The sequence below is a fragment of the Candidatus Polarisedimenticolia bacterium genome (genome assembly GCA_036001465.1).
Lineage (GTDB): Bacteria > Acidobacteriota > Polarisedimenticolia > Gp22-AA2 > Gp22-AA2 > Gp22-AA3.
Genome location: DASYUH010000004.1, coordinates 1 through 57278, shown reverse-complemented (window position 1 = coordinate 57278; position 57278 = coordinate 1). Strand labels below are relative to the sequence as shown.

Sequence of the window (57278 nt, the reverse complement as noted above, 5' to 3'; positions counted from 1 at the left end):
TGCGGTTCATCCGGATGAGGTCGTTCACGTAGTAGGCGCTGCCCAGCTTGGCCTGGACGGCGCGCGAGGCCTCCTGGACGCGGCGCGGATCCCGCACGCGCGCCTCGATCGCCGTCGCCTGGAGGGGGGACAGACCCATGAACCTCCGGGCGGCATCGAGCGCGATGTAGACGCGGCTGCTGTCGTAGTCGTAGAAGCCGGCGTCGGCCACGCCCGCGACTTCGAACTCGCGGCTCCTCGGCACCGTGAGGAACGGCGAGACGCTCGCCTGCGCGATGATCACCCGCACCACGTCGCCCGGTCCCACCCCCAGGTTGAGCGCCAGGTCCTTGCCGAGGATCGCCCGATCGCGCCCCTCCCGTCCGGGCAGCGACAGGATGCCGAGATCACCGCGCACCTGCGCCCCCAGGTCGGTGATCGAACGCTCGACGGCCGGTTCGACCCCCTTGATCAGGACGGCGGCGCCCGAGGCATTCAGCTCGCTCAGCGCCATCCCCTTCTCGTAGATGACCGGCGCGGCGGCCAGAATCGGCTCGCACTTCGTCAGCCGGGACAGGGTCGCCGGCACGTCGAGCGGGCGGCCGTTCATCCCGGAGAACACCGTGAGGTGGGCGTTCGCTCCGAAGATTTTCGCCTGGATCTGGTCCTGGAACCCGGTCATCAGCGCCAGGACCACGACCAGCGCGGCCACCCCGACGATGACCCCGAGGACCGAGATGAGGGAGATGACATAGATGATCGCCTGCTTGCGCTGCGCCATCAGGTAGCGCCTGGCGATGAACAGCGGGTAGGACATGGAGGGCGGAGGCTCCTAGAAGGCGCGTGATCGTACAGCGCCCCGGTACGACAAATCAAGAAACGGGTGGATAATGGGAGCCGTCCATTCCCGGGAGAACCTCCATGTCTGCGAACCGCAAGCCCCGGCCGCGCGTCCCGGCCGAATGCGCGGTCTGGCTCCTGGCCGCTGCGATCGCGCTGGCCCGTCCCGGGGCGGCAGGCTTCTCCGCCGCGCCGCCGGAGAAGGACCCGACGCACCCCGTGGCTCCCCTGATCGAACGGGCGACCGTCGAGCTGGTCCTGATCGAGGCGTACGTCACCGACAGCAGCGGCCGGGCGATCGAGGGGCTGGGCGTGGACGACTTCTCCCTGCGGGTGGACAGCCACCCCAAGCCGATCGCCTCCCTCGAGTTCAGGCGCGCCGCCGCGCCGCCCGGAGCGCCCGTTCCCGGCCCGGAGCGGGCGGCGGCCGGAGGCGAGCCGGGGCTCGAGCCGGGTCAGCGGCACCCGCGCCATTTCATCCTGTTTTTCGAGGACGGAACGTCCTCCTACCAGAACCTCACCCAGGCCCGACAGGCCGCGGGGCGCTTCCTGACCTCGGGCCTCGCGCCCGACGACCAGGTCGCTCTGGCGTCCTATGACCGGAAGCTGCGGGTCCTTCAGGACTTCACGACCGACCGGGCGGTGCTCAAGCAGGCGATCGAGGCGAGCCTCGCCGATCCCGTGCGACATTCCGATTTCGCGAGCGAGACGGCGGATCACGATCGGGAGTTTCGTCAGCTCATGTCGGGCAATGGTCCCCCGGGACAGCCGAAGGAGATGCAGGCGATGCTCCTGGCCACGTCGTATGCCCAGGAGGAGACGCCGAAGATGCGCGCGGTCCTCACCGCGCTCAAGACACTGGTGGACTCCCTGGCCCCTTATCCCGGCTACAAGGCGATCCTGTTCATGGGGGACGGCGTTCCGGAGAACCCGTGCGCGGATTACTTCGAGCGCGTGGCGCAGATGGCCCCGACTGGCAACGTCATGACGCGCGCTGCGGCGTTCGATCTGTCTCTCGAGATCAAGCAGCTGGCGCACGAAGCCGCCGCCGCCGGCGTCACTCTGCACAGCGTCCAGACGACCGGGCTCGCCGTCGGGGCCCTGGAGGGGCAACGCGCCTCGCGCCGCGGCAATACGCTGGCGACCATGGCGCTGCAGACCGGGGGTACGTCGTCCACGTCCAACGATCTCCACCGGGGGCTGGTCGAGGCCGAGGCCGCCAGCCGGAGCTATTACCTGGTCGGCTACGCCCCTGAGGGCCAGCCCGATGGCCAGTTTCACACGGTGCAGCTGCGCGTGAAGCGGAGCGGCGCCCGGCTGCGCTGGCGCCGGGGCTTCACGCGACTTCTGCCGCAGCAGGCCCGGGCGCGCACGCTCGAGGCGGCCTACCTGCTTCCCGAGCTGTACACCGAGATGGGGATCGAGATCAGCGCCATCGCCGGCCCGGGGGACGGGGGCAGCCGGGTGGTCGACCTGGTCATTCACCTGCCTCCCGGTCGGGCGCTCCTGGTGCCCGGGCCCGAGGGCCCTGTCGCACGCCTCGAGGTCGGGTTCGTGGCCATCGACGAGAGCGGCCGCGAGACGCTGCGCACGGCCCGCCAGGTGCGAATCGCCCCCGGGCGCGACCGCGGCGCGCAGCTGCCCGGCGTGGACTTCTACAGTCGCGCCCTCCTCCCTCGCGGTGCGCAGACGGTCACTGCGGTGGTCTCGGACCTCGGCGGCGGCACGCTCGGTGCCGCCCGCCAGTCCGTCCGGCCGGCGGGAGAGCTCACCGACGTGGTGGGGCTGTCCATCTACTCACTGGACGAGAGGAGCCTGTGGGTGGAGGTGCCGCCGGCCGGGTCGCCGGAGGCGTCCCCCGGGGAGGTGAGCGACTTCCGGACGGGGCCCGCACTCAAATCCACCTTTGCGGTCGGAGAGCTCCTGGCGTCCGGCTTCCGGCTGGAGCGGCGGGAGCGGACCACCGGAGTCCGGATCGAGATCAGGGGGGGCGACAAGGTCTTGCGCAGCATCCCTGTTCCGCAGGACGTCCTGGGCCAGGACGGCGGGAAGGGGCCGGCCCCGGGGAGCATCAAGGTGGACCTGCCGACGGAGGGCCTCCCGGCGGGCGATTACATCCTGGCGGTCAAGGGAGATGGCGGCGGATCGGACCTCGGGTCGATCCCGTTCCGTCTGACGGCCAAGCGCGGCGGCCCGGACTCCCGCGAGGGGAGCTGAGAGGGCGCTTCGAGGAGCCGGTCCGAGGATGGGGCGGGCTCCTGATGTTATGGCTCGGATTTTTCCTGCCGTTTTCTGGCGATCCACGACCCGTTCGTCGGCTGTCCCCCCGACAGGATGTAGCTCTGCCAGCTGCCGCGGAGCGTGCGGCCATCGGGCGCCAGGGTCCCCTCGAGGTCGGAGGACCTTCCGAGCTTCGAATCGATACGGTGCAGGAGCACCTTGCCGTCCACGAACGTCCCCTGCAGGCTTCCCTTCCATCCCCCTTCCAGGGTGTACTCGCCGACCAGAAGCGTGCCGGACTGCCGGAGCATGAAGACCCCCTTGTCCCCGCTCGGGAGATAGCTCACGTCCCACGCCCCGGTCAGCGACTCGGTGTCGGACGGCAGCGTCTTTCTCAGACGGCCGATTCGTTCGCCCAAGAGCTCGATGCGCACGTGCGCGTCGCGGATGGTCTCGCGCACGCGGCGGGTCTCGTCGCTCAGGGCCGCGAGCTCCTGCTCGGTCCTCCGGATGTCGTCCTCACGGGCCTGGATCAGATCCGCGTCCCCCTCGGCCCGGCCCTCCACCATGGCGTCGAGCTCGCCGTAGAGGCGCTGCAGGCGGCTCCGGGCGTCCTCACGGGCCCGCGCCTGCTCCGTGTGGCGCTGCAACGCATCGTCCAGCCGCCGCTGCTCGATCTCCAGCTGCACTTTCAGGCTGTAGATCGCCGCCAGCTGCTCCTCCGGCCGCTTCATGTCCTGCGCTCCGGGGCCCGGAGACAGGCCCAGGAGCACGGTGACGAGGGCGGCCCGCCCCATCGGGCTCATGCCCGCCCCTTGCCGGCGTCCCGTCCGAGGAGCATCTCGGCAATGCGCACGGCATTGAGCGCGGTCCCTCCGGCCAGGTCGTCACACACGGCCCAGATCCAGAACGACGACTCGCGCGCTCCCGGCCGGATGCCCCCGACCAGGATCCCGCCCTCCCCCGCCCTCTCGACGGGCGTCACCTTCTCGCCGCGCCGCTCGAAGCGGAAGTCGTCGCCGCCGGCGAAGCACGCGGCCAGATCGTCGGTGCTCCTCCCGGGATCGAGCACCACGTGCGCCATGAGGGCATGGCCGTGGAACACCGGCGCCTGGATGACCTGGACGCCCAGCGCGAAGCCGCCCCCGGTGATCCGGCGGACCTCCTCCGCGAGGTCCGCGCGGCCCGCATCCCGTCCGTGCCGCTCTTCCCCCGCGAAGCCGGGGATGACGTTGAACGCCAGCTGGCGACCGAAGACCTCCCGGGGCATGTCCGAGAAGCTCAGGAGGCTGGCGGTCTGCTTGTAGAGCTCGTCGATTCCCGGCTCTCCGTGTTGCGATGCCGGCTGCAGAACCACCGCCACGACCTCCTGCAGCCCGCAGCGGCTCCGGACGGGCGCGAGCACAGTGGACAGGAGCTGGGCCACCGGGTGCGGCGTGGCGATCACGCCGGGGCCTTCGGAGATCGCCTCCGGGTTGACCGAGGCGTTCACGAGGGGCGCCGCACCGGAGGCGGCCGCGCCGGTCAGATCGACGGCCGTGAATCCGACCCGGCCCGCCCAGTCCAGGTAACGGGCCCCCTCCTCACGGCTGCCGCACAGGAAGGCGATGTCCAGGTTCGCGAGGGTGTCGATGTCCGGCTCGGTGACGAGCATCGGCTCCCCCTTGAACTCCGTCAGGTTGGAGTCGGCTTCCGCGGTCGACGAGTAAAGGCGGACCGAGGCCGCGGGGAACGCCCGGGAGGCGAGATGGTCCTTCACGCCCCTGGCCGCCAGCGTGGTGGCGTCGAACAGCGCGACGTGCGCCCGGCGGCGGAAGCGCGCCACCTCAACCACGGCCATCGCGACCTCCCGCCGCGGCCGGGCGCGGCTCCTTCTGCGCCGGCACGGCGCGGAGCCGCGGGACGAGCCCGGAGAGGAGGTACGCGAAGCTGAGGAACAGGCCGACCTCCTTGGGATACCCGGCCGCGATGAAGAACACCAGGGCCATCAGGATCACGACCACCCACGGCACGCGCCGACGCAGATCGATCTCCTTGAAGGATCGATACCGCACCTTGCTGATCATCAGGACCGAGAGGGTCACGACGAGGCACATCACCAGGATGCCGGTGATCCGGTCGGTCACCCGCTCCGGATCGTAGAACACGCACGCGGCCACGGCGCAGGCCGCGGCCGGCGTCGGCAGCCCCACGAAATAGCGCTTGTCCAGGGTCGGCGCCTGGATGTTGAAGCGGGCCAGGCGAGCCGCGCTCGTGGCCAGAAGAAGGAACGGCGCCAGGGACCAGGGCTTGGGGAGGGAGGAGAGGGCCCACACATAGACGAGGATCGACGGCGCGATGCCGAAGGAGATGACGTCGGCGAGCGAATCGAACTGCACGCCGAAGTCGCTCGTCGTCCCCGTGAGCCTGGCCACCCAGCCGTCCACCCGATCGAGGAGCGCCGCGATGAACAGGGCGATCGCCGCCCACTCGAACTCGCCCTGGATGCTGCGCACGACGGCGATGTAGCCGCAGAGCAGGTTCCCGGTCGTGAACAGGCTCGGAATCAGGTAGGCGCCGCGCCGGAACCGGGCCCGGTCCTTCAGCCGTGCAGGATCCCTCATGCCCGCGCCCCGGCGGCCGAGGCGCGCTGCGCGACCGGGACCTCCCGAGCCAGCACCGTCAGCCCTCCACGGACCCGGTCGCCGACCGTCACCAGCGGCTCGATGCCCGGAGGCAAGTGCAGGTCCGTGCGCGATCCGAAGCGGATGAGGCCGATCCGCTCGCCGCGCCTCACCTCGTCGCCGGGCCTCTTGGCGCAGACGATCCGCCGCGCCACGACGCCGGCGATCTGCGTGACGCCGTAGTCGCCCGCCTGCGACGCGATGACCAGGTGGTTGCGCTCGTTCTCGCGGCTCGCCCGCCCCTGCCAGGCCGGGTGGAAACGGCCGGAGGTGTAGGCCACGGTGCGGACCGTCCCCTCCACAGGCGATCGGTTGATGTGGCAGTCGAAGAGCGACAGGAACACCGAGATCCGCGCCCCCTCCGGTCCGCGCTCGATGTCCGAGACGCGGCCGTCGGCCGGCGACAGCACCAGGCCCTCTCCGGTCGGCGACGCCCGTGCGGGATCGCGGAAAAAGAACAGAACGAACAGGATGAGCACCAGGGCCGGGAGGACGCCCCAGGGGCCGAGGACCGCGCCGAGAAGGATGGCGGCCGCGAGCAGGCCCAGGAGGAAGGGGATCGCCTCTCTTGCCACCGGCACCTGTGCCTCCCGTCGAAAAAGGGGGCCTGCCGCAGCGCCCCCTCCACGCCGTGCGCGTCGGATTTCCGAGGTCCCCTTACCGGACCCCGGCGCCGCTGGTGCGCTCCATGTGGTGCCGGAGGATCGCTTCCATGCGGTCCTTGAGCTGCAGCTTCTGTTTCTTGATGTTGACGCTCTCGACCCGCTCGGTCTCGTCGAGGACGGCCTTTCCCTGAAGTTCCTGAAGACGGGACTCACAGCTGGCGTGCTCCGCCAGCAGCTTTCGATACTCCTCGTGGTTCTCCGAAAGGGTCCTCTTCAGGTCCTCCTGGATGTGCACCATCGTCCTAGACCTCCTGGTTTTAAAGGGCGTTCGAGCGAAGGCGGTTGAGTCGCACAGGCGTCCATGTTTACGGCCAAGTCTAGCATCCCGGATCGGTTGGTGCAAGGGTCGGGTCGGGTGTCATCCGGCCGTCCGGGGCTCGATCCGGCGCCACATGACGATCGCGTCCTCGTGCGTGTCGGTGTAGTACTGCTTCCGGCGACCGATCGGGAGGAAGCCGGCCGAGCGGTACAGGGCCAGGGCCGCCGCGTTGCTCGGTCGAACCTCCAGGGTGATCTCGCGGCATCCCTGGGACGCCGCGTGATCCAGCAGGAAGCGGAGAAACCGCGTTCCCACGCCCTGCGCCCGGACGCGAGGATGGACGGCGATGTTGTTGATCTTCATCTCCTGATCGACGAGCCAGACGCAGGCGAACGCGATCACGGGCGGCTCCGTGCGGACCCGGCCCACGAACAGGCTCGCGTACGGGTTCTCGAGCAGCTCGTAACGGAACGAGGATTCGCTCCAGGGAATCGGGAACGACTGGTTCTCGATCTCCATCACGCCGGGGATGTCCTCCAGCGACATCGGCACGAACGTGAGCGCCGAGGCCCTGTCCCGATGCCTCCGGGTCTTGACGATCATCGGCGCGCCACCTCGGCGTCGGATGGGCGCACGTAGTTGGGGCGCAGGGCGCCCGGATCGTAGGCGCCTCCGGGGTGGAGCGTCGCCCCGCCCCAGACGGCGAGCGCTCCGGCCAGGGCCGGCTGGGGCTCGATGCCCGTCACCTCCAGGCCGGCCTCGCGGGCCGCCTGCCGGAGGGTCGCGACCGCGTCCCCGACCAGGATCGCGCCGCCACGAGTCTCCTCCACGAGGTCCCGTGGCCGCCAGGACCGGTCGTCCGTCTCACGGCACAGCCCGCTCCCCTCGCGACGGAACAGCGCGGCATACACCTCGCCCCGCCCGGCCTCGAGGACGGCGCACAGCCGCGGGGCGCCACCCGCGAGAGGCAGGGCGGCTCGCGCCAGCGCCTCGAGAGTGGAGAGGCCGCCGAGGGGCACGTCGAGGGCGTAGGCCAGCCCCTTGGCCGTGGCCATCCCGATGCGCACGCCGGTGAAGGAGCCGGGGCCGATCGTGACGGCGATGGCCGCCAGATCGGAGGGCTTGAGTCCCGCCCCGGTCAGGAGCGCGTCGAGGCGCGTCAGGAGGTCGCCCGCGTGCCCATGGCGCCCGTCGAGGTGCGCCAGGGCCGCGACCTCCCCGCCGCGCGCCAGCGCCACGCTCGCGCGGCGGGTGGCGGTGTCGATGCCGAGGATGGTCATATCCGGACCGCCGTCAGCCGGCGGCCAGGCCGCCGCGCCGCAGGAATTCCGTGACCTGGGCCTCCTGATGGTCCCATTCGAGGAGGAAGACGGCCCCCACCTCGTAGCGCAGCGGCTGCCCTTCGATCTCTTCCATGCGCACCACGCGGGCTCGCAGGGTGACGCGCGCCTGATCCCGGCTGTCCTGACAGACGATCACCAGCTCGTCGCCGATGGAGAACGCGCGATCGCTCTCGAACAGCAGGCCGCTCCGGCTGATGTTGACCGGCGCCTCCGTCTCCTCCCGGAAGTCCGAGGCGTCCCGGCCGGCCGGCGTCACGCGGATCTGCACCTGCTGGCGCATCACGTCGAACCGGATGTAGCTGCGCCGCTCGCGGTAATAGACTCCGACCGTGTTTCCCCCGCGCGCCTTCGCCTGGTGCATCGCCTCCTCGGCCCGCCGGAGCAGCCGGTCCGGCATCGCCGCGTCCGCCGGGTACTTCGCCATGCCGATGGTGACGGTCATGGCGATCGGGCGGCCGTCGATGTCGCGTCGCATGAAGTGGCGTTCCACCTCCTTGCGGATGCGCTCGGCCACCAGGAAGGCCCCCATCCGCTCGGTCTCCGGCAGGATCAGGCCGAACTCCTCGCCGGACAGGCGGGCGGCCATGTCGATGTCGCGGATCCTGTTTTTCACGAGGATGGCCACCTCGCGCAGCAGGATGTCCCCGACCAGCTCGCCGTGCCTCTCGTTGATCTCCCGGAAGTCGTCGATGTCGAGGTAGAGCACCGTCAGCTCCAGCTTGTACCGCTTGGCCCGCCGGATCTCCTTCTGCAGGGCCGACAGGAACTGCCGCGCGTTCCACAACCCGGTGCGCGCATCGACCGGCGAGGAGGGGTCCTGACGGTCGTGCAGCGACAAATCGATGATGCGCGGGCTGACGAGCTGCCGGTTGACGTTGACGAAATAATCGAGCACCGCCACGCGCAGGCCGACGTTGCGCTGCAGCGCCTGGCCGAGCCGCTGCCGGTGCTTGAGCACCTCGTCCCAGTGGAGGCGGGCCTCCGACTCCTCGAAGCCCAGGCCCGTCAGGATGAGGAGAAGCGCCGCGTAGACCTGGAGGCCGCTCTGCGTCCGGATCTGATCCAGGCGCCGCAGGATTCTCTCTTCGTTGTGGGCGTCCTCCCGCAGGATTTCGGTCAGCTCCTCGCGGTGGCGCGACGCTTCCTCCAGGGTGATCACGGGACCCCCCGGGGGGCGCGCGGATCGATCTCGGCCAGGACAGCGGCGATCCCGAGCCGCGCCTCGGCGCCGAACGACACAGCCGCCTTCCAGGGCGCCCGCCCGGCCACCGGCCCATCCGCCACCCTGAGGACGCGCGACGGGATCGCCGTGGCCACAGGACGCACGACCCCCTGACGCAGCGCCAGGATCACCTCGGAGCCGGGATCGATTCGCTGGTGGACGGTGAACAGGGCCCCTCCCAGGGACAGGTCTTCCAGCACGATGGCCCAATCGACGCCGTCCCGGCGCAGCCGCGCCTCGACCGGGACGCTCACCACCGTGCGTGAGTGGGCCCGGCGCTCCTGTCGGTGCAGCGCCTGCCCCGACCCCTCCCGCCGGGCCGTCGCCAGGGCCTCCCTGGCCTTGCGGGTCAGATCGACGGCGTCCGCCGCAGGGCCGGAACCCGACGCCGCTCCGGCGCTCCAGGCCGCGCCGGTCGCGGCGAAGAGGGAGCGGCGGAATCGCCCCGCGGCCAGAAGACCCTGTCTCCCGCCGGTGCACGGAAGCAGGACGAGGAAGGCGTCGGGCGACAGGCTGCCGACGACGTCGATGTCGCGCGCGCCGTCGCACAACCCCCGTCGGGCCGCCTGCCGATCGCCGGCCGCCCCGGGGGCGTCTCCGTCCGGCGCCAGGACGACCACGGCGACGGGGCGGCCGGACCGCTGAGCGCGCCGAGACTCCTGTCGCAAGGACTCCTCGAGCGGCGCCGCGAACTCGTCCGGGGAGGTCCGGACGGCGGGGGCGCCTGAGCGGTAGACGGGTTCCCGCATGGTCCGGTCCACGTCGTGGAGGAGATCGCAGGCGGCGACGCTGAAGCCAGGGTCCCGGCCCATCAGCTCCTCGAGACCGGATCGATGCCTGTCGATGGCGAGGACCAGGGGACCCGCCTCGTCCTCGGAGCATTCCAGGGTCGCGACGCACGCCAGGACGGCGCGAAACGGCTCGATCGGATGCCGCGTGGCGAGGCCGGCGAGCGCCTCGACCAGGCGGTCGCCCCGGGCGGCGGGGTCTTCGAGGACCTTCCGGATGTCGTCCTGGACGGTGCGTCTCAGGTCCCGCGGGTCCACAGTTACCTCAGGATGACGGGCTCCTTGCCTGCCCCGCGATGTTAACGGCTCCCCCGGAGGCTGTCAACAAACGGCGGCCGGGAAAAGTTTTTGACAATTCCTTGACTGCGCCTTATATTACGTTCAGGTGATTTGAAATAGAGGAACACATGGTCTACCAAAGAGATACATCACATTCTCCCACCCGAGACACGACCAGCGAGCGTGAGGTGAGACCGGTGCCCACAGGCTCAGAGATCGTGAACATGATCGGGAGGCTCCAGGACTTGCGGGGCTTCAAGGACCAGCACTGGGAGGGCAGCTTCGAGGATTACCTCCAGATCGTCCGTCACAACACGAAGGTCACCCGCACGGCGTTCCAGCGCATGTACGACATGATTTTGGCCAAGGGGACGCGGGAATATTACGAGTACAAGAAAAAAATCCTCCACTACAACTTCTTCGACGACAAGGACCACGGCGGCGTCGACGCGATCTTCGGGCTCGACATCCCGCTGATGAAGCTGGTGAACGTCTTCAAGTCCGCGGCGCAGCGCTACGGCACCGAGAAGCGCGTGCTGCTCCTCCACGGACCGGTCGGGTCGTCCAAATCGACCATCGTGAGGCTCCTGAAGAAGGGGCTGGAGGACTACTCGCGCACGCCGGAGGGCGCCCTCTACACCTTCACCTGGGTGCTGCCGGCCGAGATCGGCCGCAAGCGATCGGACCAGAGCGAGATCCTCTCCTGTCCGATGCACGAGGAGCCGTTGCATCTGGCGCCGGAGGGGCTGCGCCCCGAGGTCCTGCGGATGCTGAACGAGGGCCGCCCCGAGGGGGAGCGGGTCCTGATCGAGGGGGATCTCTGCCCCGCCTGCCGCCAGAACTACAAGGAGCTCAACCTGCGCTACGGGGGCGACTGGACCAAGATCGTCTCGCACGTGCGGGTGCGCCGCCTGATCCTCTCCGAGAAGGACCGGGTCGGGATCGGCACGTTCCAGCCGAAGGACGAGAAGAACCAGGATTCGACGGAGCTGACCGGAGACATCAACTATCGCAAGATCGCCGAGTTCGGCTCCGACTCCGACCCCCGGGCCTTCAACTTCGACGGCGAGTTCAACGTCGCCAACCGCGGCCTGATCGAGTTCATCGAGGTCCTCAAGCTCGAGGTCGCGTTCCTCTACGACCTCCTGGGCGCTTCCCAGGAGCACAAGATCAAGCCGAAGAAGTTCGCCCAGACCGACATCGACGAGGTGATCATCGGGCACACGAACGAGCCGGAGTACCGCAAGCTCCAGCACAACGAGTTCATGGAGGCCCTGCGCGACCGGACCGTGAAGATCGACATTCCGTACATCACCAAGCTCTCGGAGGAGATCAAGATCTACGAGAAGGACTACAACCCGGCGCGCATCAAGGGGAAGCACATCGCGCCGCACACCCTCGAGATGGCGGCCATGTGGGCGGTCCTGACGCGCCTCGAGGAGCCCAAGAAGGCCGACCTGACGCTCATGCAGAAGCTGCGCCTGTACAACGGCAAGACGCTTCCCGGGTTCACCGAGGACAATATCAAGGAGCTGCGCAAGGAGGCGTCGCGCGAAGGCATGGACGGCATCTCGCCGCGTTACATCCAGGACAAGATCAGCAACGCCCTGGTGTCCGACAAGGGCGAGGGATGCATCAATCCCTTCATGGTCCTGAACGAGCTCGAGTCGGGGCTGAGGCACCACTCGCTCATCACCTCCGAGGAGCTGCGCAAGCGCTACCGCGACCTGCTGGGAAACGTCAAGCAGGAATACGAGGACATCGCCAAGAACGAGGTGCAGCGCGCGATCTCGGCCGATGAGGAGGCGATCGCCCGCCTCTGCAGCAATTACATCGACAACGTCAAGGCGTACACGCAGCGCGAGCGGGTTCGCAACAAGTACACCGGACAGGACGAGGAGCCGGACGAGCGTCTGATGCGGTCGATCGAGGAGAAGATCGACATCCCGGACAACCGCAAGGACGACTTCCGGCGCGAAATCATGAACTACATCGGCGCCCTGGCGGTGGAAGGCAAGTCGTTCAACTACAAGACCAACGAGAGGCTGCACAAGGCCCTCGAGCTCAAGCTCTTCGAGGACCAGAAGGACTCCATCAAGCTGACCTCGCTGGTCTCCTCGGTCGTGGACAAGGACACCCAGGAGAAGATCGACGTCGTGAAGAGCCGGCTGAAGAAGGACTACGGCTATTGCGACATCTGCGCCACGGATGTGCTGCATTACGTGGCCAGCATCTTCGCCCGGGGCGACGCCCGCGACTGACGGGCTCCCAGCCGTGTTTCTGATGCCCCTGCCGGGCCGCGGGCGGACGGTCGCCGGGAGCCCTGCAGGGGCGTTTCTGTCGGAGGGGGGATCGGCGTGATCCTCAGGATCGAGCAGGACCACAACCGCTTCAAGCAGATCATCCGCGGGCGGATCAAGAAGGAGCTCAAGAAGTACATCTCGAGCGGCGAGCTCATCGGCCGCCGCGGCAAGGACTACATCTCGATTCCCCTCCCCCAGATCCGCATTCCGCAGTTCGTCTACGGACCCAAGCAGACCGGCGGGGTCGGCCAGGGCGAGGGGGCGATCGGCACCGTCCTGGGAGCCGGAGAGGTCGAGGGCGGCAAGCGCGAGGCGGGGAACCAGCCGGGCGAGCACCTGCTCGAGGTGGACCTCTCGCTGGACGAGCTGGCCGAGATGCTCGGGGAGGAGCTGGAGCTCCCGGAAATCAGGCCCAAGGGCCGCAAGAACATCATGTCCTCGAAGGACCGCTACACGGGGATCTCGCGCTACGGCCCCGAGACGCTCCGGCACTTCAAGCGGACCTACAAGGAGACGCTGAAGCGCAGCATCTCCACCGGCACCTACCGCCCGGACAACCCGATCCTCATCCCGATCCGCGCCGACAAGCGCTACCGATCGTGGAAGAGCGCCGTCATGCCGCAGGCCAACGCCGTGATCATCTACATGATGGACGTCTCGGGATCGATGGGCGAGGAGCAGAAGGAGATCGTGCGCATCGAGTCGTTCTGGATCGACACCTGGCTCCGGCACCACTACAAGGGCGTGGAGATCCGCTACATCATCCACGACGCCGAGGCGCGCGAGGTCGATCGCGACACGTTCTACCATACGCGCGAGTCGGGCGGGACCGTGATCTCGGCGGCCTACAGGCTGTGCGCCCGCATCATGGAGATGGACTATCCCGCGGAGGAATGGAACATCTACTGCCTGCACTTCTCGGACGGCGACAACTGGTCGCAGGGGGACACCGAGGAGTGCATCACCCTCCTCAAGTCCCAGGTCCTGCCGCGCGTCAACCTGTTCTGCTACGGCCAGGTCGAGAGCCCGTACGGCACCGGCCAGTTCCTCGTGGACCTCAAGGAGGGTTGCGCGGACGACGAGCGGATCGCCCTGTCGAAGATCGAGAACAAGGACGGGATCTATCAGTCGATCAAGGATTTTCTTGGACGGGGGCGCTGACGGTGGCCAACCTGCCGAAGGACCTGCAGGAGCTGCAGGAGGAGATCGAGGGGCACGCGCGCGCCTTCGGCCTGGACTTCTTCCCCGTCATCTTCGAGCTCCTCGACTACCGGGGACTCAACCAGGTCGCCGCCTTCGGAGGGTTTCCGACGCGCTATCCGCACTGGCGCTTCGGCATGGAGTACGAGCACCTTCAGAAGTCCTACTCCTATGGCCTGTCGAAGATCTACGAGATGGTCATCAACAACGACCCCTGCTACGCCTACCTTCTCGAGTGCAACCAGATCGTCGACCAGAAGCTGGTCATGGCGCACGTCTACGCCCACTGCGACTTCTTCAAGAACAATCTGGCGTTCTCCAAGACCAACCGCAAGATGATGGACGTGATGGCCAACCACGCGACCCGCATCCGCCGCTACATGGACGCGCACGGGGTCGAGGCGGTCGAGAACTACGTCGACAGCTGCCTGTCGCTCGAGAACCTGATCGACCCTCACTCCCCCTTCATCGTGCGGGAGCGCGTCCGGGAGCGGGACGGGGCCGAGGAGCCGAAGCCTCAGATCCGGCGGATGAAGAGCAAGTCCTACATGAACGACTTCATCAACCCTCCGGAGTTCATCGAGGCGCACAAGAAGAAGCTGGAGGAGGAGGCCAAGCGCAAGAAGCGTTTCCCCGAGACCCCCCAGCGGGACGTGCTCAAGTTCCTCATCGAGAACTCCCCCCTGGAGAACTGGCAGCGGGACGTCCTGGCGATCGTCCGCGAGGAGGCCTACTACTACGCGCCGCAGGCGCAGACCAAGATCATGAACGAAGGCTGGGCGACCTACTGGCACTCCAAGCTGATGACCGAGAAGGTGCTGACCGACGCCGAGCTCATCGATTACGCCGACCACCACTCGGGCACCCTGGGCGGGCGGAGCGGCCGTCTGAACCCTTACAAGCTGGGCGTGGAGCTGTACCGCAACATCGAGGAGCGCTGGAACAAGGGGCGCTTCGGCAAGGAGTTCGATGACTGCGAGGATCTGGTCGAGCGCGCCCGCTGGGACCGCAAGGCGGGGCTCGGGAGGGAGAAGATTTTCGAAGTCCGCCGGCACTGCACCGACGTCACGTTCATCGACAACTACCTGACCGAGGACTTCTGCCGCGAGCACAAGCTGTTCCTCTACGACTTCAATCCCAAGACCGGCATGTACCAGATCAGCGACCGCGACTTCAAGAAGGTCAAACAGCGCCTTCTCTTCCAGCTCACGAACTTCGGCCAGCCGTTCATCTTCGTGGTGGACGGCAATTTCCGGAACAAGGGGGAGCTCCTGCTGCAGCACAAGTTCGAGGGGGCCGAGCTGAAGCACGACTATGCCCGGGACACCCTGAGGAACATCCAGAGAGTCTGGGGTCGCCCGGTCAATCTGGACACCCTGGTGGACGAAAAGGCCCGCCGGATCAGTTTCGACGGCGAGGAGTTCGAAGAGAAGGACATCACGGACAAGGTGGCATGATGAACAGCTCGACGGGCACGGCGGGCGTCACGACGAACCCTTCGACTTCGGCGAAGCCGGCCGGCGCGCACGAGGCGCGCCAGTCCATCTGGGCCTTCGCGGGCGGCAAGGGAGGCGTGGGCCGATCCCTGCTGGCGGCGAACCTCGGGATCCAGCTGGCCCGCGCCGGGCGGCGGGTGGTCCTGGTCGATCTCGACCTGCAGGGCTGCAACCTGCCGACCTTTCTCGGCTACCAGCGCCTGCCGCGGACGCTGTCCGACCTGGCCTCGGGAAAGGCGGCGCTCCTTTCGGAGCTGGCCTGCGAGACCCCGACCGCTCAGCTGAGGATCATCGGCGGTCTCCAGCGCGGCGAGCTGCGCGACGACCCGGTGGCGTTCGTGCGGCAGGTGGCGGGTCAGTTCAGCACGCTGGCGGCCGATCACATCCTGATCGACTGCGGCTCGGGTCGATGGCCGGCGTCCGTCGCCGCGTTTGCGGAGGCGACGATCGGCATCCTCGTCACGACGCCGGAGCCGGCCGCGCTCGAATCGGCCTACCTGTTCACGGAGGCGTACCTGCGCTGGTGCGTGGTCCGCGCCGTCACGGGAGAGAAGATGTCCGCCATCGAGGCGCGACTCAGGGAGTCCGGGGCCGATCCTGCCGGCCTCAGCTTCCGCAGCTTCATGACGCGCCTGGAGGGGATCGACGCGGCGGCCAGGGACGCGATCGCCGCGGTCATCAGGAGGACGCGCCTCGAGCTCCTCCTGAACCAGGTGCGGACCGAGGCGGACGAGGAGGCGTCCGCCTGCCTCGCCAGCGGCTTCAGAAAGTGCTTCGGGGTCAACCTGGCGACCGCCGGCATCATCGAGCACGACCTGTCCGTCCTCCAGGCCGTGCAGAAGCGCCGGCCGCTCTCGCAGCAGTATCCGAACGCCGCGTCCACCAAGGAGATCTCCCGTGCCGCCGCCCGGCTGCTGTCCGTGGGCGTCGGCCCCCTGCGGGACCCGGACGAAGAATGGGAGGACCTCGACGGGCTCGATCACTACCGCGTCCTGGAGGTCGTTCCCAAGGCCTCGCCCAAGGAGGTCCAGTCGGCGTACCAGCTGCTGAAGAAGACCTACGACCCGGACACCACGTGCCTCTCGCCCCTCATGGACGCGCCGGGCCTGCGCGATCTGCAGGGGCGCATCGAGGCCGCCTACCGGACGCTCATCTTCCTGGAAAGCCGCTCCGACTACGATCGGCGCCTCCTCGGTTCAGGCGCGCTCCGGGAGGACCAGGTCCGCGGCCTGCATGCCGCCCCGGGCGCGCCCGGCCTGGCCCCAGCGGCGCTCGAGCTGGCGGGCGGCCAGTCGGTCGCACCCCCGGCCGAAGACGCGAGCCCGACGGCCCCCGTCGCGACCCCGGGCTCTCCGGCAACGGGTGGCGGGGCCGAGCCTGCCCCCGAGTCCGACGTGCCCGGCGTGCCGGCGTCCGTCGCCCCCTCGCCGGTCCCGACCGCGCCGGAGGGTCCCGGTCTCCCCGGCCATCAGGAGGGGGAGGCCCAGCCCACGCCCGGGAGCGGCGCCGAGCTCCGCGAGGCGAGGCAGCGCCTGAACCTCGCGGTCGAGACCATCGCCGAGAAGACCAAGATCCGGCGCGCCTACCTGCAGGCGATCGAGGAGGAGCGTTTCGGAGATCTGCCCGCCGCCGTGTTCGTGCGCGGTTTCCTGCGCGAATACGCCCGCTGCCTCGGCCTGCCGGGAGACGAGGTCACCGGCCTTTACATGAAGCGCCACCGGGACTGGCAGGAATCCCGCGGCCAGTCCTCCGAGCCCGCCCCACCCTGGTCCCACAACTAGGAGCCTGTCCGAGCCGTGGGCCGGCCCGCGGGACCGCCCCGGGCGGCGCCGACCGGGCCGTCGTACCTGGTGATAGAATTCCTCTTTTTTGCCGGGAGGCCCATGGACCCGATCATCACGCGGGAAGAGGATCTGCACGGGTATTTCGACGGCGGATCCAAGCCTCGCGATCGGTGGGGAATCGGCCTGGAGTACGAGAGGGCCGGCGTGTTCCGCGACAACGGGCGCGCCGTGCCGTTCGAGGGGCCGGCCTCCGTCGAGACCCTGCTCACGACGCTGTCCCGTCATCGCGGCTGGGAGCCGATCTTCGAGGGCGGCCGCATCCTCGCCCTGAAAAAAGGAGGCACGCGCATCACCCTCGAGCCGGGAGCGCAGCTCGAGCTCTCGGGGGCGGTCCATCGCGACCTGGCCTCGCTCAGGGACGAGCTCATGGCCTTCGTGTCCGAGGTCGAGGAGACCTCGCGCCCGCACGGCATCACCTGGCTCGGCATCGGCGTGCAGCCGTTCACCCCCCTCGATGAGATCGGCTTCATCCCCAAGAAGCGCTACGCCCTCATGCGCGAGTACCTGCCGCGCCGCGGCAGTCGCGCCCTGGTCATGATGAAGCAGACCTGCGGCATCCAGATCAACCTGGACTATGCCAGTGAAATCGACGCCGCCGACAAGCTGCGCACGGCGATGGGGATCTCGCCGCTCCTTACGGCGCTGTACGCCAACTCCCCCATCAGCGACGGCCGGCTCAACGGCTTCATGTCCTACCGCGCCTGGGCCTGGCGCGACACCGACCCGGACCGCTGCGGGCTCCTGCCGTTCGTGTTCAAGGATCGCGCCGGGTTCTCCGACTACCTGGACTACGCCCTCGACGTGCCGATGTTCTTCGTCGTGCGCGGCGAGGAGTATCTTCCCGCGGGAGGGATGACGTTCCGGAAGTTCATCAAGAAGGGGTTGAACGGGACGCGGCCGACCCTGGCCGACTGGGACGTGCATCTCTCGACGCTGTTCCCCGAGGTGCGGCTCAAGAAGTACATCGAGGTGCGCGGCATGGATTCGGGCGAGCCCGCCTCCTGCCTGGCCCTGGCGGCGCTCCTGAAAGGAATCCTCTACGACGGCGCCTCGCGGCGCCACGCCTGGGAGATGGTCCGCGATCTCGCCTTCAAGGACCGCGAGCGGCTGCTCGACGACGCCTGTCGCGTGGGGCCCGCCGCCCGCCTCGCCGCTTCGGGATCCGGACGAGGCGACGCGCCCGCTCGCGGCACGGTGGTGGCGCGGGACCTGCTCATCGAGATCGTCCGCCTGGCCCGGCAGGGCCTGAACAACCAGGGCTGTCCGGAGGAATCCGAATACCTCGGCCTGCTCGATCGGCGGCTCGGGGGCGAGGGCGGGTGTCCGGCGGCCCGGCTGGCGGCCGACTGGGAAGGCCCCCTCGGGCGGAACCCGGTGAAGCTGGTGGAGGCCCTGGGTCAGCCCGCTCCCGAGGCGGTCTGAATGGCGCCTCAGGGCCGCCCCGGAAGCGCGGTGGCCCCGGCCTCCCTCCTCGTCGAGAGCGTCCCCAATTTCAGCGAAGGGCGGCGACGCGAGGTGATCGAGGCCATCGTGGACGCGGCCGTTGGCGGCGGACCCGTCGCCTGTCTCGATGTCTCGTCCGATCCGGACCACAATCGCTCGGTCCTGACCCTCGCCGGCCACCCCGAAGCGGTGCGCTCCGCCCTCGAGGCGATGGTGGCGGCCTGCGTCGGGCGCATCGACCTGCGCGCCCACCAGGGGGGGCACCCGCGCATGGGGGCGGTGGACGTCATTCCCCTGATCCCGATCCGCGGCGTGACCATGGACGAGTGCGTGCGCCTGGCGCGCGATCTGGGCGCGTCCCTCGCCGCCCGCCATGGGCTTCCGGTGTACCTGTACGAGAAGGCCGCGAGCTCCCCGAACCGCCGCAACCTGGCGGAGATCCGCAAGGGGGAGTTCGAGGGGTTCCAGGAGAAGATCAAGGATCCGCTCTGGAAGCCCGACTTCGGCCCGGACCGTGTCCATCCGACGGCCGGATGCGTCGCGGTGGGGGCCCGTGAATTCCTGGTCGCCTACAACATCAACCTGGCGTCTCACGACCTCGAGCTGGCCAGGACCATCGCCCGCGCCATCCGGGAGAGCAGCGGCGGCCTCCCGTGCGTCAAGGCGATGGGCGTCCTGCTCGACGACCGGCAGACCGCGCAGGTGTCGATGAACATGACCGACTTCAGGACCACGTCCCTGCACACCGTGTTCGAGCGGGTGCGTGAGCTCGCCGCGGGCCGGGGGGTCGCCATCGCCTCGAGCGAGATCGTCGGCCTGGTGCCGGCCGACGCCCTTCCGGAAGACCCCCGCCGCACCCTGAAGCTCGAAGACTTCAGCACCTCGAAGGTGTTCGAGCGGCGGCTCGAGGAGGCCCTGGCGGAGGGCCCGGGCGGCCGTCGATGAGCCGGGCGCGCCCCCCCCGGATCGCCATCCAGGGCGAGCGGGGCGCCTTCTCGGAGCTCGCGGCGCGATCCCTGTTCGGGCCGCGGGTCGACATCCTCCCCTGCCGGGATTTCGATGCGCTGTTCCAGGCGGCCGAGAGGGGGCGCTGCCGCTACGCGCTGGCGCCCGTCGAGAACACCATCGCGGGCTCCGTGAACCGCGTCTACGACCTCCTCCTCGATTCCCCGCTGCAGGTCGTCGGGGAGGCGATCATCCGCGTGTCGCACAGCCTGATCGCCCTGCCGGGGGTGCCGTTGCGGGCGGTCCGGCGCGTGTATTCCCATCCGGTGGCCCTGGCGCAGTGCGAGGCGTTCTTCCGGCGGCATCCCCGGCTGACGCGCACCGCCACCTACGACACCGCGGGGAGCGTGCGCCTGCTGCGGGAGCAGGGAGCGCGCGACGCAGCCGCCATCGCCTCGGAGCTCGCCGCGCGCCTGTACGGCGCGCGGATCTTGAAGAGGGGGCTGGAGGATCACCGGGCCAATTTCACGCGCTTCTACCTGTTGTCGCGCGACGGGCGGCCGATCCGAAGGCCCGACAAGACCTCCCTGCTGTTCGCGGCCCCTCACGTTCCGGGTGCCCTGTTCCGGTGCATGGGGGTGTTCGCCCTGCGCGACATCAATCTGCTGAAGATCGAGTCCCGCCCGATGGCCGGCCGCCCGTGGGAATACGTGTTTCACGTCGACTTCGAGGGATCGCCCCGCGAGGCGCGCTGCCGGAACGCCCTGAGGCATCTGGAGGAGGTCTGCGACTTCGTGCGCGTCCTGGGCTCGTATCCGCGCGCGCGCACCCCGCGTTCCCGCTAGGAGCCCGGCCGAGCACGGGGCCGGGCCGGCGCGCCGCGGCGCCCCTACAGCCGCTGGCCCATCCTGTGCAGCTTCATGATGTTGGTGGCGCCCGCCCTGGGCGAGGTGCCCGAGACCACCACGACCCGCTGTCCTCGCGTGAGCAGGCCTGCCGCGAGAAGGGCGCGCTCACCCTGCCGCAGCATCAGGTCGGTGTTCCTGGAGAAGGCCAGGTGGATCGGCAGGACCCCCCAGTAGAGCGCCATGCGCCGGCGCACACCCTCCGAGGGGGCGAAGGCGAGAATCGGACAGGGCGGCTTGAGCTTCGAGAGGATCCGGGCGGTCGAGCCGGTCTGGGTGTACACCACGATCGCCCGCGCCTGCCACTGCCGGGCGGCGTCGCTGGCGGCATGGGCGACGGCCTGGACTTCCCGGTTGGCGCCGGGCGACGCCTCCATGCGGGTCTCGGGGCGCAGCTCCGCCTTCTCGGCCTCCCGGATGATCCGGTCCATGACCGCGACGGCTCGGGCCGGGAACCGGCCGCTCGCGGTCTCGGCCGAGAGCATCACGGCGTCGGTGCCGTCGAAGATGGCATTGGCCACGTCGGAGGCCTCGGCGCGAGTCGGGCGCGGCTGTGCGACCATCGACTCGAGCATCTGCGTGGCGGTGATGGCAATCACGCCCGCGCGGTTCGCTTCCCTGAGGATGGTCTTCTGCAGGATCGGGACGCGCTCCAGCGGCACCTCGACGCCGAGATCGCCGCGCGCCACCATGACCCCGTCCGCCGCCTCCAGGATCTCACCGAGGCGATCCACGGCCTGGCGCACCTCGAGCTTGGCGATCAGGGCCACGTCCCGGCCCTGCCGCGCCACGAGGCGGCGCACGCGCCGCACGTCCTCCGCCGAGCGCACGAACGACAGCGCCACGTAATCCACGCCCTGGCGCAGGGCGAACGCCAGGTCGGCCCGGTCCTTGGCGGTCAGCGAGGCGTCGCTCAGGGACGTCCGCGGCAGGTTCATCCCCTTGTGCTCGAGGAGGAGCCCGCCGGTGACCACCCGACACACCACGTCGTCGCCGCGGATGCGCAGGACCGACAGCTCGAGGCGTCCGTCGTCCAGGAGGATCGGGTCGCCGCGTCGCACGTCCTGCGCCAGACGGCGATAGGAGGTCGGAATCAGGCCGGGGCGCCCGGCCAGGCCGCGGGGCGTGAGCGTGATGCGGTCCCCGCGCTGCAGGCGCACGGGCCCCCCGCCGGCCAAGAGCCCGATGCGCGCCTTCGGTCCCTGCAAGTCGGCCAGGAGGGCCACGGGCCGTCCGGCCGCCGCGGCGGCCCGCCGCACCCGGGCCATCGCTCGCCGGTGGTCGGCGTTCGACCCGTGCGAAAGGTTCAGGCGCGCCACATCGAGGCCCGCCCGCAGAAGCGACGCGAGTGCCTCCGGCCCCTCGACGGCCGGGCCCAGCGTGGCGATGATCTTGGTCCGCCTCAAGTGGACCGCGCGATCAGTGGCAGCCGCACCCCGTGCCGCAGCCGGCCGCCTCGCCCGAGGCCGCGTGGAGGACCGCCGGAGCGGGACCGACGGACACGGGGGCGCTCCGTCCCGGGGCCTGGATCTCCGACACCACCGGGATCGCCGCTTCGGTCTCCGGGCCCGGTCCGAGCGGGACGTGCTTGCCGGCCGCGAAGATCGGGTGGCGCCCCTTCTCCTTGAACCACTGGGCGGTGCTGTGACTGGAGAACATCTTTTCGACGATCTGCCTCCAGCCCACGCCGGTGTTGTAGGCGCAGAAGGAGACTTCCCCCACCTGCGTGGCGTACGGAATGATGCACATCTCCGTGCGCCGGAAATCGTAATTGAACAGATCCTGGAACCACATCCCGGCGACCATCATGATGCGCCAGTTGTAGCGTGACCGCTCGGCCAGGCCGAGCCGTCCGCCGTTGTGGCCGTCGATGATCTTCATCATCTCCCAGAGGTTCATGCCCTCGGGCATCTCGGAGAACCGCGCGTTCCGCAGGACCGACAGGACGAACTGGAAGACGATGAGCGGCTTCGGGCGGCTCGTGTCGTTGATGACCTTGAGGTCCTGGAGAATCCGATCGGTGTCGAGGATCTGGGGGAACGGCACCGCGGTGCGGGTGGTCTGATTGACCAGGAGCATCGTGCCGACGCCGCAGTTCGGATGGCAGCCGCACTTCAGGGAGCCCCACTCCGACTCCATGCCTTCGAGCTGGTCGCGCAGGTCGGAGAACGGGCCCGAAGCCGACAGCGGGTACCAGTCGCGCATCGGCTCCGTGTAGCCCAGCTGCTTCTTGACGTCGTGCGCCAGGTGGGACAGCGTGTAGCGCTGCCGCTTGCGCGTCTCGTCGTCGATGTCCTCGTCCCGGCCGGTGAACGACACGGGCTGGAACGACACGGCGTTGATCTTGTCGATGTTGTCGATGGCGAACTGGATGATCGGCCCCACCTGCTGGTCGTTGATCGTGTTGACGATGGTGGTGACCAGGGTGACGTCGATCCCGGCCGTCTTCAGGTTTTCGATGGCCCGCTTCTTGACGTCGAACAGGTTGCCGACCCCGCGGTGATTGTTGGCTTCGTTGGTGACGCCGTCGAACTGAAGGTAACACAGCCGCAATCCCGCCGCCTTGGCGCGCCGCGCGAAATCGATGTCCTGCGCGAAGCGGATGCCGTTCGTGGCCGCCTGGACACTGTTGTAGCCGATCTTGCGGGAGTACGCCACGGCGTCCAGGAAGTACGGCGACAGCGTCGGCTCCCCCCCGGAAAACTGGACGGACATCTGGCGCCGCGGCTTCACGTTGATGGAGTTGTCCAGGATCTGCTTGACGTCCTCCCAGGTCAGCTCGTGCACGTATCCCACCTGGTTGGCGTCCATGAAGCACGGATTGCACATCATGTTGCAGCGGTTCGTCAGGTCGACGGTGAGCACGGCCCCCCGGCCGTACTTGATGGTGGACGACCCGTGATTGTGGAACGGGTCCGGTGCCATGCGGAAGTCCCGCCCCGGGTAGAGCCGCTCCATGCGGCGCAGGAAGTCCGCGTCCATCGCCATCAGGTCCTCGCAGCGGCCGTGCCGCGGGCACTCCTTCTCCATCCAGATCTGTCCGTCCCGCTCGACGATGCGCGCCTTGATCTCGCCCGGCTTCCCGTCGAGGAGGACGCGCCAGTCCGTCTCTCCCTTGAGGATGGTCTCGCGGACGTCCTTGACGCACTGCGGGCAGAGCGAGTCGGTGGTGCGAGGGAACCCCAGCTGCGGGAAGGTCCGGTCCTTGCTCTTCATGAGCGGTGCCGGGGCCCACTTCGGCTGCTTGACGCCGTAGGGCAGCCGGCGATTGAGCGGCTGAAAGACGTGCCAGGCGACGTGAGCCGCCCCCTTGAGGGCCATGCCGGCCAGGACGCCGGGACGGAGGTACCGGCCGAAGCCCTTGGGTCTGCCGGGGCGTGGCGCCTGAGGCGCCCGGGACGGCCCGGGAGCGGGAGTTGTCACGGTCGGGGACGGGCGGACGCCCGCCCCGGATTCGGTCCTCTCATCGATCCGGGCCACAGCCTGGCTCATATGCGCTCCTCTTTGCTCACTGCGTTCGTTTTGAATCCAGCCGCGCGCTGCATGGCGATGCGTCCTGCCCCTGCCGGAATTCAGCGCGCTTCGTCCGTCCGCGGGGTCCCCCCGCGTCTCGACGGTTCGTACGACCTGGCCTTTTCCTGAAACTTCTGCACGTCGACCTTGTCCAGCCGCCGGCGGGTGCGCCGGGCGCTCGCCGTTCTCCGGGCGCGCCTCAGACAGTGGTCCAGTAGCGGCGCGGCCGCCCGGTGGAGCGGGACGCTCTTCACGACCTCGGAGAGGGCGCCCCACACGCGCCCGTGGTCTCCCGTGACCCATGTCTGGTTTCTCCGCAGGGCGCCGAGGAACTCCTCCCGGCCCCGGCAGCGCGCCAGGGTGGCCGTCCGGCCCGCCCGCGCCGCGATATGGGCGTTGCTCCCCGCCGTGACCCCGAAGCTCCTCCCCGCCGCCACCTCCTGCACCAGGCGCGTCATCAGGTCGTTGCAGGCGCGCCCTTCGGCGCCATTGCGGATCTCATGTCGATCGAACAGCAGGATGATGTCCCGCAGCAGCTGGTCCCGGCCCCCTGCCTCGAGCACGCCGAGGAGCGACCCGAGCGAAGCCAGGATGCCCTCCGAGCGCACGTACGCGGCGACGTCGTGAAGGTCACCCTTCAGGCGCCGCACCTCCCGGTGTTGCGCCTCGTCGATGTCGAAGAGCAGGATGCCGACCGCGGCCCCCGTGACCGGCTCGACGGCGAACGCTTCCTCCGAAACGAAGAAGTCGGTGGCGCCGGGATGCGAGTCCAGGAACCGCAGGCAGCCGTCCAGGGTATCGACGTCGGTCAGCGTGACGAGATCCATGCCGCGGGCGCGCGCCGCTCGATAGAGGACCGCGGGCTCCGCCAGCTCACCGCGAAGACGACGGGCGCGCAGATGGCCCGCGCCGGAGTAGCGGGAATGCAGATGGAGATCGACCCGGCAGATCGGGCCGGAGGACCCCGGAGGATTGTGCCGGCCGGACGAATCAGACCCGATTGGTCTGGAAGACGCCAAAGAAAAGCCCTCCGCGACGGGGTCTATGAGGTCGCCTGCAGGATGTCCTCCAATGTGGTCTGCTCAAGAATGGAGGCGACCTTCCTCTGGACCTTTCTGAACACGCGCCGCACGTGGCAGCGATGGCGCCTGCCGCGCGCTCTCAAGTGATCGAGACAGCGATGGAACTCGATCGGGCCCTGGACCGCCTCGACGATCTCGCGGAGCGAGATCCGCCCCGCCGGACGGGCCAGCCGGAAGCCCCCGCGGAAGCCGCGGCGGGACCGGATGATGCCGTGCATCGCTAGCCTCTGGAAAATCTTCGAGAGAAACGTCTCGGGAATCGCCGTGGCGCGCGAGATTTCACGGATCAGCGCCGGCTCATCGTCGCAACGGCGCGCCAGGTACAGGATCCCCTCGATGCCGTACTCGACGCCCTTGGTCAGCTGCATGCGCACCCCGTGTTCTGCACCCGTCGCGTATGTATGTAGCAGACGGGCAAGGAGTTGTCAAGAGTTCAGATCGCCGCCGCGGATGCCCAGGGCGCGCATTTTTCGGTACAGATTGCTACGCTCGAGGCCGAGCAGCTCGGCGGCGCGCACGACGTTCCCGCCCGCCTCCTGGAGCCGGCTCAGGATGAACTGACGCTCGAAGTTCTCCCGCCCCTCCCGCAGGGACGGAGCGCCGCGAAACGCGTCGGGCACGGGGGCCGAGTCCGGCCCCATCATCCGGCGGACGTCCGCGAGGCCGATGCTGTCCTCCGGGGCCAGGATCACCAGCCGCTCGATGACGTTTTTCAGCTCGCGCACGTTTCCGGGCCAGCGATACTCCTGCAGCGCGGCGACGGCGTCGGGTGCGAGCCTCTTGACGCGCCCGTAGGCGCGCGAGAACTGCTCCACGAAGTGCCGCGCCAAAGGCGGGACGTCCTCCGCGCGCTCCCGGAGCGGCGGCACGCGCAGCGGCACGACGTTGAGGCGGAAGTACAGATCCTCACGGAAACGGCCGGCGGCGATCTCCGCCTTGAGATCCTTGTTGGTGGCCGCGATCACCCGGACGTCCACGCGCAGCGTCGTTCCGCCCACCGGCTCGAATGCCTGCTCCTGCAGCACCCTCAGCACCTTGGCCTGCGTGCGCAGCGACATGTCGCCGATCTCGTCCAGAAACAGCGTGCCGCCGTCCGCCAGGACGAACCGCCCCGGCTTGCCTTCGGTCGCCCCGGTGAAGGCGCCCCTGACGTGGCCGAAGAGCTCGCTCTCGATCAGCTCCTCCGGGATGGCGGCGCAGTTCATCTCGACGAACGGCTCGCCGCGGCGCTCCGACAGGGCGTGGACCGCGCGCGCCACCAGCTCCTTGCCGGTGCCGTTCTCGCCGAAGATCAGCACGCGCCCGTTGGTGGGGGCGGTGACTTCAATCTGCTGTCTGAGATCCGAAATCGGGCGGCTGTCGCCGATGAGCGTCACGCTCTCCTGCAGCTGCTCGCGCAGTTGCTGGATGCGCTCGTCCTTCTTCTTGTCGGCCACGGCGTTCCGGAGCGTCAGGGCCACCTTCTCGAGCGACAGGGGCTTCTCGATGAAGTCGAACGCCCCCAGGCGCCCGGCCCGGTGGGCCAGGGGGACGTCGGCGTGGCCGGAGATCATGATGACCCGCGGCGGGTAGGGCTGCGCCAGGACGTCTTCCAGGATCGAGAGGCCGTCGCGTCCCGGAAGCCACACGTCGAGCAGCACGGCATGGTACGGCACCGAGCGCACCATCTGCAGACAGCGCTCCCCGGACTCCGCCACGTCGACCGTGTAGCTCTCGTCCTTCAGGATGTTGCGCAGGGAGTTGCGCACTCCCTCCTCGTCATCGACGACGAGGACCCGCTCCTTGGCCATGTCGCCTCCGGGGCCTGCCTCCCCATTCTAGCAGCCGTCGGCGCCGTCGCCCGGGCCCTCGGCCGCGCCGGCCCCGTCACGCCGCGGCGGCCGGCAGCTCGATGACGAAGCGGGCGCCGCGCGGCGCATTGTCCTCGACCCGGATGCGCCCGTGGTGATCGGAGACGATGCGGTGGACGATGGCCAGGCCGAGGCCGGTCCCTTTCTTCTTCGTCGAGAAGTACGGCAGGAACAGGCGATCGCGGTCCTCCTTGCGGATTCCGGGGCCGTCGTCCGCCACCTCCAGACGGACGGCGCCCGACGGATCGCGCCGGGCCTCGACCGTGACCGTCCCCTGCCCACCCATCGCCTCGACGGCGTTGTCGAGAAGGTTCACCAGGACACGCTTGATCTGGTCGGGGTCCAGGAGCACCGGCGGGAGGCCGGGGTCGCACACCGGCCGGATGGTCACCTTCGAATGCACCCCGTTGTAGAGGGAGAGCGACGCCGCGATGACCTCCTCGATGCGGGTGGCGACGGGGTGCGGCGCCGGCAGGCGCGCGAACCGGGTGAACTCGTCCACCAGGTTCTTGAGCGTGGCGACCTCCCGCACGATGGCCGCGGTCCCCTCCTCCACGATCTCATCCAGTCCGCCGCCGCGCTCCGCATACTTCTTCCGGATCCGCTCCGCCGAGAGCTGGATCGGAGTCAGCGGGTTCTTGATCTCGTGCGCCAGGCGGCGGGCCACCTCGCGCCAGGCGGCGATCTTCTGCGCCCGCGTCAGGTCGGTCAGGTCCTCGAGAACGAGCAGGACGCCGATGGGATTGCCCGCCTCGTCGCGCATGGACGTGGCGCTGATGGCGAGGGAGCAGGTCTTGCCGGCGATGGACAGCTCGAGTCCGCGCGCGGCCGATTGCCCGCCGCCGGAGAGCGCCTCCGCGACCAGATCCTCGATCGCCCGGCTCCCCTCCGGGGGCAGGAGGTCCTTCAAAGGCCGGCCGACGAGGCCCGCCGCGGGGTCGAGCGACAGAAGGCGCAGCGTCGCGCGGTTGACCGTGGTGACCCGACCTTCGCGATCGCTCGACACGACGCCGACCGTGACGCTGTCCAGAAGCGTCTCGATGTACCGCCGGCGCTCCATCAGCTCGCGGTTGCTCGCCGAGAGCTCGAGGTTGCGCCGCTCGATGGTCTCCTTCCCCGCCTTCAGCTCCGCGGTCATGCGGTTGAACGAGTCGACCAGGATCCCCAGCTCGTCTCCCGCGTCGACCTCGACCCGGTGCTCGAGGTTGCCCGAGGAGATCTCGCGCGTCCCGTGCAGGAGCGACTGGATCGGATCGGTGATGCGGCGGGCCAGGTAGAGACCGATCCACGTGACCGAGAACAGGACCACCAGGGTGATGAGGGCGAACACCAGGATGTAGATCCGTTTGATCAACCCCTTCTGGGCGCGGATCTGGCGGTAGTCCTCGTTGCTGCGCGACACGTACGCCGCCAGCCGCGCGAGGTCGCGCGGCACGAAGATGCCGACGATCGCCACGGCCTGGGGCGCCCCCTCCCCTCCGGCGCGCACCGGGTGGCCGCAGCGAATGAGCATCCCGCCGCGGTACTCCGACATCCACGTGAACGGCTCGCCGCGGAACGCCTGCAGCCGGAGGTTGGCCGGGATCTCCCGCAGATCCCCCGTGGCGGGCACGTGCGGGTCGACCACGAGAAACGGGGGATCGCGCCCCGCGTCGAGGGCCACGAGATCGAGGTGGTACTCGCGCAGGAGGACTCCCAGGGCCTCATGAATGCCCGCGCGCGCCTGCGGGACCGCCTGTCCTCCTTCCTCCAGCCGACGGGCCACTTCGGCCGCGAACGCCGCACCGCGCTTCCGGGCGTCGCCGTAATAGGTCTCGACAATCTGCTGCGAGGCGTCGGTCAGCCGGTCCATCGGATCATTGAACCAGCGGTCGACGCTCCTCTGGATCAGGTGCAGCGCGGCCCAGAAGATGATCATCGAGGGGAGCAGCCACAGCATCAGAAGGGAGAAGACCAGCTTGGTCCTGAACCGCGATCCGAGGATGCCGCGCCGGCGCTCCACCAGCGCCTTGATGAGGTTGCGCATCAGGAGCGTCACGAGGGTGAGGATCAGGATGGCGTTGATCAGGAACAGCGACGACAGGAGGACCGAATTGGTGATGTAGATCCACGAGAAATGGGTGGCCTTGCGCAGCAGGACGGACCCGACAAGGAACACCAGCAGCAGAACCAGAATGCTCGACCGGACCAGGCGATCGACCCTGATGCGGGAGACCGGCGCGCGGTTCGGAGGATCAGGGCTTCGGGCCAACGCTCTTCCCCCCCTGCGGACCCAGCGGGACCCGCTCCCAGCCCGTGTCGTTCGGCCATGGGATCAGGTAAAAACGGAAGACGAGGCCACCCAGGCCCGCCTTGGCCTTCAGGTAGTACTCCGATTCCGGATCCAGGCCGTCGGCGCGGACGAGCGGCACGCCGTCGAGGGCCGTCATGAAGGCGCGCATCACCGGGGGCGCGTCGGTGACCTGCGACTCCTGGAGCTCGCCATCCACGCGGCGCGTCAGCGTGTACTGCTGCGTCAGGGTGTCACGGAGGACGGTGCACTCGATCCTGCGCTTCAGGATGAGCTGGTCCAGAAACGCGGTGCGCCGCCGGTAGACCTGCAGGCGGAACTCGATGGTCTTCGGGAGACCGGCTTCGATCTCTTCCTCGACGTCCGGAGTGAGCCCCCCCTCGAGCCGGCAGGAGGCCACGTAGCTGTCACCCTGGCGCTGCGCGGTCAGGTGCGCCAGCGCGGGGCCGGCCAGCACCGGCGCCGCGCACAGACCGGAGATCAGGCAGACCGTCGGCAGACCGATGCTCGCCTTCATGCCTCGCTTGGGGTGAAGGAGCGCGGCCCTCGGCGGGACGCGCCGCTTCCGGAACCGGCAGTCTATCGGAGAGCCCCGGGGGTGGCAAGGGCCGGGCCCCTTCAGTCACGGGTGGCGGGCCGCGGCGGGTTGCGGCTCATGCTCGCTCGCGAGGGACACGGCGTGGCCCTCTTGGACACATGGCGCGGCTCGAAATCGCCGCAACCCGCCGCGGCCCGCCACCTGTGGCTGAAGATCCCCTCCCCTTGTCAGCCGGGGATATCCAGGACGTGACCACGGAGCCGTGCGATGAGGGATCGCCGTAGGTGCGTGGTGGGCCGGAGCGGGCTGCGGGGACGTGGCGATTTCGAGCCGCGCCATGCGTCTGAGGTGGTCTCGAAGCCGCTTCGCGAGCGAGCATGAGCCACGGCCCCGCAACCCGCTCCGGCCCGCCGCTCGGACATGGAGAGGGCTCAGCGCAATGGTCGGTGGGGGGGGTGCTAGCGCGCCTGGGCTGCCGGCTGCGGCAGGAAGGCGTCCTTGAGGTGCGCAAACTCGGCGACCCGTGCGTCCGGCAGGAGATCGTCGGAGGTGCCGAGGGCCCACGTCGAGCGGCTGGCCATGATCTGCGCGACCAGCGCGGCGTGCAGGTTGTGCCCGCCCTTGAAGGCGATGACGTGAGCGCGCAGCGGCGCCTCCAGAAGGGCCAGGTCGCCCACCAGATCGAGGACCTTGTGGCGGGCGAACTCGTCAGGAAAGCGCAGGGAGCCGTTCAGGACGCCGCCGTCGCCGACCACCAGGGCGTTGTCCAGCGATCCCCCCAGGGCCAGGCCGGCGCGCCGCATCGCCTCCACATCGCGCAGCAGGCAGAAGGTGCGCGCCGGGGCGATCGACTCGATGTAGGTCTCTTCGTCGATTTCGGTGGCGACCATCTGGTAGCCGATGACCGGATGCGGAAAGTCGATCGCGTAGGTCGCCTGCAGCACGTTGTCCGGGATGGCCAGGATCTCGCGCTCGCCGGACCGCACACGCACCGGGCGGGTCAGCGTCAGGAACCGCCGGGGCCTGGACAGACTCCGGATGCCTGCTTCCCGGATCCGGTCCACGAACGGGCGCGCGCTGCCGTCCAGGATCGGGACCTCGGGACCGTCGAGCTCGATGCGGGCGTTGTCGATCGCCAGCCCGTGCAGGGCCGACAGCAGATGCTCGACGGTCGCCACCACCACGGACCCCAGGCGGAGCGATGTGGAATAGTTGCTGGCGCCCAGGTGACGGTGCGACGCGCGAATCTCGGTGCGGCCCAGATCGACGCGGACGAAGACGATGCCGTGATCGGCGTCGGCGGGCAGGATGCGCAGCGTGATCCGCTTTCCGGAATGGAGAGCGATTCCCTCGATGTCGACCCGAGCCGCCAGGGTCTTCTGGTTCTCGGCCACGCGTCCCCTCCTCGAGTCCTCGAATCAGACCACCACAACGGCAGGAACCTATTGCACCCCCTGTGCCATGACGATGCCGACGGGGGAGTATTTTCTAAATGACTTATATTAAATGAGTTATGACGTGACCTGGCGCACGCTGCCCGAAAGCCGTGTCGAGCGGAATCGCAGAAAAGCCACAGGACCCTGTGGCATGGTTGCCACGCGGTCCCGGTTTGACTGGGACGACCCGCTGTGGTATCTACCCGGGACATGAGCGGACGGCTCAGGGACCGAGTCGAAGGGGAAGCGAACCGCATCCTGCGAGATCGCGTCGAGCGGCTGCGTCTCGCCCTCGATGAGGTGCTGGGGGCGGTCTCCGAGCCTCTCAGCTTCCCGCTCACTCCGGGTGAGTGGGGCGCCGCGGGCGGGGCGGCCAGCATGCAGGCGCTGCGCGACGCCGTCGAGTCGATCACCCGGCGCGAGACGCAGCGCGAGATCCTCTCGGCCCTGATCGACGCCGGGGCGGCCTTTTACCCGAGGGTGGCCCTGTTCATCGTCAAGGGGGGGACGCTCGCCGGCTGGGCCGGCCTGGGATTTCTGGGTGAGGGGGGCTTCCGGAGCGAGAATCTGGCGCGGGTGTCGTTGAGCGCGTCCGGGGATCATATCCTGGCGCGCGCCGTCTCGGCCCAGGTCGCGATCCGTTCCGGGCCGCAGGGGGCGGGCAGGGAGATCCAGACCGCGCTGGGAGGGCTCGCCTCCGGTGATTCGTGCGCCGTTCCGGTGCTGGTTCGGGGGCGGCCGGTTGCCGTCCTGTTCGGCGACACGGGAACGGCCGCCGAGCACGGCGACCCCCTGGGATTCGAGATCGTGGCTCGTATGGCCGGCCTGGCCATGGAGAGGCTGGGTGCGCCCCAGCGCCGGGCCCGGGCGGCGACGGTGGAAGCGATCGCGTCGATCGGTCACCGCGTGTCGCCCGAGACGGCCGGCCCGGGCGCTCCGGCCCCGCCGGAGGAGGCGGAGCTGCATGCGATCCTCTCGGACCTCGGGGGAAGCCTGCGAAGCCCCTCGGCGGACGACGGCCTGAGCGACGAAGAGCGCCGCCGCCAGGCGGACGCCCGCCGTTTCGCCCACCTCCTGGTGTCGGAGCTCCTGCTGTACAACGAGGCCGCGGTCGTCCAGGGGCGGCGGCACCACGATCTCTACGCGCGCCTGCAGACGGAGATCGAACGCAGCCGCCAGGCGTTCGCGTCGCGCTTCCCCGCGCTGACTGCGGGACCGAACGACTTTTTCAAGCAGGAGCTGGTCCGCCTGCTGGCGCAGGGCGACCCCGGACTGCTCGGCAACTGACGTCGTCCGTCACGGGTGTCAGGAGGGGCCGGGCGCCCCCAGGGCCGCCAGCAGCTTCTGGTGCAGCCCCCCGAACGCGCCGTTCGACATCACGAGGACGACGTCGCCGCTGCGCGCCTCCCGGGCGACGTGGGCGACGATCTCGGGGACCGTCGCGATGTAGTCCGCCTCTTTCCTGCGCCCCTTGAGGTCGGCCACCAGGCGCTCCACCGAGAACCTCTCCCCTTCCGGGGCGCGCTCGGGGTGGTCGACGGCCGCGAGCACGATGCGGTCGGCGTCGTCGAAGCTGCGCGCGTACTCTTCCTGGAAGACGCTGCGACGCGTGGTGTTGGTGCGCGGCTCGAATACGGCCCAGATCCTCCTTCCGGGGAAGCGGTCGCGCATCGCCTGCAGGGTCGCCCGCACCGCCGTCGGGTGGTGCGCGAAGTCGTCGATGACCACGACCCCGGCGGCGACGCCCCGCACCTCCTGCCGGCGCTTCACACCGGAGAAGGTCGACAGTCCCTGGGCGATGGCCTGCGCCGGGACCCCGCGGGCGTGCGCCACCCCGACCACCCCCAGGATGTTGCGCAGGTTGTGCAGGCCGGTGAGCGGGGACCGGAACACTCCGAACAGGACGCCGTCCAGGGTCACCTCGAACTCCATTCCCTCCGGCCCGCTGGACCTGACGTGCCCGCGCCAGCCGTCGCCGCGGCCGCAGCCGTAGGGCACGCAGCGACAGCGCGCCGAGGACAACACCTCGCGCACGTTCGCGTCGTCGGCGCAGTAGACCAGAAGTCCGTCGGGGGGGATCAGCTCGAGCAGGCGGCGGAACGCCTGCTTCACGGAGGCGAGGTCCGGGTACATCTCCGCATGGTCGAACTCGACCGAGGTCAGGATGACGCTGCGCGGCCGGTAATGCAGGAATTTGGGTCCCTTGTCGAAATAGGCGGTCTCGTACTCGTCCCCCTCGAGCACGAAGTCCTCGCCGCGCCCGAGGCAGTACGACCGGCCGAAATTCGAGAGGACCCCCCCGACCAGGAACGACGGGTCCCGCCCCGCCGCCGACAGGACCCAGGCCATGAGGGCGGAGGTCGTCGTCTTGCCATGCGTGCCCGCCACCACGATCGAATGACGCCCTTCGAGAAACAGCCGCCCCAGCGCCTGCGGCATGCTCAGGTACGGGATGCCGCGCTCGACCGCCGCCACCGCCTCGGGGTTCTGGCGCGTGGCGATGTTTCCGACGATCACCAGGTCGGGGCGGTCGTCGAGGTGCGAGGCGCTGTACCCTTCGAGCACCTTGATCCCCTTGTCACGGAGCATGGTGCTCATCGGCGGGTACACCGACTCGTCGGACCCGCGCACGTCGGCGCCGGCGTCGGCGAGCAGGCCGGCGAGCGAGCCCATGCCGGTGCCGCCGACGCCGATGAGGTGGATGCGCCGGACCGGGAGGCTGTTCTGAGGCGGGACCATCGGGAGTGTCCCTCCGGGCTCCGCCGCCTGGCGGCGATTTCGGAAAGAGGTGAGGAGCGGCTACTGGCCGCCCTGCGTCACGTCCAGGGACTCGTCCGTGATCAGGGCGATCTTCTCGGTACCGCCGGCCTTGATCGCGTCGATGACGTCGATCACGTACTGGTAGCCGATCTCGTTCTCGGCCTGGAAGAAGACGACCTTCTCGCGCCGGCCCTTCATGAGGTCCTCGATCATCTTCTGGACGCCGTCCTTGCCGTTCGGGACCTCGTCGCGGTTCAGGAACACCCGGGGCGCCGTGTCGGGTCCCCTGACGCTGATGATGAGCTGCTCGGCCGCCTGGAGCTCGACCGGATCCGCGGCCTCCGCCTTGGGCGGCACCGCCAGGTCATGGGCCCGGCTGAGCATCGGCGTGACCACCATGAAGATGATCAGGAGCACCAGGACGATGTCCACGAACGGTGTGACGTTGATGTCCGACTTGACGCCGGTGGTACCGAGGTTCATCGCCATGGCGGGGTCCTCTTACTCCTCTGATTCCTGGCCGGGGCTCTTTTCGGTCACCAGCGAGACCGTCTCGAAGCCGGCCTGGTTCGTCTCGATCATCACCTTGCGCACGTCGCCATACTTCATCTCGCGGTCGGCCTTGATCAGCACGCTCTTGTCGGACATGCGATCGTGGATCTCGGTCATCTCGGCCTGGTACTGGTCGCGCGGGATGGGCTTCTTCTGGACGTAGATGGTCTGCTCGCCGTTCTTCTCGGTCTTGACGGCCACCACGATGGCGTGCGACTCGTCGTCCTCGTGCTTCGTGCTCTTCTTGGCGTACGGCAGGTTGATGGTGACCCCCTCCTGCAGCATCGGCGTGACCACCATGAAGATGATCAGGAGCACCAGGCAGATATCAACGAACGGAGTGACGTTGATGTCCGAGTTGAGGCCCGCCCCGCCGCCGACGTTCATCGACATCTACTTGGTCCCCTGGCTCTGCCGCTTGAGGAAGAAATCGACCAGCTCCGAGGAGGAGTTCGCCATCTCGATGCCGAAGAACTCGACCTGGCCCTGGAAGTAGTTGAACATCCAGACCGCCGGGATGGCCACGGCGAGACCGACGGCGGTCGTGATCAGGGCCTCGGCGATACCGGCCGAGACCGCGCCGATGCCGCCCGATCCGGACGCCGCCATGCCGGTGAAGGCGTTGATGATGCCGACGACCGTCCCGAACAGCCCGACGAAGGGGGCGGTGGCGCCGATGGTCGCGAGGCCGCCCAGCCCGCGCTTCATTTCCGCCGTGGTCAGGGCGGCGGCGCGCTCGACGGCGAGTCGCACCGATTCCACCGCGTCGTGCGACGGCTCTTCCGCCTTCTCGAACATGAACTGCTGCAGGCCGGCCGCCAGGACCTTCGCCAGATGGCTCTTGCTGAACCGCTTGGAGGCGTCGACCGCCAGCTTGTAGTTCCCTTCACGAAGCGCCTTGGTCGCCACCGGCAGGTACTCGATCGACTGCTTCTTCGCGGCCCGGAACAGCATGAACCGCTCGATGAACAGCCCGAGCGAGTAGACCGACATGACGATCAGGAAGATGGCGACCGTCTTCGCCAGGAACCCCATTTGCATCCAGATGTCCCAAACTCCATGCCCCATCATGAGCGCCTGTCCTCCTTGAGTTGCGTTTCCTTCATTGCAGCACGAAATCGACGACGATGGTGAAGTACACGTCGACCGGCTTGCCGTTCTGCAGGCCCGGCTTGTAGCGCCACTGCTTCACCGCGGCGATGGCCGCCTCGTCGAAGCCGAACTTGGATCCGGGCGAGCGCAGCACCTGAATGTCCCCCACGGTGCCGTCCTTGCGGACGATCGCCTGCAGGATGACCTGGCCCTGGACCTTCGCCTTGCGAGCGATCTCGGGATAGGCCGGCTGCTTCTTGGTGACGATCTCCGGATTGCTCACGCCGCCGATGCCGGCGTAGAGCGGCTGGTCCAGCATGCCCCCGTCGACCCCTCCGAGCATGCCGCCGAGGACGCCTCCGACGACGCCGCCCACCACGCCGCCCACCACGCCCCCCTCGACGCCCCCCTCCACGCCGCCGTCCACGCCTTCGTCCTCACCGGCGTCCTCCTCGGGGGCGGTGATCGGCACCGGCTTCTCCTCGGGGACGACCTTCGGCTGAACCAGCTCCGTCGGCTTCGGGATCTCCTTCGGCTTCACCTCGGACTTCTTCTTCCGCGCGGGGGGCGGCGGCGGGGGCGGCGGCGGGGGCGGCGCGGCCACGAAGGAGATGGTGATCGGAGGGGGCGGGACCGATTCCACGGTCATGAACGAGGCGACGATGAGGCCGCCGAACACCACCGCATGGAGGATCAGGGCCGTCGGGACCGTCAGCCAGCGACGCGTCCTGCGCTTCTGCCTGGTGGAGAAGACCATCGAGTCGAACAACGGCTCACCTCGCGTCCGCGGCGGCACCGTCTCCCGCGGCGGCTTGGGGCGCCCGGGGGCGCCCCGGTCCGATCATCCCTTCTTGACCATCGCCTTCTTGCGCTGTTCGAGCGACTGCCTCATGAACTTGTCCGCTTCCTGCGTGTACTTCACGAAGTCGTCGTTGTTCCCGATCTGCGCCGCCGATTTCGCCTTCTCGCGGTAGAGGAGATTGATGTAGGACGTCGCCTCGAAGTAGTTCTCCCGGAGGTCGGCCGCCCGCTTGAGATAGTCCAGGCCCATCTCGGTCATCTCGTTGCGCTTGTCCATCTCCATCGTGATCCCCGCGTGGTACACCTTGTCCCAGCAGAGGACCCCGATGGTGTAGAGGGCCTCCGGATTGTCCTTCTCGATCTCGGCCCGCTTCTTGTACCACTCGAGCGACGATTCGAAGTCCCCCTTCTTGGCGTAGATCATCCCCAGGACCTGGGCCAGCCTGGCCGCCACCACCGGATCGCTGCCGCGCTCCTTCACCTCGGCTTCGAAGAACTTGGCGGCGTCGTCGTAGCGCTCGGCCTGCAGGAAGACGGTCAGGATCTGGTTCTTCGCGTCCTCGTCGTCCGGCTCGAAGCGGAGGTAGCGCTGCAGGTGATCGATCGCCTGCTGGGAGTAATACACGTCCTTGGGGTGGTGCGACCCCGGCTTGTACAGGGCCATGTAGGCGAGGCCGGCGTTGTGATAGGCGATCGGCAGCTCTGGATTGAGATACAGCGAGTAGCGGTACCACTCGGTGGCCTTCTGGAAATCCTGCGCCTTGTACAGGTCGTTCCCCTGCTTGGCGGCGAAATTCGCCCTCAGGTGATCCACCGTGCCCTGGCAGCCGGTGCCGGACAGCAGCAGGGCCGACAGGGCCAGCACCACAGCCAGGCGATCCGTGCGCATCCTATTCCCTCTCGCGGCGCAACCGGCGCGCCGCACACGATCCCGTTCGACTTGTCATGCGGACGGTCCGGCGTCCCCGCCGGGCCGGCGGCATATTAACGCGATCCTACCCGATTTGCCAAGGGACGCAAGAGGGCGATGCGTTCCCCGGCGACTTGCCTCTGCATTCTCCCCGCACCCCTGGCAGCCGCCGTGGCCGGGCCCAAAGACAAATGGGGCCGCCGCGTCCACAATGGCGCGGCGGCCCCGATTGCGTCGTCTATCGGACCCGGGAGGTCAGGCCCCCATCAGCTGGCTGCGCATCCCTTCCAGGGACAGGCGCAGCTTGAGCAGGGCCTCCCGCTCCAGCTGCCGGACCCGCTCCTTGCTGAGCTTGAGGATGCGTGACACGGCCTCGAGCGTCAGTTCACTGCCGTCGCGCATGCCGAAGCGCCTCTCGAGGATGTAGCGCTCGCGCGCCGGAAGCTGCCGGAGAGCGCCTTTCACGATACCGTCCACCTCGGCCCGCAGGATCTCCCGCTCCTGGCGGAAGGAATCGGGATCGGAGATGAATGCCTCGAGACGCGTTTCCTCGTTCGGAGAGATGAAATCATCAAAGCTGGTTGCGTGCGGGAGCAGTTGACGCCACATGACGACCTCCTTTCACTGCTTCCCTCTAAGCAACTTCCCTGCCAGCGCCCCGAGGAGGGTGGCCCGAGGCTTCCTGCGCGGGCCGGATTCAGCGCCCGGTCGGCACGAATGGTCCGAACTCCCAGGAATTCGGGCCGATCCGGCTACCGCGGCATGATCCGGCCCCCATCGCGGAGTCGGGCCCGGCCCCCCGCCTGTCCTGCCATTCCCGCCTTTTTGACGCACCAAGGCGACACCATGACTTTTTGACAGGTCAGTTCCCGCTCCGGTAGCATGCCGGCCTGCGGAAAGGCCCATGGACAACCACCGGGTTGCCGACATTCTGGAGGCGCTGCACCGGGCGCGCCCTGCGGCGCGGGTGGAGCTCGACCACGATTCCCCCTTCCGCCTGCTCGTCGCCACAATCCTGTCCGCGCAGTGCACCGACGCGCGAGTCAACCTGGTCACCCCATCCCTGTTCCGCGCCTGGCCCGATGCGGCCGCCCTCGCCCGCGCCGACGTCGCCGACCTGGAGACGGTGATTCGATCGACCGGCTTCTTCCGCGCCAAGGCGCGGGCCCTCAAGGCCACCTCGCGGGCGCTGGTCGATCGGCACGGCGGGGAGGTGCCGCGGACGATGGACGAGATGACCCGGCTCCCCGGTGTGGGGCGCAAGACGGCCAATGTGGTGCTGGGGGCGGGTTACGGCATCGCTTCGGGGATCGTCGTCGACACGCACGCCGCCCGGGTGGCGCAACGGCTCGGGCTGACGCGCGAGAGCGATCCGGTCAAGATCGAGCGCGATCTCATGGCCGTCATCCCCAGGGACGACTGGATCTTCTCCTCGATCGCCCTGGTCCTGCACGGCCGCTACGTCTGCCAGGCCCGCCTGCCCCGCTGCTCCGCCTGCCCGTTGAGCCCGCACTGTCCCTCGCGGCACCTCGAGGCGGAATGGCGCGAGGGGAAGAGGCGGGGCGGAAGAAGGAAGCCCGCCGGGAAGGCCGGGGTCACGGCGGCGAGCCGGCGGCGGGGGGCGGGGATCCGCCCGGCGGCTGGCCGCAGGCGCCCGGCGGCTCGTCGTCCGGCCCCGGATCGATCTTGAAACCAGCCTTCTCCGCCTGGCGCATGGCGCGCCGGACATGGCGCTGCTCGCGCGCCCGCCGCAGCAGCTGTCGCACCCACCGGCTCTCGGCGCTGAGGAGCGTCAACCCGGGAAGCAGGAAGAGGATGCCGGGGCCCGGGAGGAACACGAGGACCAGCCCGACGACCGTCAGGAACCAGCCGCTTCCCAGCCGGACCAGGCGCCAGGCGCGCTTCCGGCCCGCTTCGAGGCTCGTCCAGCCGGGGCCGAAGCTCATGCCCCGGGGCTGAAGCCCTGGAGCGCTTCCTCGCCCATCTGCCCGATGTAGACGAGGCGGGCCTCCCCCTCGAGACGAACGCCCTTCGCCTGGCGCGGCGGCCCCTCGAACCGCACGCGGAGGGTCGCCCCCGCCCGGGTGCGCAGGGCGACCGGCGACGGGGCGATCCCGGCCGCGGCCGCGGCGATCGCGGCCGCGACGCTGCCGGTGCCGCAGGCGAGAGTCTCCCCCTCGACTCCCCTCTCGAAGGTCCGGATCGCCATCGCCCCCTCCGTGGCCGGCTGGACGAAATCGACGTTCGTCCCCGCCGGCGCAAAGCGCGGGTGCGCACGAAGGGCCCGGCCCAGGACGTCGATGGATGCCGTCGGCCCGAACGGACGGAAGACGACGAAGTGCGGCACGCCGGTGTCCACGAACGTGCCCCGGATGCGCTCCCCCGCCACGTCCACCTCAACCCGCTCGTCGAACCCCTGCGGGTCGCGCATCTCGAACGACACGTCGGCGCCCTTCACCTCGGCGCGGTGCACCATGATCGAGGTCTCGACGGTCATGCGGGCGGGCGCCATCCCCTTGAGATACGCCAGGCGCGCGGCGCAACGCGCGCCGTTGCCGCAGAAGGTCGGCCGGCCGTCGGGATTGAAGAACGTCGCGCGCACGTCGGCGGTCCGGGACGGCCCGAGGAGGATGACCCCGTCCGCCCCGATCGAGAGCGCCCGCGTGCAGATGCGGCGCACCAGGTCCGGGAGGGCGTCCTGCTTCAGCGTCCCCGGACGGTCGTCGAACAGGATGAAGTCGTTTCCGGCCGCGGACATCTTGAAGAATTCCATCTCGGGAGGTTTCATCTCGGTCTCCCCGGCGCCGCCGCGGCGCCGGCATCCGGGTTCTCCGTGTCGGCCGGCAGCGCTTCCGACTGCGCCTCCGACCGGGGGCTCTCGTTCGGCGGCTCGGCCCCGTCGACCGCGGTGACAACATAATCATAGCGCACGCCCTTCCCGGCCGTCGCGTCGGCGAACGACGTCTCGGTGGCGCCGGTCTCTCCGATCCGCTCGTACTCACCCTTGCCGGTCCGGCGGTAGATCCGGTAGCCGCGCAGGTCGGCCTCGCCGTTCGGGAACCAGTAGAGCTTGATGACCGGCCCCTCCACGGTCGCCGCCAGGCCGGTCGGCGCCGCGGGCGCGTAGACATCGAGGGGCCGCACCTCGATCTCGGGACCGGGGTCGCTCTCGCGCAGCGGGGGGGGCGGCGCGGGCAGGGCGCGCACCGAGTAGCGGTAGGTCTCGCCGTACCGGAATGTCGTGTCGACGTAGACGCGCTCCGCCATCGGCAGGATGTTCAGCGGCAGGCGCGGCTCCCCCTCCTGCGAGGCGGCCCGGCGGTAGACGTTGTACAGCTCGCCGGCGCGCGAAGGATCGCCCGACTCCCATTCGAGGCGCACCTCCCCTTCGGCGGTCGTGGCCTTGAGATGGACGGCGGGCGGCGGCGGCTCGGTCACCTCGATCTCGATCGGCACCGAAAAGGCCGACCGTTCCCCCCGTTCGTCCGTGACCTGGATGCCGTACATGAAGCGGGTCACGTGCGAATCGCGCGCCTCGGGGAGGGCGCCGGTGTCGCGGAACACCGCCCGCTCCGCCGTGGCGGCCTCCTCCAGCGCCGCGCCGGTCAGCGTCCCGATCACCTTGGCCTCCTTCTGGAACATCGCCATGAGGTAGCGCGGCGACACGACGCCGGATCTCAGGGTCGGCGTCGCCCTCATCCGGAGGACGCGCACCGAGGCGCCGGGTCCGAGCGGCGTGCCGTCCGTCCGGAAGAGGGACAGGCCCGCCTCGATGACCACCTCGGCGCCGGTCTGTCGGAGCTTCACGTCGTGCGCCGGGCGCGGCGTGACGCGCAGGGGTGGCAGAGGCGGGCCCCGCTTGCCGCATCCCGGAAAGGCGGCCGCCGCCACGACGAGGAGAGCCGCGAGGGCCGGCTTCCTGCGCGCTCGCGGGTCGGATCGGGTCGCGGGAGGCACGTTAGAGGATGTAGCGGCTCAGGTCCTGGTCCTTCACGATGTCGGCCAGCATCCGGCGCACGTAGTCCGCGTCGATCGTGAACTTCCTCTCGGTCATCTCGGGCGCCTCGAACGAGACCGTGTCCAGGAGCTTCTCCAGGATCGTGTGCAGCCGCCGCGCCCCGATGTTCTCCGACATGCGGTTGACCTCGGCGGCCAGCTCCGCGATCGCCCGGACGGCGTCGGCGGTGAACACCAGCTCGATCCCCTCCGTCAGGAGGAGGGCCTCGTATTGCTTGATGAGGGCGTTCTTCGGCTCGGTGAGGATGCGCACGAACTCCGGCGCCCCCAGGGAGGACAGCTCGACCCGGATCGGGAAGCGCCCCTGCAGCTCGGGGATGAGGTCGGACGGCTTGCTGACGTGGAACGCCCCCGAGGCGATGAACAGGATGTGGTCGGTGCGCACCATCCCGTGCTTGGTGCTCACCCGGGTCCCCTCGACCAGGGGGAGCAGGTCGCGCTGCACCCCTTCGCGGCTGACGTCGGGACCGGTCCCGCGCTCGCGCCCCGCGATCTTGTCGATCTCGTCGATGAACACGATCCCCGACTGCTCGACGCGCAGGAGCGCCTCCCGCTTGGCGGCGTCGAGGTCGACCAGCTTGTCCTCCTCCTCGAGCTGCAGGATGTCGCGCGCCTCGCGCACCGCCACGCGGCGGGGCTTCTTGCGGGCGCCGAACAGCCCGCCCAGGGACTCGCGCAGGTTGATGTCCATCTCCTCCATTCCGCTCCCCCCGAAGATGCGGAAGGCCGGAAAGGAATCCTGACGGACCTCGATCTCGACCGGGTGATCCTCCAGGAGCCCCTCGCGCAGCTGCTGGCGGAGCTTCTCGCGCGTGCGCTGGAACTGCTCCTGCGCCTCGGGGACGGCGAGCGCCTCGCGCCCGGGCGCCACCGGCAGCAGGATGTCGAGGAGCCTCTCCTCCACGTGCGCGCGGGCCACGGGCGCGATGGCGCGCGCGCGCTCCGCCTTGACCATTTCGAGCGCGATGTCCGCCAGGTCGCGCACCATCGACTCGACGTCGCGGCCGACGTAGCCGACCTCGGTGTACTTGGAGGCCTCGACCTTCAGAAAGGGGGCCTGAGCCAGGCGGGCGAGCCGGCGGGCGATCTCGGTCTTGCCCACCCCGGTGGGCCCGATCATGATGATGTTCTTGGGTGCCACCTCGTCCCGCAGCTCGGGCGGCAGGTTCTGCCGGCGCCAGCGGTTTCGAAGCGCCACCGCGACGGCGCGCTTGGCCTTGTCCTGCCCGATGATGTAGCGGTCGAGCTCCGCCACGATCTGAGCGGGGGTCAGCTGGGCTCCCGGGCTCATGGCCGACTCACAGTTCCTCGACGGTGATCTGATCGTTCGTGTACACGCAGATACCGGCCGCAATCCGCATCGCCTCGGCCACGATCGCCTTCGCATCGAGGTCGGAGTGCGCCATCAGGGCCCGGGCGGCCGCCAGCGCGAACGGGCCTCCGGACCCGATGCCGATGAGGCCGTCGTCCGGCTCGATCACCTCGCCGGTCCCCGACACGATGAACGACGTCTCCGCGTCGGCGATGGCCAGGAGCGCCTCCAGCCGCCGGAGCACGCGGTCGGTCCGCCACTCCTTGGCCAGCTCGACGGCGGCGCGCCGGAGGTTTCCGCGGTATTCCTCCAGCTTCCCCTCGAACCTCTCGAAGAGCGTGAAGGCGTCAGCCGCCGTCCCGGCAAAGCCGGCCAGGGCCCGGTCGTGGTAGACCTTGCGGACCTTGCGGGCGGTCTGCTTGACGATCGTCGCGCCAAGGGTGACCTGTCCATCCCCGCCCATGGCGAGCCGACCGCGGTGACGCACGGAGACGACGGTCGTGGCGCGCACGCGAAGCGCCGCCCTGCTCACTGCGATGCCCTCGGAGCCGCAACACGATCGGGTCCGTCGTTGGGACCGGGCCGCGGCCCGAGCAGATCAAGGACGCAGGCGCCCGAAGGCGCGCCGCAGGACGTCGCGGGGCTGGGGCCCCGCCGTCCGAGGCGCGCGAACCCGAAGAACCCACCGAGGCGTATGCCGCATACGTTGAGGCGCACCGAGCGCCGAGGACGCAGAGATGCGACGGGCTCCGGCCGGGGCCCCATGCCGTCACATCGCGCGCGGATGGGCCGCATCGTAGACCTTCATGAGCCGGTCCGCGCTCACGTGTGTGTACTTCTGGGTCGTGCCGAGCCGGGCGTGGCCCAGAAGCTCCTGGATGAGCCGGAGATCGGCCCCGGCGTCCAGGAGGTGGGTGGCGAACGTGTGGCGGAGCGTGTGCGGACTCACCCGCCGGTGGAGGCCCGCCGCGTGCGCCCGCCCGCGGACGATCCGGTGGAGGCTCCGGACAGTGAGTCGGCCCCCGCGGCGATTCTGGAAGACCGGGCCCGAGGTGGGCTCGCCGGCCGTCCTGTTCCGCCGATACCCCAGGTAGGCTCGTACCGCCTCCACGGCCTTCTTGCCCAGCGGCACGATCCGTTCCTTCCCGCCTTTCCCCATCACCCGCACCGCGCCGTCCCGGAGGTCGACGTCGGCGAGGTCGAGGCCGGCCAGCTCCGCCACCCGCACGCCCGTCGCGTACAGCATCTCCAGGATGGCGCGGTCACGCGCCCCGGCCGGCGTGGTCGGGAACGGCGCCCGCAGGAGCGCTTCGGACTCGTCGATGGGGAGGTACGCGGGCAGCCGTTTGGGAAGCCGCGGCGTCCGCACGTCGTGCGCGGGGTTCGCCCGGGCGCGCCCCCGGCGCACCAGGAAGCGGTAGAAGCTCCGGAGCGCCGCCAGACGCCGCGCCACCGACGTCCGGGCCAGCCCCCGCTCGTGGAGATCGGCCAGGTAGGCCCGCACCGCCCGCCCGTCCGCGTCGTGGAGGCGTCCCGCCCCGCGCGCCGCGAGGAACGCCGCGCAGTCGGCGAGGTCCGACCGGTAGCTCCGCAGCGTGTGGCTCGAGGCCCCTCGCTCGACCGCGAGGTACCGGAGGAACGCGTCGACGAAGTCGTTCTTGCGTTCTGCCATGACCCGACCCGGGAAGGCGCGAGGCCCTGCCCGCAGCCTGCGGCGGCCGACCAGCATCCGCCGGGCCCGGACGTTACGCCTCTTCAGCCTCCCGACGGTATCCGCATCCCTCCCGGGCACAGGTGAGGAAGCGCCGGCCGCGGGTCCGCCGCTCGACCAGGAACGGTGCCCCGCACTTCGGACACGGGGTCCCGACCGGGCGCTGCCAGGCGATGAACTTGCAGCCCGGGTAGTTCGTGCACGCGTAGTAGGGCTTGCCCCGCTTCGACCGGCGCTCGGCCAGCTCTCCTCCGCACCCCTCCTGAGGACATCCGATTCCGATCGTGATGGGCCTGGTGGTCTTGCACTCCGGGTAGCCGGAGCACGCGATGAAGCGACCGAAGCGCCCCTCCTTGTACACCATCGGCCGGCCGCAGGTGGGGCAGTCCATTCCGGCCGGCTCGGGCTCGGCTGGCTCGCTGTCGCCGACGTTGCGCGTGTACTTGCACTCCGGATACCGCTCGCAGGCCAGGAAGCGCCCGAAGCGGCCCCAGCGCTCGAGCAGCTTCCCCTCGCCGCACTGCGGGCACGTCTCGTCGGTCGGCTTTCCCTTCTTGAGATCGTCCATCTCCCGGTGCGCCCGCTTGAGGTCCTTGGCGAAGCGGTTGTAGTACTCGCGTACCGTCTCCACCCACTTCCGATCGCCCTCCTCGATCTCGTCGAGAGAGTCCTCCATCTGGGCCGTGAACTCGACCTCGAGGAGATCCGGGAACGCCTCCACCAGGAGGCCGGTCACCAGCTCTCCGAGCTCGGTGGGGAAGAGGGTACCCCGGTCGCGCCGCACGTAGCCCCGCTTCTGGATCGTCGTCAGGATCTGGGCGTAGGTGGAAGGGCGCCCGATCCCCTTCTCCTCCAGCTCCTTGACGAGCGACGCCTCGGAGTAGCGTGGCGGGGGCTGCGTGAAGTGCTGCTTGGGCTCGAGCTGCCTGATGTCGAGCCGCTGGCCGACCTCGAGCGGCGGCAGCCCGGAGACTTCCCCCTCGATCTCGTCGGTGCCAGCCACCACGCTGTCGTCCGGCGCCTCGATGTAGACAGCCATGAAGCCCGGCACCCGGAGTGCCGAGCCGACGGCTCGGAAGAGATAGGGGCCGGCGGCCACGTCGACGGTGAGCGTGTCGTACACTGCCGGCCGCATCTGGCTCGCCAGGAACCGTCCCCAGATCAGCCGGTAGAGCGCAAGCTGGTCGCGGGTGAGGTAGCGGGCAACCTCATCGGGCCCGTGGTCGATCAGCGTCGGGCGGATCGCCTCGTGGGCCTCCTGGGCGCTCTTCCGCGCGCGGTAGGCGGGCGGCCGCTCGGGAAGCGTGTCGGCGCCGAAGCGCGCGGCGATCACCTCGCGCGCCTCCGACTGGGCGTCGGGAGCGACCCGGGGGGAGTCGGTGCGCATGTACGTGATCAGCCCGATCGGCCCCTCGGCGCCGATCTCGACCCCCTCGTAGAGCTGCTGCGCCACCATCATGGTCTTGGAGGTCGAGAAACGAAGCTTCCGGGCGGCCTCCTGCTGGAGCGTGGAGGTGATGAAGGGCGGAGCCGGGTTCTTCTTCCGCTCGCCGCGGACGACGTCCTTGACGACGAAGTGAAGGTCCCGCAGCTCGGCGATGGCGGCCTGGGTGTCGGCCTCCGTCCCGAGCTCCACCTTCTCCCCGGCCTTCTCGCGGAGCGTGGCCTCGAACGGGGGCGGCGCCGCCGCCGCCAGGTGCGCGTGGAGGCTCCAGTACTCCCGCGGGACGAAGGCACGGATCTCGCGCTCCCGCTCGCAGAGGAGACGGACGGCCACCGACTGCACGCGTCCCGCCGACAGGCCTCGCCGCACGCGCTCCCAGAGGAGCGGGCTGATCTTGTAGCCGACGAGCCGATCCAGAACCCGCCGGGCCTGCTGGGCGTCGACTTTCTTCAGGTCGATGCGGCCGGGCTGCCTGAAGGCGGCCTTGACCGCCTTCTCGGTGATCTCGTTGAAGAGGACGCGGTAGACCCGGTCGCTCGGAATGCGCATCTCCTGAGCGATGTGCCAGCCGATGGCCTCGCCTTCGCGGTCGGGGTCGGTGGCGACGTAGAGCGCCTGAGCCTTCTCGGCCGCCTTCTTCAGCTCCTGGAGCGTCCGGGCCTTGGCCCGGAGCGGCACGTACTGCGGCTTGAAGTTCTTCTCGATGTCGACGCCGAGCTTGTTGGAGGGGAGATCCTTGACGTGGCCCAGGGACGCCTTCACGATGAAGCCCTTGTCCAGATACTTCTGGATGGTCTTCACCTTGGTGGGCGACTCGACCACGACGAGCGAGCGGCGTGCGGCCATGGCCGTCTAGCTTTTCATCCCAGTGCCGGGCCAGGAACCGAGCAGATCAAGGACGCAGGCCCGAGCCGGCGCGAGGGCCGAGGACGCAGAGATGGGACCGTTACTGGCACGTCACTAGCGTCTCACGTAGCGCTGGCCGGGCAGCTGCCGGACCAGCCCCCGGAGCTCCAGGGTCATGAGCGAGGCGGCCACGTCCCCGGCGGGGAGCCCGCTCTTGTCGATGACGTCGTCGATGGCCACCGGCTCCTCCCCCAGCAAGGGAAGCAGGCGGCCTTCGGCGCCGGTCGTGCCGCCCGCCGCCGCGACCCGCGTCGCCGCCGCGGGCGAGGTCGGGCGCAGAGCCGCCCGCCAGACCGCCGGCCACTCGGCTACCACGTCCTCCCAGTCGCGGACGAGCTTGGCCCCATCCTGGATCAGGCGGTTCGCGCCCTCGCTGGTCGCCGAGGAGACGTTGCCGGGCACCGCGTACACCTCGCGCCCGAGCTCGCCCGCGTGTCGCGCGGTGATGAGCGCCCCGCTCCGCTCGGCCGCCTCGACGACGACGGTGCCGAGGGCGAGGCCGGCGATCACCCGGTTCCGGATGGGGAAGTGCTGAGGCAGGGGCGCCGTCCCCATCGGAAACTGAGAGATGACCGCGCCGGCCGCCGCGATGGCGCGCACGAGCGGTCGGTTCTCGGACGGGTAGACCACGTCTACCCCGCTCCCGAGCACCGCCAGCGTGCGGCCGCCGGCGTCGAGGGCGCCGCGGTGAGCGGCCGTGTCGACGCCACGTGCGAACCCGCTGACGACCGTGACGCCCCGCCCGGCCAGGTCGCCGGCCAGCCGCTCGGCCGTCCTGAGGCCGTAGCCCGTTGGACGGCGCGAGCCGACCACCGCCACCGACAGGGCGTCCTCCCGGGCCAGGGTGCCGCGGACGATGAGGAACGGCGGCGGGAGCGGAGCGGTCTTGAGCGCGGGCGGATAGTCGGCGTCCTCGAGGATGACGAGGCGGGCCTCGGCTCGTTCGGCCGCCGCCCGCTGGCCCGCGATGGCGCCGGGAGCGTCGAAGCCCTTGATGCTGGTCGCCAGATCGTCTCCCACCTTTTCAGCCAGCGCCCGGCGCGATGCTCGGAACAGCTCCGCCGGCGCGCCGACGGCGAGCACATCGTGGTAGCGGCGAGCGTTCCACCCCATGCTCGGAACCAGCGCCAGCGCCACCCATGCCCACCGTGCGTCCGTCGTATCCATCTCACTCCACCATACACCACGTGGCAAGCCACTCCGGCTCGAGATCCGTCGCGCCCGGGGCGGGCGAAAAGTAGCCGCCATCGTACACGCCCGCGGAAACCCCGGTCAAGGAGCGCCGGCGATCCCCGATGGGGTGGCGGCTCGGCATGGGGTCGGGGGCTGACCGGATCACCGGCGACCGTGCGCGCCGCGCGACCACGGCGAGGGCGCCAGCGCGCGACGAAGGGGTGGGGGATTACCTGTCGGCGGGCGGGCCGGCCCTGGCGCCCCGCGGGACCTCACGCGCGGCGAGCCGCGCCTTCTGGGCGGCCTCGCTTTGCGGGAAGTCGCGGAGGAGCTGCGCCCAGACCTCGCGGGCGCGGTCGTTGCGCTTCAGGAATCGGTGGGCGAGCCCCAGCTTGAAGAGCGCCTCGGGGGCCTTCTCCCCTTTCGGCGCCATGTCGACGGCCTTCTTGTATTCGACGGTCGCGTGCTGATAGTCACGGGCCGTGTAGTAGGCCTCGCCGATCCAGAACTGAGCCGTCCCGGCCAGCGGGTGCGACGGGTGCTTGCCGACGAAGTCCTCGAAGTCCAGGATCGCCTGGCCGAGCTCCCCGCCCTTGAAGCTTTCCAGGCCGCGGTTGTACAGCTCCTCGGCCGCCAGCGTGGCGAGGGCGGTCCGGGTGGCCGCCTTCTGGCTCTTGCCGTCCCGTCGTCCCCCGGCGGCGTTGGCCGGCACAGCCTCCAGGCGCGCCACCTGGTCGGCGATGCCGCCGACCGTCATCTCGACCCCGCGCACCGCTCCGGCGACGGTCTCGAGGCGCGCCTCGGCAGCGACCACGCGCTTGCGGACGCTCTCCACCGCCTCGGCCTGGCGCCCGTCCTGATCCCGGAGCGCGGCCTGGAATTCCTGGCGCGCCGCCTGGATCTCGACCCGGAGGTCGGACACGTCCTTGCGCAGCTCCACCGTCGCGCGGGTCAGCTCCGCGACCTGCAGCTGGGTCATCCGGGACTCTTCGCCGATCCGCCGGAGGGCGTCCGAGCCCGCGCACCCGGTGAGCGCCAGAAGCGCCAGCCCCGTCGGGACGACGCCGCGTCGCCATCGCGTGCTGTCAGACGTTCGCATGCGCCCCATCCTTCTCCTGGCCGGCACCGTAGCACCGCGCTCGAAGCCGTGTCAAGTTTCGCGGCCGCCCGGGGGGCGCGCCGGACCGGCGATCCGGTCCGTGGCCAGGGCTCGCACGGGCTGGTCGGGGCGCAGCCGGCGCTCCAGCGCACGGCTCAGGCGCGACATCCCGAAGGTCAGGATCCAGTAGACGAGCGCGATGAAGAGGTAGAGCTCGAACGGCCGAATCTCGCGCTGGTTGACGGTTTGAGCGGCCTTGGTGAGGTCCATGTAGCCGACGATCGAGGCCAGCGACGTGTCCTTGACGAGAATGATGAACTGGGTCACCAGCGAGGGGAGCATGTTGCGCAAGGCCTGCGGGAGCACGATGTCGCCCATCACGGCCCGGTAGCCGAGTCCGGTGGCCCGCCCGGCCTCCACCTGTCCGCGGGGCACGGACTGGATCCCCGCCCGGATGATCTCACCCAGGTAGGCGGCCTCGAACACGACGAAGGCGATCAGCGCCACCCCGTACTGCGAGAGCGCGATCCCGAGCGCGATCGGGATGAAGAACCAGAACCAGAAGATGACCATCACGAGCGGGACTCCGCGGATCACCTGGACGTACAGGCTCGCCGGGTAGTAGAGCACCTGGAACCGCGACAACCGGGCCAGGGCGACGAGGATCCCGACCCCGAAGCCCAGGACGATGGCCGGCAGGGCCAGGGCGAGGGTGCCGCCCCCGAAGGCGCCCAGTCCGAGGAGCCCCTGGAGCAGCAGGAAGCGCCAGTTGCCGGCGATGACGCCGAAGTCGAAGCTCAATGCTCGGCGCCCTCGGTGCGGACGACGAGGCCCGGGATGGCCAGCCGGCGCTCCACCCGACTCATGACCGCCGCCACGACCAGGCACAGCCCGAGGTAGATCAGCGTGCCCGCCGTGATCGCCTCGAAGCCCTTGGCGGTGTAGGCCTCGATCTGGCGCGTCATGAAGGTCACCTCGGTCACGCTGATGGTGAGGGCCAGCGAGGAGTTCTTCAGGAGGTTGAGCGACTCGTTCGTCAGAGGCGGGACGATGAGGCGGACGGCGATCGGCACCAGGACGCGCCGGTAGGCCTGGCCGACCGTGAGCCCGGTCGAGAGGGCCGCCTCGAGCTGGGTCGGCGGAACCGACTGGATGCCGGCCCGCACGACCTCGGCCAGCCGGGCCCCGTGGTAGACGCCGAGGGCGACCACCGCCGCGACGAATTCCCCGCCGTGCCGGTTCAGCCAATCCTGAGCCGTGGCCGGCAGGACCTGAGGCACGCCGAAGTACCAGAAGAACATCCAGACCAGCAGCGGCACGTTCCGGAAGAACTCGACATAGGCGGCGGCGAGTCCGCGAGGCCCGAGCCCCGACATCGTCCGGAACGCCCCGAAGAGGCCTCCGAGGGCGGCGGCCAAGAGCCAGGCGAGCGCCGAGATCTCCAGCGTCGTGACGATCCCCTGGAGCAGCCACCGGCCGTAGGGAGCGGTCCACAGGACGCTCCACTCGAACTGGTACTGTAGCGCGAGGAGAAGCGTCACCCGACCCTCCCGGAGGAAGGCCGGCCCGATCCGGTCGCCGAAGAGCGACCGGCCCGGCGTCGCCGGGAGGGCCGTGGGAGGGGGCTGCGCCCCCCTCCTACCGATTCAGCGGCCGTGAAAAAGTGCGCGGGCCGTGGCCCTCACGCTCATGGTCCATTCAGCGGGGGATCACCTGCATCTGGAGGAAGATCAGGGCCGACTCGGAAAGCGGATAGGGCACCTCGCCGCGCGGCCCGAACCACTTGTCGTACAGCTTCTGGTATTCTCCGCCCTCGATCGCCTCCATCATGGCGAAGTCGACCAGGTTCCGGAAGTCCGAGTCGTTCTTCCGCATGGCCATGCCGTAGGGCTCGTAGGTGTAGAACTCGCCCACCACGTCCCACTCCGCCGGGTTCGGCGCCTTGGCCTTGAGTCCGGCCAGCTGGACCCCGTCGTTCGTGTAGGCGTCGATCTTGCCCTGGGCCAGCGCGGTGAAGGCCGCCGGCTGGTCGGGGAACACGACGAGTTGCGCTTGCGGGTGCTTCTCGCGGATCACCTTCTCGTTGGTCGAGCCCTGCTGGGCCCCGATCCGCTTGCCCCCGATGTCGCGCAGGCCACGGATCGGGCTGCCCTTCTTGACCAGGAACTGGGCGCCGGTCACGAAGAACACGACGCTGAAGTCGAGGCTCTCGCGGCGGGCCCGGGTGATGGTCATGGTGCCGGCGATGAGGTCCACGGCGCCGCTGGTGAGGAGCGGGATGCGGGTGGTCGGGGTGGACTCCTTGAGCTCGAACTTCACAGGCTTCCCGAGCTTCTTCTCGATGCCGGCGTGGACGAGCTTGGCCAGGTCCACCGAGAAGCCGCCCCACTGGTTGTTCTTGTCGATGAAGCCGAAGGGCGGCGAGCCGGTCCGGGTCCCGATCACGAAGCTTCCGGTCCGGGCGACCTTCTCCAGGGTCGTCTCGGCCCAGGCCGGCACGACGCCGGCCAGCAGGATCGACAGGGCCAGCACGGCCGCGCTTCCTTTCCGCGCGTGGGTCCGCATGGATGCCCCTCCTTCCGGGGTGACGCGTGAGTCAATGGGCGAGGATCTTGGACAGGAACAGTCGCGTGCGCTCGCTCCGGGGTCGCGCGAAGAACGAGTCGGGCGGCCCTTCCTCGAGGATCCGCCCCTCATCCATGAAGACGATCCGGTGCGCCACTTTCCGCGCGAAGCCCATCTCGTGGGTCACGACCAGCATCGTCATCCCCTCGCGAGCGAGGGCGACCATCACGTCGAGGACCTCGTTGATCATCTCGGGATCGAGGGCGGAGGTCGGTTCGTCGAAGAGCATGATCTTCGGCTGCATCGCGAGCGCCCGCGCGATGGCGACCCGCTGCTGCTGCCCGCCCGACAGCTGGGCCGGGTAGGCCCCCGCCTTGTCGGGAATGTCCACCTTGCGGAGAAGGTCCATCGCGATCCGCTCGGCCTCGGCGCGCCGAAGCCCGCGCACCCGGATCGGCGCCAGCGTGATGTTCCCGAGCGCCGTCATGTGCGGGTAGAGGTTGAACTGCTGGAACACCATGCCGATCTCGGCGCGCAGCCGGGGGAGGTCGACGCTCCGGGCATTGACATCCTGGCCGTCCACGATGAGCTGCCCCGATTGAATCGGCTCCAATCGATTGATGCAGCGGATCAGCGTGCTCTTGCCCGACCCGCTCGGTCCGCAGACGACGAGGACCTCCCCCCGCGCGACTCCGAGGTCGACGTCCTTGAGGACGTGGAGCTTCCCGAACCACTTGTTGACCCCGCGAAAGGTGATGATCGGCTCCGCCATCACCGGAGCTCGCACTGGACGATCGCGGACGTCGCCAGCGGGCCCCGAGGTCACGACGGCCTCAGCGTCGTGCCGGGCAGCGGTCGCTCCGCCACCATGAGACCCACGAGCATCCGGACCGCCGTCAGCGCGACCAGGATGGCGAGCGAGAGCCGGAGACCGCGGGCCGGGATGCGGCGGCTCACGCTCGCGCCCGTCCAGGACCCGGGGACGGTCCCCGCGCACAGCAGCGCGGACCAGAGCAACGGGATCTGGCCGGTCTCGAACTTTCCCAGGACCCCCCCGAGACCTCCCACCGCCAGGACACCCAGCGAGCTGCCCAGAGCCGCCCGGGTCGGCACGCCCAGCAGGTAGATCATGAACGGGATCACCAGGAAGGCCCCGCCGACGCCGACCAGGCCGGAGAGGAGGCCGATGGTGAGCGAGCCCACCAGGGCGAGCGGGCGCGAGAAATCGCTGGCCCCCCCCTCGCCCAGCTCATCGGCCGGCGGCGGAAAGAAGAGGATCGGCGCCGCGATCAGCGCGAGCAAGGCGAAGACGGTCTCCAGCAGCCGCACGCTCACCGCGCCGGACAGGAGGGCGCCGGCGCCGGCCCCGACGACCATGCCGGACCCCATCCAGAGGACGACGGCGGGTGCGGTCGCGCGTCGGCCATGATGGGCGAGGTAGCCCAGGACGGAGGCCACGAAGACCTGCACCATCGTCATCGCCCCGACCTTCCGGATGTCGAGTGCGGGGAACCCGAGGAGGGGCGGCGCGTACAGGAGGAGCGGGATCATCACGACCCCGCCCCCGATACCGAGAAGCCCCGAGAGAAACCCTCCGACGAATCCGAGCGAAACCAGGAGGGCGAGAAACACGATGAGGCGAGTATAGCCGGCCTCCCAGCGGGTCACAAGGCAGCCGGAGGGGGCGGCGGGACCCGGGCGGTTGCCGGGCTTCCGCCCTCGGGCTAAGATCGGCGCCGTGGACGAGTCTTCGTTCGGCGTCTTCGCGGCGACGGCCCTCCTGGCCGGCTTCGTGTTCGGCTACTGCGCGCAGCGCGGTGGATTCTGCCTGACCCGGGCGCTCTCGAACCTCGTCCTCACCGGCGACGGCTCCATCGCGCGGGCCTACGTCCTGGCGCTGGTGGTGGCCATCGTCGGCACGCACCTCCTGGCCCTGGCCGGGAGCTACGCGCCGGCCCTCGGGATCGCGGAGCTGCCGGTCCGGCCCTTTCACTGGGTCGCCAACCTCGTCGGTGGCTTTGTCTTCGGGATCGGGATGATTCTGAGCGGTGGTTGCGCCGGGAGCTCCTGGTACCGCCTCGGCGAGGGGGCGCTCGGGGCCTGGATCGTTCTGTTCGGCTTCGCGCTGGGTGCCACCGCCACCAACGTGGGCGTCCTCGCTCCGGTCCGGAAGACCCTCCAGGAGCACGAGCTTCTGGCCGGGGACCAGCCGGCGACGCTCTATCACCTCCTGGGCGTCGGCCCGTGGCCGGTGATCGCGGGAGTGGTCGTGCTGGCCGCGCTCTGGCTCGCCCGGGGCGCCGCCGAGCCGGAGCACGGGAAGTGGAAATGGCCGCTGACCGGGAGCGTCATGGGCCTGGTGATCGCGCTCGGCTGGTATCTGTCGTCCTACGGAGGCAGTCCGACCGGCCTCACCTTCGCCGCCAACACGGGCCATCTCCTCACCTATCCGCTCGTCGGCTTCCCGAACCGCGTGACGTGGAGCATGTTCGTGCTCGTCGGCCTGCCATTCGGCTCGGCGCTGGCCGCCTGGCAGACCAGGCAGTTCCGCTGGAAGGCGCCGCCGGGCTTCACGAGCGTCCAGCTCTTCGCCGGGGGGCTCACGATGGGCGTCGGAGCGCTCATCGCCGAAGGATGCAACATCACCCAGGGGCTGACCAACGCGGCCACCCTCGCCCTCGGCAGCCTGACGGCGTTCGGGGCGATGCTGGCCGGCGGCTGGGCCGCCCTCTGGATGCTGTTTCTCCGCAAGAGTTAGCCTGCCCCCATCCCTCCCCCCCACCGGGGGAGAGGGTCGGGGTGAGGGGGAGAGGGAGCGGAGTGGGGGCGTCGCCGATGACCCTGACGACCTAACAGGGAAGAACGGCGCGCGCGAAGCGGGTCAGCTCCCAGACGGGCGTGACGCCCTGGACCTCGCGTCGGCCGCTACGGGGAAAGCTCCGGAAGAACTCCTCGAAGACCGGGCGGCCGACGACCCCCACCGCGTAGAGCGCGTCGGCCGCCTCGTCCCATTCCAGGATCACGGCCGCCAGGGGGAGCTCGGCCGGCGGCTGGATCGGCACCGCGCCCTGCAGCGGATCGAACGCGCTCCCGTGGACGCAGCACGTGATCACGGTGTCCCGCTGGGCGACCGTAGCCGGCTGGCCCGGACCGAAGTAGTGGATCATGGCGTGCTCGCGCGTCGGATGCGTGTAGGTGTGGGGACAGATCGCCGAGAAGGCGACGATCGATCTGCTTTTCCCAACGCCCCCCGGCGCCTCGTACCCGCCGCCCCCGGTGACGCGCACCGGTGTGACGGGTCGGCCGAGATCGAGGAGGAAGCACGGCGTGCTCTCGAAGGGGTAGAAGAACACGTACGTCTGGTGGGGAACGAGGTCGGACGCCGCCAGCGGCGTGCTCCCGTCCCGCAGCAGCTGAGCGCGAGCACCCGGCCGAAGCTGCGCCTCGGCCGCCCCGGACGCCGCGAGGATTCCGGTCTCCCGCAGCGTCGCGATGGCGGCCAGCGCGCCGCACCCGAGGAACGCCCGCCTCCTCATCATCTACGTCTTTTCGGGGGGTCTCGGAAGACCCCCCCGATGCCCCCCCCTCGGTTGCGGCGGCACAGCCGCCGCTCGGAGCGCCCCTCGATGCACCACGCGCACGGTGGTCGGCGTCGGGTTACTCCGACACACTTAGGTTGCCCGGTCGGGCCCACGGCCCCCAGGACCCCAGACACGACAGGGATCGACCCGGCCGGGCAGGGTCGAGGAGCGAGCCCGGCTAGGACGCAGGGAGGAGGCGGGCCGAGGCGTATGCCGCATACGTTGAGGCCCGCCGACGACCGAGGACGACGCCAGGCGACGCTCATCGGCCCTGCCCTAGGAGCCGAACATTTCGCGCCATAGCCCCTGCTCCCACGCCTTCCGGAGCTGGGCGAATGAAGGCTTCGGCGCGTTGTCCACGGTGATCTTGGTGTTCACCTGGAGTTTCCCCTCCTTCGTCTCGTAGCTCCACTCGGCCCGGGTCAGGAACGCCTTGTCGCTCTCCGTGTACGGGTAGCAGATATTGTGAGGCGGCGCCGGGTCGGGGACCGATGCCCCCATCGCCTTGGCGATGTACGTTCCTACGATCTTCCCGCTGATGGACGCCGTGTATGCGCTCTTCGCGTACGGCGTCTGGGCCGCGTCCCCTACGGCGTACACGGCCGGGTTCTTGGTCGAGCGGAAGGTCACCAGGTCCACCTCGGCGAACACCGCGCCGAGCCCCGCCTTGCCGATGAACTCGGCGGCCTTGTTCGGCGGGATGATGCTCAGCACGTCGAAGCCGACGTCTCCGGCATCCGTCTTCACCACTTTCTTCTCCGCGTCGACCCCCGTGATCTTGGTTTGCGGGCGATATTCGAGAACGTCCTTCCGCGCCCCCATGGCGTCCAGGAACGCCTGGGCGTTGGGCGGCGGGATGGGCGTCGGCTTGGCGTCGAGGAGCACCACCTTCGCCTTGAGGCCCTTCTTCTTGATGTGCTCCGCCCACAAGAGCGCGTACTCGTACGGCCCCGGGGGGCACTTGTAGGGCACCGCCGGCGCGTTGAGGACGACCGTCCCGCCCTGGAACGCCTCGATCTTCCGGCGGGTGTCGATCATCGGCGTGCCCTTGTCGTAGATGCTGGCATTCAGGGCGTACGCCTCCCCGAGCCCGGGGACGTCCTCGTAGGCGAGGCGGATCCCGGTCGCGATGAGCAGCTGATCGTAGTCGATGGCGCCGGGCGCCGCCAGCACCTGCTTCTTGTCCGGATCGAGCCCGACGACTTCCGTCCGGATCACGCGGATGCCCTTGGCGATGAGGGGAGAGTAGCCGAACGTGATGGTGTCGAGCGAGTTGAACCCGAAGAGGTACTCGAGGGTGGCGGGACAGGAGATGAAGAAGGAGGAGCGCTCGAGGATGACGACCTCGGCGTCGGGGACGAGCCTCTTGACCGTGAGGGCGGCGAAGTTGCCGCCGAAGCCAGCCCCGATGACCACGAGCCGTTTGCCGCCCGACTTCGGGAGGACCTGGGCCAGGCCCCGAGTCGGCCGCCCCAGCCCCACCCCTCCGAGAGCCGCCACCGCCCCCCCACCGATCCCCGCCGTCCGCAAGAACTCACGCCGATTCAGCCCCATGGTCTCTCTCCTCCCCCGCGCCACCGGCGCGTTACGGGAACTGCTGATGAGCGGCCCACTGGCCCCCTCGGTTGTCGACGAAGACGACGCGCAGCATCGTGCCCGGACGAGCCTTCACGAAGAACCGGAGCTTGGGGTCGGGGCTCATGGCCGGAGTCAGCGCGAACTCGCTCACCCGCTCCTCGCCGAGAAACGCCGTCATCCGCTCCACGAAGAACGCCGGCCGCTCCTGGACGAACGTCCCGTTCTTCTCGGCGAGCCCGGTGTGCGAGGTGTGCTTGAGCGAGGCCCAGACGGCCACCACCTCGCCGGGACGGACCCGCGCCTGGGTCCGCACGGACGGGCTACCGCCTTGCTCGCGGGTGACGCTCCCCGGCGGAAGGGCGCAGCCCCCGGGCGCCACCCGCACCAGGTGCCTGGCTTCGAACCGGCCGTGACGCGTGCACTCCGCGACGACCGTCAGCTCACCTCCCTGCCCGGAGCGCATCTGGTAGGCCACCGAGGCCCGGCCGCTCTGGGGGGTGAAATGGAAGACCCCCTTCCTGGGAACGGGATCCGTCCGCAGCACGACCTCGAGGGCCTTGATGTAGTGGTCCGCCTCCATCGGATGGTCGACCGACACGGTCAGAGGAACCGCCACCGGGTCGTCGGCCAGGATCGGGACGTCGATCTGCGGGCGGTGCGCCGTCTCGACGGCC

The 57278-nt window shown here is 69.5% G+C and carries 53 protein-coding genes (1 of these 53 running past the window's edge); 11 read left to right on the top strand and 42 right to left on the bottom strand.

Features of this window, described 5'->3' with window-relative positions:
• On the bottom strand, positions 1 to 796 hold the 5' portion of the coding sequence (locus VGV60_00570) for an FtsX-like permease family protein (protein ID HEV8699750.1). Its footprint begins 443 nt before the window's first position; 796 of the gene's 1239 nt are visible here — the first part of the coding sequence; the start codon lies at positions 794 to 796; its stop codon lies beyond the left edge, outside the window.
• Between the two features lie 104 nt (positions 797 to 900).
• On the opposite strand from VGV60_00570, the gene VGV60_00565 reads away from it, so the two are divergent.
• Entirely contained in the window at positions 901 to 3036 is a 2136-nt protein-coding gene (locus VGV60_00565) for a VWA domain-containing protein (GenBank protein ID HEV8699749.1), read from the top strand.
• A gap of 47 nt (positions 3037 to 3083) precedes the next feature.
• On the opposite strand, the gene VGV60_00560 is transcribed toward VGV60_00565, so the two are convergent.
• The 9 genes from VGV60_00560 to VGV60_00520 form a co-directional block, all read right to left on the bottom strand.
• Positions 3084 to 3845, bottom strand: coding sequence for a hypothetical protein (locus VGV60_00560; GenBank protein HEV8699748.1), 762 nt, complete (start codon positions 3843 to 3845; stop codon positions 3084 to 3086).
• Positions 3842 to 4879, bottom strand: coding sequence for an Asd/ArgC dimerization domain-containing protein (locus VGV60_00555; GenBank protein ID HEV8699747.1), 1038 nt, complete (start codon positions 4877 to 4879; stop codon positions 3842 to 3844). The genes VGV60_00560 and VGV60_00555 overlap by 4 nt, the downstream gene beginning before the upstream one ends.
• Positions 4866 to 5642, bottom strand: a complete 777-nt coding sequence (gene pssA / locus VGV60_00550) for a CDP-diacylglycerol--serine O-phosphatidyltransferase (protein HEV8699746.1) — start codon at positions 5640 to 5642, stop codon at positions 4866 to 4868. The genes VGV60_00555 and pssA overlap by 14 nt, the downstream gene beginning before the upstream one ends.
• Positions 5639 to 6283, bottom strand: coding sequence for a phosphatidylserine decarboxylase (locus tag VGV60_00545; protein ID HEV8699745.1), 645 nt, complete (start codon positions 6281 to 6283; stop codon positions 5639 to 5641). The genes pssA and VGV60_00545 overlap by 4 nt, the downstream gene beginning before the upstream one ends.
• Positions 6284 to 6359: 76 nt before the next feature.
• The gene (locus tag VGV60_00540; GenBank protein ID HEV8699744.1) at positions 6360 to 6605 is read right to left on the bottom strand and encodes a hypothetical protein; all 246 of its coding nucleotides are present in this window, start codon (positions 6603 to 6605) and stop codon (positions 6360 to 6362) included.
• 120 nt (positions 6606 to 6725) lie between these two features.
• A complete protein-coding gene (gene rimI, locus VGV60_00535) occupies positions 6726 to 7229 on the bottom strand; it encodes a ribosomal protein S18-alanine N-acetyltransferase (GenBank protein ID HEV8699743.1) in 504 nt (167 codons plus the stop codon).
• On the bottom strand, positions 7226 to 7906 hold the full coding sequence (tsaB, locus tag VGV60_00530) for a tRNA (adenosine(37)-N6)-threonylcarbamoyltransferase complex dimerization subunit type 1 TsaB (GenBank protein ID HEV8699742.1): 681 nt from the start codon (positions 7904 to 7906) through the stop codon (positions 7226 to 7228). The genes rimI and tsaB overlap by 4 nt, the downstream gene beginning before the upstream one ends.
• Before the next feature lie 13 nt (positions 7907 to 7919).
• A complete protein-coding gene (locus VGV60_00525; protein HEV8699741.1) occupies positions 7920 to 9128 on the bottom strand; it encodes a diguanylate cyclase in 1209 nt (402 codons plus the stop codon).
• Complete coding sequence (locus VGV60_00520) at positions 9125 to 10237, bottom strand: PilZ domain-containing protein (protein HEV8699740.1); 1113 nt, start codon at positions 10235 to 10237, stop codon at positions 9125 to 9127. Before VGV60_00520 ends, VGV60_00525 begins: the two co-directional genes overlap by 4 nt.
• A gap of 245 nt (positions 10238 to 10482) precedes the next feature.
• On the opposite strand from VGV60_00520, the gene VGV60_00515 reads away from it, so the two are divergent.
• The 7 genes from VGV60_00515 (at position 10483) to pheA (ending at position 20334) form a co-directional block, all read left to right on the top strand.
• Positions 10483 to 12519, top strand: coding sequence for a serine protein kinase (locus VGV60_00515; GenBank protein ID HEV8699739.1), 2037 nt, complete (start codon positions 10483 to 10485; stop codon positions 12517 to 12519).
• 96 nt (positions 12520 to 12615) lie between these two features.
• Entirely contained in the window at positions 12616 to 13722 is a 1107-nt protein-coding gene (locus tag VGV60_00510; protein HEV8699738.1) for a DUF444 family protein, read from the top strand.
• Between the two features lie 2 nt (positions 13723 to 13724).
• Positions 13725 to 15218, top strand: coding sequence for a SpoVR family protein (locus VGV60_00505; GenBank protein ID HEV8699737.1), 1494 nt, complete (start codon positions 13725 to 13727; stop codon positions 15216 to 15218).
• On the top strand, positions 15215 to 17038 hold the full coding sequence (locus VGV60_00500; GenBank protein ID HEV8699736.1) for a helix-turn-helix domain-containing protein: 1824 nt from the start codon (positions 15215 to 15217) through the stop codon (positions 17036 to 17038). Before VGV60_00505 ends, VGV60_00500 begins: the two co-directional genes overlap by 4 nt.
• Positions 17039 to 17140: 102 nt before the next feature.
• Complete coding sequence (locus VGV60_00495) at positions 17141 to 18523, top strand: glutamate-cysteine ligase family protein (GenBank protein ID HEV8699735.1); 1383 nt, start codon at positions 17141 to 17143, stop codon at positions 18521 to 18523.
• Positions 18524 to 19489, top strand: coding sequence for a glutamate formimidoyltransferase (ftcD, locus tag VGV60_00490; GenBank protein HEV8699734.1), 966 nt, complete (start codon positions 18524 to 18526; stop codon positions 19487 to 19489).
• Positions 19486 to 20334: a prephenate dehydratase gene (pheA, locus tag VGV60_00485; protein HEV8699733.1), complete on the top strand. Its 849-nt coding sequence runs from the start codon at positions 19486 to 19488 to the stop codon at positions 20332 to 20334. Before ftcD ends, pheA begins: the two co-directional genes overlap by 4 nt.
• Before the next feature lie 44 nt (positions 20335 to 20378).
• On the opposite strand, the gene pyk is transcribed toward pheA, so the two are convergent.
• The 8 genes from pyk to lpxC all read right to left on the bottom strand — a co-directional run bounded on the left by pyk (position 20379) and on the right by lpxC (position 31061).
• Positions 20379 to 21800, bottom strand: coding sequence for a pyruvate kinase (pyk, locus tag VGV60_00480; GenBank protein HEV8699732.1), 1422 nt, complete (start codon positions 21798 to 21800; stop codon positions 20379 to 20381).
• Between the two features lie 13 nt (positions 21801 to 21813).
• The gene (locus tag VGV60_00475) at positions 21814 to 23886 is read right to left on the bottom strand and encodes a radical SAM protein (GenBank protein ID HEV8699731.1); all 2073 of its coding nucleotides are present in this window, start codon (positions 23884 to 23886) and stop codon (positions 21814 to 21816) included.
• A gap of 80 nt (positions 23887 to 23966) precedes the next feature.
• Complete coding sequence (locus VGV60_00470) at positions 23967 to 24734, bottom strand: PHP-associated domain-containing protein (GenBank protein ID HEV8699730.1); 768 nt, start codon at positions 24732 to 24734, stop codon at positions 23967 to 23969.
• 215 nt (positions 24735 to 24949) lie between these two features.
• Positions 24950 to 25357, bottom strand: coding sequence for an Rrf2 family transcriptional regulator (locus tag VGV60_00465; GenBank protein HEV8699729.1), 408 nt, complete (start codon positions 25355 to 25357; stop codon positions 24950 to 24952).
• Positions 25358 to 25414: 57 nt separating this feature from the next.
• Positions 25415 to 26779 carry a sigma-54 dependent transcriptional regulator gene (locus tag VGV60_00460; protein HEV8699728.1) on the bottom strand — a complete coding sequence of 455 codons (1365 nt, stop codon included), beginning with the start codon at positions 26777 to 26779 and terminating at the stop codon, positions 25415 to 25417.
• Positions 26780 to 26855: 76 nt separating this feature from the next.
• The gene (locus VGV60_00455) at positions 26856 to 29090 is read right to left on the bottom strand and encodes an ATP-binding protein (GenBank protein HEV8699727.1); all 2235 of its coding nucleotides are present in this window, start codon (positions 29088 to 29090) and stop codon (positions 26856 to 26858) included.
• Entirely contained in the window at positions 29074 to 29646 is a 573-nt protein-coding gene (locus VGV60_00450) for a DUF4390 domain-containing protein (protein HEV8699726.1), read from the bottom strand. The genes VGV60_00455 and VGV60_00450 overlap by 17 nt, the downstream gene beginning before the upstream one ends.
• 479 nt (positions 29647 to 30125) lie before the next feature.
• Complete coding sequence (gene lpxC, locus VGV60_00445) at positions 30126 to 31061, bottom strand: UDP-3-O-acyl-N-acetylglucosamine deacetylase (protein HEV8699725.1); 936 nt, start codon at positions 31059 to 31061, stop codon at positions 30126 to 30128.
• A 252-nt stretch (positions 31062 to 31313) separates the two neighbouring features.
• On the opposite strand from lpxC, the gene VGV60_00440 reads away from it, so the two are divergent.
• Positions 31314 to 32390 (top strand): hypothetical protein, encoded by a 1077-nt coding sequence (locus VGV60_00440; GenBank protein ID HEV8699724.1) that lies wholly within the window; start codon positions 31314 to 31316, stop codon positions 32388 to 32390.
• An 18-nt stretch (positions 32391 to 32408) separates the two neighbouring features.
• Here the strand turns inward: VGV60_00440 and mpl are convergent, their stop codons facing one another.
• The 7 genes from mpl to VGV60_00405 form a co-directional block, all read right to left on the bottom strand.
• Positions 32409 to 33842 (bottom strand): UDP-N-acetylmuramate:L-alanyl-gamma-D-glutamyl-meso-diaminopimelate ligase, encoded by a 1434-nt coding sequence (gene mpl, locus VGV60_00435; protein HEV8699723.1) that lies wholly within the window; start codon positions 33840 to 33842, stop codon positions 32409 to 32411.
• Positions 33843 to 33902: 60 nt separating this feature from the next.
• Complete coding sequence (locus VGV60_00430; GenBank protein HEV8699722.1) at positions 33903 to 34352, bottom strand: biopolymer transporter ExbD; 450 nt, start codon at positions 34350 to 34352, stop codon at positions 33903 to 33905.
• A 12-nt stretch (positions 34353 to 34364) separates the two neighbouring features.
• Positions 34365 to 34802: a biopolymer transporter ExbD gene (locus VGV60_00425; protein HEV8699721.1), complete on the bottom strand. Its 438-nt coding sequence runs from the start codon at positions 34800 to 34802 to the stop codon at positions 34365 to 34367.
• A gap of 6 nt (positions 34803 to 34808) precedes the next feature.
• Positions 34809 to 35486: a MotA/TolQ/ExbB proton channel family protein gene (locus VGV60_00420; GenBank protein ID HEV8699720.1), complete on the bottom strand. Its 678-nt coding sequence runs from the start codon at positions 35484 to 35486 to the stop codon at positions 34809 to 34811.
• A gap of 31 nt (positions 35487 to 35517) precedes the next feature.
• Positions 35518 to 36303, bottom strand: a complete 786-nt coding sequence (locus VGV60_00415) for a TonB family protein (protein HEV8699719.1) — start codon at positions 36301 to 36303, stop codon at positions 35518 to 35520.
• Positions 36304 to 36348: 45 nt separating this feature from the next.
• Entirely contained in the window at positions 36349 to 37197 is an 849-nt protein-coding gene (locus VGV60_00410; GenBank protein HEV8699718.1) for a hypothetical protein, read from the bottom strand.
• Positions 37198 to 37473: 276 nt separating this feature from the next.
• On the bottom strand, positions 37474 to 37827 hold the full coding sequence (locus VGV60_00405; protein ID HEV8699717.1) for a sigma factor-like helix-turn-helix DNA-binding protein: 354 nt from the start codon (positions 37825 to 37827) through the stop codon (positions 37474 to 37476).
• Positions 37828 to 38122: 295 nt separating this feature from the next.
• Between VGV60_00405 and nth the strand changes: the two genes are divergently transcribed.
• Entirely contained in the window at positions 38123 to 38908 is a 786-nt protein-coding gene (gene nth / locus VGV60_00400; GenBank protein HEV8699716.1) for an endonuclease III, read from the top strand.
• On the opposite strand, the gene VGV60_00395 is transcribed toward nth, so the two are convergent.
• The 14 genes from VGV60_00395 to VGV60_00330 form a co-directional block, all read right to left on the bottom strand.
• Complete coding sequence (locus VGV60_00395; protein ID HEV8699715.1) at positions 38814 to 39164, bottom strand: PGPGW domain-containing protein; 351 nt, start codon at positions 39162 to 39164, stop codon at positions 38814 to 38816. The two genes, nth and VGV60_00395, sit on opposite strands and share 95 nt — an antisense overlap.
• Positions 39161 to 40006 carry a diaminopimelate epimerase gene (gene dapF, locus VGV60_00390; protein ID HEV8699714.1) on the bottom strand — a complete coding sequence of 282 codons (846 nt, stop codon included), beginning with the start codon at positions 40004 to 40006 and terminating at the stop codon, positions 39161 to 39163. The genes VGV60_00395 and dapF overlap by 4 nt, the downstream gene beginning before the upstream one ends.
• A complete protein-coding gene (locus VGV60_00385; protein ID HEV8699713.1) occupies positions 40003 to 41175 on the bottom strand; it encodes a hypothetical protein in 1173 nt (390 codons plus the stop codon). The genes dapF and VGV60_00385 overlap by 4 nt, the downstream gene beginning before the upstream one ends.
• Before the next feature lies 1 nt (position 41176).
• Complete coding sequence (gene hslU, locus VGV60_00380) at positions 41177 to 42526, bottom strand: ATP-dependent protease ATPase subunit HslU (GenBank protein ID HEV8699712.1); 1350 nt, start codon at positions 42524 to 42526, stop codon at positions 41177 to 41179.
• A 7-nt stretch (positions 42527 to 42533) separates the two neighbouring features.
• Positions 42534 to 43079 (bottom strand): ATP-dependent protease subunit HslV, encoded by a 546-nt coding sequence (gene hslV / locus VGV60_00375; GenBank protein HEV8699711.1) that lies wholly within the window; start codon positions 43077 to 43079, stop codon positions 42534 to 42536.
• A gap of 237 nt (positions 43080 to 43316) precedes the next feature.
• A complete protein-coding gene (gene xerC, locus VGV60_00370; protein HEV8699710.1) occupies positions 43317 to 44219 on the bottom strand; it encodes a tyrosine recombinase XerC in 903 nt (300 codons plus the stop codon).
• A 73-nt stretch (positions 44220 to 44292) separates the two neighbouring features.
• Positions 44293 to 46548, bottom strand: coding sequence for a type I DNA topoisomerase (gene topA, locus VGV60_00365; protein ID HEV8699709.1), 2256 nt, complete (start codon positions 46546 to 46548; stop codon positions 44293 to 44295).
• 114 nt (positions 46549 to 46662) lie between these two features.
• Positions 46663 to 47775 (bottom strand): DNA-processing protein DprA, encoded by a 1113-nt coding sequence (dprA, locus tag VGV60_00360; GenBank protein HEV8699708.1) that lies wholly within the window; start codon positions 47773 to 47775, stop codon positions 46663 to 46665.
• A 235-nt stretch (positions 47776 to 48010) separates the two neighbouring features.
• On the bottom strand, positions 48011 to 48880 hold the full coding sequence (gene ybgF / locus VGV60_00355; GenBank protein ID HEV8699707.1) for a tol-pal system protein YbgF: 870 nt from the start codon (positions 48878 to 48880) through the stop codon (positions 48011 to 48013).
• A gap of 51 nt (positions 48881 to 48931) precedes the next feature.
• On the bottom strand, positions 48932 to 49681 hold the full coding sequence (locus tag VGV60_00350; GenBank protein ID HEV8699706.1) for an amino acid ABC transporter permease: 750 nt from the start codon (positions 49679 to 49681) through the stop codon (positions 48932 to 48934).
• A complete protein-coding gene (locus VGV60_00345) occupies positions 49678 to 50421 on the bottom strand; it encodes an amino acid ABC transporter permease (GenBank protein HEV8699705.1) in 744 nt (247 codons plus the stop codon). The genes VGV60_00350 and VGV60_00345 overlap by 4 nt, the downstream gene beginning before the upstream one ends.
• Positions 50422 to 50578: 157 nt before the next feature.
• Positions 50579 to 51445 (bottom strand): ABC transporter substrate-binding protein, encoded by an 867-nt coding sequence (locus VGV60_00340; protein HEV8699704.1) that lies wholly within the window; start codon positions 51443 to 51445, stop codon positions 50579 to 50581.
• Between the two features lie 31 nt (positions 51446 to 51476).
• A complete protein-coding gene (locus VGV60_00335; GenBank protein HEV8699703.1) occupies positions 51477 to 52205 on the bottom strand; it encodes an amino acid ABC transporter ATP-binding protein in 729 nt (242 codons plus the stop codon).
• Between the two features lie 62 nt (positions 52206 to 52267).
• The gene (locus VGV60_00330; GenBank protein HEV8699702.1) at positions 52268 to 53113 is read right to left on the bottom strand and encodes a sulfite exporter TauE/SafE family protein; all 846 of its coding nucleotides are present in this window, start codon (positions 53111 to 53113) and stop codon (positions 52268 to 52270) included.
• A 70-nt stretch (positions 53114 to 53183) separates the two neighbouring features.
• Here VGV60_00330 and VGV60_00325 point away from each other — a divergent pair, with 70 nt between their 5' ends.
• Positions 53184 to 54203 carry a YeeE/YedE family protein gene (locus tag VGV60_00325; GenBank protein HEV8699701.1) on the top strand — a complete coding sequence of 340 codons (1020 nt, stop codon included), beginning with the start codon at positions 53184 to 53186 and terminating at the stop codon, positions 54201 to 54203.
• A 91-nt stretch (positions 54204 to 54294) separates the two neighbouring features.
• On the opposite strand, the gene VGV60_00320 is transcribed toward VGV60_00325, so the two are convergent.
• From VGV60_00320 to VGV60_00310, 3 genes are all read right to left on the bottom strand, one after another.
• Complete coding sequence (locus VGV60_00320) at positions 54295 to 54984, bottom strand: (2Fe-2S)-binding protein (protein ID HEV8699700.1); 690 nt, start codon at positions 54982 to 54984, stop codon at positions 54295 to 54297.
• A gap of 318 nt (positions 54985 to 55302) precedes the next feature.
• Positions 55303 to 56580 (bottom strand): FAD/NAD(P)-binding oxidoreductase, encoded by a 1278-nt coding sequence (locus VGV60_00315; GenBank protein ID HEV8699699.1) that lies wholly within the window; start codon positions 56578 to 56580, stop codon positions 55303 to 55305.
• Between the two features lie 31 nt (positions 56581 to 56611).
• Positions 56612 to 57278: thiosulfate oxidation carrier protein SoxY (locus tag VGV60_00310; protein HEV8699698.1), on the bottom strand; the 667-nt coding region annotated here is incomplete at its 5' end.

What these genes read in the sequence shown, in the direction of transcription:
- VGV60_00565 (HEV8699749.1), top strand. Translation starts at nt 901, where the DNA reads ATGTCTGCGAACCGCAAGCCCCGGCCGCGCGTCCCGGCCGAATGCGCG.
- VGV60_00560 (HEV8699748.1), bottom strand. Translation starts at nt 3,845, where the DNA reads ATGAGCCCGATGGGGCGGGCCGCCCTCGTCACCGTGCTCCTGGGCCTG.
- VGV60_00555 (HEV8699747.1), bottom strand. Translation starts at nt 4,879, where the DNA reads ATGGCCGTGGTTGAGGTGGCGCGCTTCCGCCGCCGGGCGCACGTCGCG.
- pssA (HEV8699746.1), bottom strand. Translation starts at nt 5,642, where the DNA reads ATGAGGGATCCTGCACGGCTGAAGGACCGGGCCCGGTTCCGGCGCGGC.
- VGV60_00540 (HEV8699744.1), bottom strand. Translation starts at nt 6,605, where the DNA reads ATGGTGCACATCCAGGAGGACCTGAAGAGGACCCTTTCGGAGAACCAC.
- rimI (HEV8699743.1), bottom strand. Translation starts at nt 7,229, where the DNA reads ATGATCGTCAAGACCCGGAGGCATCGGGACAGGGCCTCGGCGCTCACG.
- tsaB (HEV8699742.1), bottom strand. Translation starts at nt 7,906, where the DNA reads ATGACCATCCTCGGCATCGACACCGCCACCCGCCGCGCGAGCGTGGCG.
- VGV60_00515 (HEV8699739.1), top strand. Translation starts at nt 10,483, where the DNA reads ATGATCGGGAGGCTCCAGGACTTGCGGGGCTTCAAGGACCAGCACTGG.
- VGV60_00500 (HEV8699736.1), top strand. Translation starts at nt 15,215, where the DNA reads ATGATGAACAGCTCGACGGGCACGGCGGGCGTCACGACGAACCCTTCG.
- VGV60_00495 (HEV8699735.1), top strand. Translation starts at nt 17,141, where the DNA reads ATGGACCCGATCATCACGCGGGAAGAGGATCTGCACGGGTATTTCGAC.
- ftcD (HEV8699734.1), top strand. Translation starts at nt 18,524, where the DNA reads ATGGCGCCTCAGGGCCGCCCCGGAAGCGCGGTGGCCCCGGCCTCCCTC.
- pheA (HEV8699733.1), top strand. Translation starts at nt 19,486, where the DNA reads ATGAGCCGGGCGCGCCCCCCCCGGATCGCCATCCAGGGCGAGCGGGGC.
- VGV60_00475 (HEV8699731.1), bottom strand. Translation starts at nt 23,886, where the DNA reads ATGAGCCAGGCTGTGGCCCGGATCGATGAGAGGACCGAATCCGGGGCG.
- VGV60_00470 (HEV8699730.1), bottom strand. Translation starts at nt 24,734, where the DNA reads ATGGATCTCGTCACGCTGACCGACGTCGATACCCTGGACGGCTGCCTG.
- VGV60_00465 (HEV8699729.1), bottom strand. Translation starts at nt 25,357, where the DNA reads ATGCAGCTGACCAAGGGCGTCGAGTACGGCATCGAGGGGATCCTGTAC.
- VGV60_00460 (HEV8699728.1), bottom strand. Translation starts at nt 26,779, where the DNA reads ATGGCCAAGGAGCGGGTCCTCGTCGTCGATGACGAGGAGGGAGTGCGC.
- VGV60_00450 (HEV8699726.1), bottom strand. Translation starts at nt 29,646, where the DNA reads ATGAAGGCGAGCATCGGTCTGCCGACGGTCTGCCTGATCTCCGGTCTG.
- VGV60_00440 (HEV8699724.1), top strand. Translation starts at nt 31,314, where the DNA reads ATGAGCGGACGGCTCAGGGACCGAGTCGAAGGGGAAGCGAACCGCATC.
- mpl (HEV8699723.1), bottom strand. Translation starts at nt 33,842, where the DNA reads ATGGTCCCGCCTCAGAACAGCCTCCCGGTCCGGCGCATCCACCTCATC.
- VGV60_00430 (HEV8699722.1), bottom strand. Translation starts at nt 34,352, where the DNA reads ATGGCGATGAACCTCGGTACCACCGGCGTCAAGTCGGACATCAACGTC.
- VGV60_00425 (HEV8699721.1), bottom strand. Translation starts at nt 34,802, where the DNA reads ATGAACGTCGGCGGCGGGGCGGGCCTCAACTCGGACATCAACGTCACT.
- VGV60_00420 (HEV8699720.1), bottom strand. Translation starts at nt 35,486, where the DNA reads ATGATGGGGCATGGAGTTTGGGACATCTGGATGCAAATGGGGTTCCTG.
- VGV60_00410 (HEV8699718.1), bottom strand. Translation starts at nt 37,197, where the DNA reads ATGCGCACGGATCGCCTGGCTGTGGTGCTGGCCCTGTCGGCCCTGCTG.
- VGV60_00405 (HEV8699717.1), bottom strand. Translation starts at nt 37,827, where the DNA reads ATGTGGCGTCAACTGCTCCCGCACGCAACCAGCTTTGATGATTTCATC.
- nth (HEV8699716.1), top strand. Translation starts at nt 38,123, where the DNA reads ATGGACAACCACCGGGTTGCCGACATTCTGGAGGCGCTGCACCGGGCG.
- VGV60_00395 (HEV8699715.1), bottom strand. Translation starts at nt 39,164, where the DNA reads ATGAGCTTCGGCCCCGGCTGGACGAGCCTCGAAGCGGGCCGGAAGCGC.
- dapF (HEV8699714.1), bottom strand. Translation starts at nt 40,006, where the DNA reads ATGAAACCTCCCGAGATGGAATTCTTCAAGATGTCCGCGGCCGGAAAC.
- hslU (HEV8699712.1), bottom strand. Translation starts at nt 42,526, where the DNA reads ATGAGCCCGGGAGCCCAGCTGACCCCCGCTCAGATCGTGGCGGAGCTC.
- xerC (HEV8699710.1), bottom strand. Translation starts at nt 44,219, where the DNA reads ATGGCAGAACGCAAGAACGACTTCGTCGACGCGTTCCTCCGGTACCTC.
- topA (HEV8699709.1), bottom strand. Translation starts at nt 46,548, where the DNA reads ATGGCCGCACGCCGCTCGCTCGTCGTGGTCGAGTCGCCCACCAAGGTG.
- dprA (HEV8699708.1), bottom strand. Translation starts at nt 47,775, where the DNA reads ATGGATACGACGGACGCACGGTGGGCATGGGTGGCGCTGGCGCTGGTT.
- ybgF (HEV8699707.1), bottom strand. Translation starts at nt 48,880, where the DNA reads ATGCGAACGTCTGACAGCACGCGATGGCGACGCGGCGTCGTCCCGACG.
- VGV60_00340 (HEV8699704.1), bottom strand. Translation starts at nt 51,445, where the DNA reads ATGCGGACCCACGCGCGGAAAGGAAGCGCGGCCGTGCTGGCCCTGTCG.
- VGV60_00320 (HEV8699700.1), bottom strand. Translation starts at nt 54,984, where the DNA reads ATGATGAGGAGGCGGGCGTTCCTCGGGTGCGGCGCGCTGGCCGCCATC.
- VGV60_00315 (HEV8699699.1), bottom strand. Translation starts at nt 56,580, where the DNA reads ATGGGGCTGAATCGGCGTGAGTTCTTGCGGACGGCGGGGATCGGTGGG.